The 55,052-nt window shown below is 67.7% G+C and carries 58 protein-coding genes and 1 pseudogene (1 of these 59 running past the window's edge); 28 read left to right on the top strand and 31 right to left on the bottom strand.

What is annotated here, in order from left to right:
• The 6 genes and pseudogenes from J7528_RS16125 to J7528_RS16150 all read right to left on the bottom strand — a co-directional run.
• Positions 1–163: SDR family oxidoreductase (locus J7528_RS16125; RefSeq protein ID WP_291876922.1), on the bottom strand; the 163-nt coding region annotated here is incomplete at its 3' end.
• 74 nt (positions 164–237) lie between these two features.
• The gene (locus J7528_RS16130) at positions 238–1,140 is read right to left on the bottom strand and encodes a phytanoyl-CoA dioxygenase family protein (protein ID WP_291876400.1); all 903 of its coding nucleotides are present in this window, start codon (positions 1,138–1,140) and stop codon (positions 238–240) included.
• A 62-nt stretch (positions 1,141–1,202) separates the two neighbouring features.
• Positions 1,203–2,998 (bottom strand): annotated as a pseudogene (locus J7528_RS16135) (tetratricopeptide repeat protein).
• Positions 2,999–3,013: 15 nt separating this feature from the next.
• Positions 3,014–4,225: a beta-ketoacyl-ACP synthase I gene (fabB, locus tag J7528_RS16140; protein WP_291876403.1), complete on the bottom strand. Its 1,212-nt coding sequence runs from the start codon at positions 4,223–4,225 to the stop codon at positions 3,014–3,016.
• Positions 4,226–4,296: 71 nt separating this feature from the next.
• Entirely contained in the window at positions 4,297–4,812 is a 516-nt protein-coding gene (gene fabA / locus J7528_RS16145; RefSeq protein WP_291876404.1) for a 3-hydroxyacyl-[acyl-carrier-protein] dehydratase FabA, read from the bottom strand.
• 71 nt (positions 4,813–4,883) lie between these two features.
• On the bottom strand, positions 4,884–5,408 hold the full coding sequence (locus J7528_RS16150; RefSeq protein ID WP_291876407.1) for an SH3 domain-containing protein: 525 nt from the start codon (positions 5,406–5,408) through the stop codon (positions 4,884–4,886).
• A 72-nt stretch (positions 5,409–5,480) separates the two neighbouring features.
• Between J7528_RS16150 and J7528_RS16155 the strand changes: the two genes are divergently transcribed.
• Together J7528_RS16155 and J7528_RS16160 are read left to right on the top strand one after the other, a co-directional pair.
• The gene (locus J7528_RS16155; protein WP_291876410.1) at positions 5,481–6,467 is read left to right on the top strand and encodes a D-glycerate dehydrogenase; all 987 of its coding nucleotides are present in this window, start codon (positions 5,481–5,483) and stop codon (positions 6,465–6,467) included.
• Between the two features lie 74 nt (positions 6,468–6,541).
• Positions 6,542–8,530, top strand: coding sequence for a S9 family peptidase (locus J7528_RS16160; RefSeq protein ID WP_291876413.1), 1,989 nt, complete (start codon positions 6,542–6,544; stop codon positions 8,528–8,530).
• Here the strand turns inward: J7528_RS16160 and J7528_RS16165 are convergent.
• Both J7528_RS16165 and moeB read right to left on the bottom strand, forming a co-directional pair.
• Positions 8,527–9,483, bottom strand: a complete 957-nt coding sequence (locus tag J7528_RS16165) for an alpha/beta hydrolase (protein ID WP_291876415.1) — start codon at positions 9,481–9,483, stop codon at positions 8,527–8,529. The two genes, J7528_RS16160 and J7528_RS16165, sit on opposite strands and share 4 nt — an antisense overlap.
• Before the next feature lie 59 nt (positions 9,484–9,542).
• On the bottom strand, positions 9,543–10,328 hold the full coding sequence (gene moeB, locus J7528_RS16170) for a molybdopterin-synthase adenylyltransferase MoeB (RefSeq protein WP_291876418.1): 786 nt from the start codon (positions 10,326–10,328) through the stop codon (positions 9,543–9,545).
• Here moeB and hslV point away from each other — a divergent pair.
• From hslV to hslU, 3 genes are all read left to right on the top strand, one after another.
• Complete coding sequence (hslV, locus tag J7528_RS16175) at positions 10,301–10,900, top strand: ATP-dependent protease subunit HslV (protein ID WP_291876421.1); 600 nt, start codon at positions 10,301–10,303, stop codon at positions 10,898–10,900. The genes moeB and hslV overlap by 28 nt on opposite strands.
• A gap of 101 nt (positions 10,901–11,001) precedes the next feature.
• Complete coding sequence (locus J7528_RS16180; RefSeq protein WP_291876424.1) at positions 11,002–11,844, top strand: DUF4440 domain-containing protein; 843 nt, start codon at positions 11,002–11,004, stop codon at positions 11,842–11,844.
• Complete coding sequence (gene hslU / locus J7528_RS16185; RefSeq protein WP_291876426.1) at positions 11,841–13,136, top strand: ATP-dependent protease ATPase subunit HslU; 1,296 nt, start codon at positions 11,841–11,843, stop codon at positions 13,134–13,136. The genes J7528_RS16180 and hslU overlap by 4 nt, the downstream gene beginning before the upstream one ends.
• 3 nt (positions 13,137–13,139) lie before the next feature.
• Here the strand turns inward: hslU and J7528_RS16190 are convergent, their stop codons facing one another.
• Complete coding sequence (locus tag J7528_RS16190; RefSeq protein ID WP_291876428.1) at positions 13,140–14,027, bottom strand: bifunctional helix-turn-helix domain-containing protein/methylated-DNA--[protein]-cysteine S-methyltransferase; 888 nt, start codon at positions 14,025–14,027, stop codon at positions 13,140–13,142.
• Positions 14,028–14,070: 43 nt separating this feature from the next.
• Positions 14,071–14,547: a DUF2244 domain-containing protein gene (locus J7528_RS16195; protein ID WP_291876431.1), complete on the bottom strand. Its 477-nt coding sequence runs from the start codon at positions 14,545–14,547 to the stop codon at positions 14,071–14,073.
• Positions 14,548–14,599: 52 nt separating this feature from the next.
• Here J7528_RS16195 and nth point away from each other — a divergent pair, with 52 nt between their 5' ends.
• Complete coding sequence (nth, locus tag J7528_RS16200; protein ID WP_291876923.1) at positions 14,600–15,307, top strand: endonuclease III; 708 nt, start codon at positions 14,600–14,602, stop codon at positions 15,305–15,307.
• A gap of 116 nt (positions 15,308–15,423) precedes the next feature.
• On the opposite strand, the gene J7528_RS16205 is transcribed toward nth, so the two are convergent.
• Positions 15,424–16,281 (bottom strand): transporter, encoded by an 858-nt coding sequence (locus tag J7528_RS16205; protein WP_291876434.1) that lies wholly within the window; start codon positions 16,279–16,281, stop codon positions 15,424–15,426.
• A 145-nt stretch (positions 16,282–16,426) separates the two neighbouring features.
• Here J7528_RS16205 and J7528_RS16210 point away from each other — a divergent pair, with 145 nt between their 5' ends.
• From J7528_RS16210 to J7528_RS16240, 7 genes are read left to right on the top strand one after another with little or no spacing between them, the layout of a single operon-like run.
• Positions 16,427–17,416, top strand: coding sequence for an adenosine kinase (locus J7528_RS16210; protein WP_291876437.1), 990 nt, complete (start codon positions 16,427–16,429; stop codon positions 17,414–17,416).
• Positions 17,417–17,424: 8 nt separating this feature from the next.
• Positions 17,425–18,015 carry an imidazoleglycerol-phosphate dehydratase HisB gene (gene hisB / locus J7528_RS16215; protein WP_291876439.1) on the top strand — a complete coding sequence of 197 codons (591 nt, stop codon included), beginning with the start codon at positions 17,425–17,427 and terminating at the stop codon, positions 18,013–18,015.
• 9 nt (positions 18,016–18,024) lie between these two features.
• Positions 18,025–18,666 (top strand): imidazole glycerol phosphate synthase subunit HisH, encoded by a 642-nt coding sequence (gene hisH, locus J7528_RS16220; protein ID WP_291876441.1) that lies wholly within the window; start codon positions 18,025–18,027, stop codon positions 18,664–18,666.
• Complete coding sequence (gene hisA, locus J7528_RS16225) at positions 18,654–19,388, top strand: 1-(5-phosphoribosyl)-5-[(5-phosphoribosylamino)methylideneamino]imidazole-4-carboxamide isomerase (RefSeq protein ID WP_291876444.1); 735 nt, start codon at positions 18,654–18,656, stop codon at positions 19,386–19,388. The genes hisH and hisA overlap by 13 nt, the downstream gene beginning before the upstream one ends.
• Complete coding sequence (hisF, locus tag J7528_RS16230) at positions 19,388–20,167, top strand: imidazole glycerol phosphate synthase subunit HisF (protein WP_291876447.1); 780 nt, start codon at positions 19,388–19,390, stop codon at positions 20,165–20,167. Before hisA ends, hisF begins: the two co-directional genes overlap by 1 nt.
• Complete coding sequence (locus tag J7528_RS16235; protein WP_291876449.1) at positions 20,164–20,490, top strand: phosphoribosyl-ATP diphosphatase; 327 nt, start codon at positions 20,164–20,166, stop codon at positions 20,488–20,490. The genes hisF and J7528_RS16235 overlap by 4 nt, the downstream gene beginning before the upstream one ends.
• Before the next feature lie 33 nt (positions 20,491–20,523).
• Positions 20,524–20,832 carry a DUF1294 domain-containing protein gene (locus J7528_RS16240; RefSeq protein WP_291876450.1) on the top strand — a complete coding sequence of 103 codons (309 nt, stop codon included), beginning with the start codon at positions 20,524–20,526 and terminating at the stop codon, positions 20,830–20,832.
• Here the strand turns inward: J7528_RS16240 and J7528_RS16245 are convergent.
• Genes J7528_RS16245 through timA form a run of 3 tightly spaced genes read right to left on the bottom strand, consistent with a single transcriptional unit; the run spans position 20,805 to position 23,165 of the window.
• The gene (locus J7528_RS16245) at positions 20,805–21,374 is read right to left on the bottom strand and encodes a Smr/MutS family protein (RefSeq protein WP_291876453.1); all 570 of its coding nucleotides are present in this window, start codon (positions 21,372–21,374) and stop codon (positions 20,805–20,807) included. The two genes, J7528_RS16240 and J7528_RS16245, sit on opposite strands and share 28 nt — an antisense overlap.
• A gap of 1 nt (position 21,375) precedes the next feature.
• The gene (locus tag J7528_RS16250) at positions 21,376–22,536 is read right to left on the bottom strand and encodes an MltA domain-containing protein (RefSeq protein WP_291876456.1); all 1,161 of its coding nucleotides are present in this window, start codon (positions 22,534–22,536) and stop codon (positions 21,376–21,378) included.
• A complete protein-coding gene (gene timA, locus J7528_RS16255) occupies positions 22,536–23,165 on the bottom strand; it encodes a TIM44-related membrane protein TimA (RefSeq protein ID WP_291876925.1) in 630 nt (209 codons plus the stop codon). Before timA ends, J7528_RS16250 begins: the two co-directional genes overlap by 1 nt.
• Positions 23,166–23,290: 125 nt before the next feature.
• Here timA and secB point away from each other — a divergent pair, with 125 nt between their 5' ends.
• Entirely contained in the window at positions 23,291–23,791 is a 501-nt protein-coding gene (secB, locus tag J7528_RS16260; RefSeq protein WP_291876459.1) for a protein-export chaperone SecB, read from the top strand.
• Between the two features lie 196 nt (positions 23,792–23,987).
• Here secB and J7528_RS16265 read toward each other — a convergent pair whose 3' ends face one another.
• Complete coding sequence (locus J7528_RS16265) at positions 23,988–24,674, bottom strand: response regulator transcription factor (RefSeq protein WP_291876927.1); 687 nt, start codon at positions 24,672–24,674, stop codon at positions 23,988–23,990.
• Positions 24,675–24,748: 74 nt separating this feature from the next.
• Between J7528_RS16265 and J7528_RS16270 the strand changes: the two genes are divergently transcribed.
• Positions 24,749–25,258 (top strand): L,D-transpeptidase family protein, encoded by a 510-nt coding sequence (locus J7528_RS16270; RefSeq protein WP_291876462.1) that lies wholly within the window; start codon positions 24,749–24,751, stop codon positions 25,256–25,258.
• Positions 25,259–25,397: 139 nt separating this feature from the next.
• Here the strand turns inward: J7528_RS16270 and J7528_RS16275 are convergent, their stop codons facing one another.
• Entirely contained in the window at positions 25,398–26,069 is a 672-nt protein-coding gene (locus J7528_RS16275; protein WP_291876465.1) for a YggS family pyridoxal phosphate-dependent enzyme, read from the bottom strand.
• Between the two features lie 15 nt (positions 26,070–26,084).
• Here J7528_RS16275 and J7528_RS16280 point away from each other — a divergent pair, with 15 nt between their 5' ends.
• Positions 26,085–26,708, top strand: coding sequence for a thiamine phosphate synthase (locus tag J7528_RS16280; protein WP_291876929.1), 624 nt, complete (start codon positions 26,085–26,087; stop codon positions 26,706–26,708).
• Between the two features lie 3 nt (positions 26,709–26,711).
• Here the strand turns inward: J7528_RS16280 and J7528_RS16285 are convergent, their stop codons facing one another.
• Positions 26,712–27,122 carry an NtrZ family periplasmic regulatory protein gene (locus J7528_RS16285; protein ID WP_291876468.1) on the bottom strand — a complete coding sequence of 137 codons (411 nt, stop codon included), beginning with the start codon at positions 27,120–27,122 and terminating at the stop codon, positions 26,712–26,714.
• Between the two features lie 251 nt (positions 27,123–27,373).
• On the opposite strand from J7528_RS16285, the gene J7528_RS16290 reads away from it, so the two are divergent.
• The 4 genes from J7528_RS16290 (at position 27,374) to holA (ending at position 32,191) form a co-directional block, all read left to right on the top strand.
• Complete coding sequence (locus J7528_RS16290; protein ID WP_291876471.1) at positions 27,374–27,901, top strand: DUF3576 domain-containing protein; 528 nt, start codon at positions 27,374–27,376, stop codon at positions 27,899–27,901.
• Positions 27,902–28,041: 140 nt separating this feature from the next.
• Positions 28,042–30,627, top strand: coding sequence for a leucine--tRNA ligase (leuS, locus tag J7528_RS16295; RefSeq protein ID WP_291876473.1), 2,586 nt, complete (start codon positions 28,042–28,044; stop codon positions 30,625–30,627).
• A gap of 5 nt (positions 30,628–30,632) precedes the next feature.
• Positions 30,633–31,133, top strand: coding sequence for an LPS assembly lipoprotein LptE (lptE, locus tag J7528_RS16300; protein WP_291876475.1), 501 nt, complete (start codon positions 30,633–30,635; stop codon positions 31,131–31,133).
• 5 nt (positions 31,134–31,138) lie between these two features.
• Positions 31,139–32,191, top strand: coding sequence for a DNA polymerase III subunit delta (holA, locus tag J7528_RS16305; protein WP_291876477.1), 1,053 nt, complete (start codon positions 31,139–31,141; stop codon positions 32,189–32,191).
• Between the two features lie 362 nt (positions 32,192–32,553).
• Here holA and J7528_RS16310 read toward each other — a convergent pair whose 3' ends face one another.
• From J7528_RS16310 to J7528_RS16335, 6 genes are all read right to left on the bottom strand, one after another.
• Positions 32,554–33,465: a ParB/RepB/Spo0J family partition protein gene (locus J7528_RS16310; protein WP_291876479.1), complete on the bottom strand. Its 912-nt coding sequence runs from the start codon at positions 33,463–33,465 to the stop codon at positions 32,554–32,556.
• Between the two features lie 43 nt (positions 33,466–33,508).
• Complete coding sequence (locus tag J7528_RS16315) at positions 33,509–34,312, bottom strand: ParA family protein (RefSeq protein WP_291876481.1); 804 nt, start codon at positions 34,310–34,312, stop codon at positions 33,509–33,511.
• Positions 34,302–34,868, bottom strand: coding sequence for a 16S rRNA (guanine(527)-N(7))-methyltransferase RsmG (rsmG, locus tag J7528_RS16320; protein WP_291876931.1), 567 nt, complete (start codon positions 34,866–34,868; stop codon positions 34,302–34,304). The genes J7528_RS16315 and rsmG overlap by 11 nt, the downstream gene beginning before the upstream one ends.
• A gap of 73 nt (positions 34,869–34,941) precedes the next feature.
• Positions 34,942–36,798, bottom strand: coding sequence for a tRNA uridine-5-carboxymethylaminomethyl(34) synthesis enzyme MnmG (gene mnmG / locus J7528_RS16325; protein ID WP_291876484.1), 1,857 nt, complete (start codon positions 36,796–36,798; stop codon positions 34,942–34,944).
• A gap of 169 nt (positions 36,799–36,967) precedes the next feature.
• Positions 36,968–38,308, bottom strand: coding sequence for a tRNA uridine-5-carboxymethylaminomethyl(34) synthesis GTPase MnmE (gene mnmE, locus J7528_RS16330; RefSeq protein ID WP_291876486.1), 1,341 nt, complete (start codon positions 38,306–38,308; stop codon positions 36,968–36,970).
• Positions 38,309–38,312: 4 nt separating this feature from the next.
• Positions 38,313–38,555 carry a DUF6489 family protein gene (locus J7528_RS16335; RefSeq protein WP_291876487.1) on the bottom strand — a complete coding sequence of 81 codons (243 nt, stop codon included), beginning with the start codon at positions 38,553–38,555 and terminating at the stop codon, positions 38,313–38,315.
• A gap of 114 nt (positions 38,556–38,669) precedes the next feature.
• Between J7528_RS16335 and J7528_RS16340 the strand changes: the two genes are divergently transcribed.
• Positions 38,670–39,365: a dienelactone hydrolase family protein gene (locus J7528_RS16340; protein ID WP_291876488.1), complete on the top strand. Its 696-nt coding sequence runs from the start codon at positions 38,670–38,672 to the stop codon at positions 39,363–39,365.
• Positions 39,365–40,330 carry a quinone oxidoreductase gene (locus tag J7528_RS16345; RefSeq protein ID WP_291876933.1) on the top strand — a complete coding sequence of 322 codons (966 nt, stop codon included), beginning with the start codon at positions 39,365–39,367 and terminating at the stop codon, positions 40,328–40,330. Before J7528_RS16340 ends, J7528_RS16345 begins: the two co-directional genes overlap by 1 nt.
• A 200-nt stretch (positions 40,331–40,530) precedes the next feature.
• Here the strand turns inward: J7528_RS16345 and rho are convergent, their stop codons facing one another.
• The 4 genes from rho to hemE form a co-directional block, all read right to left on the bottom strand.
• The gene (rho, locus tag J7528_RS16350) at positions 40,531–41,961 is read right to left on the bottom strand and encodes a transcription termination factor Rho (RefSeq protein ID WP_291876489.1); all 1,431 of its coding nucleotides are present in this window, start codon (positions 41,959–41,961) and stop codon (positions 40,531–40,533) included.
• Between the two features lie 258 nt (positions 41,962–42,219).
• The gene (locus J7528_RS16355) at positions 42,220–42,687 is read right to left on the bottom strand and encodes a CopD family protein (RefSeq protein ID WP_291876490.1); all 468 of its coding nucleotides are present in this window, start codon (positions 42,685–42,687) and stop codon (positions 42,220–42,222) included.
• Positions 42,684–43,712 carry a ferrochelatase gene (gene hemH / locus J7528_RS16360; protein WP_291876491.1) on the bottom strand — a complete coding sequence of 343 codons (1,029 nt, stop codon included), beginning with the start codon at positions 43,710–43,712 and terminating at the stop codon, positions 42,684–42,686. The genes J7528_RS16355 and hemH overlap by 4 nt, the downstream gene beginning before the upstream one ends.
• Positions 43,712–44,767 carry a uroporphyrinogen decarboxylase gene (gene hemE / locus J7528_RS16365; RefSeq protein ID WP_291876492.1) on the bottom strand — a complete coding sequence of 352 codons (1,056 nt, stop codon included), beginning with the start codon at positions 44,765–44,767 and terminating at the stop codon, positions 43,712–43,714. The genes hemH and hemE overlap by 1 nt, the downstream gene beginning before the upstream one ends.
• Before the next feature lie 446 nt (positions 44,768–45,213).
• On the opposite strand from hemE, the gene J7528_RS16370 reads away from it, so the two are divergent.
• From J7528_RS16370 to dnaQ, 5 genes are read left to right on the top strand one after another with little or no spacing between them, the layout of a single operon-like run.
• On the top strand, positions 45,214–46,119 hold the full coding sequence (locus J7528_RS16370) for a pyruvate, water dikinase regulatory protein (RefSeq protein ID WP_291876493.1): 906 nt from the start codon (positions 45,214–45,216) through the stop codon (positions 46,117–46,119).
• Positions 46,116–46,709 carry a Maf family protein gene (locus J7528_RS16375; protein ID WP_291876494.1) on the top strand — a complete coding sequence of 198 codons (594 nt, stop codon included), beginning with the start codon at positions 46,116–46,118 and terminating at the stop codon, positions 46,707–46,709. Before J7528_RS16370 ends, J7528_RS16375 begins: the two co-directional genes overlap by 4 nt.
• A complete protein-coding gene (gene aroE, locus J7528_RS16380; RefSeq protein ID WP_291876495.1) occupies positions 46,706–47,557 on the top strand; it encodes a shikimate dehydrogenase in 852 nt (283 codons plus the stop codon). Before J7528_RS16375 ends, aroE begins: the two co-directional genes overlap by 4 nt.
• A gap of 3 nt (positions 47,558–47,560) precedes the next feature.
• On the top strand, positions 47,561–48,160 hold the full coding sequence (gene coaE / locus J7528_RS16385; protein ID WP_291876496.1) for a dephospho-CoA kinase: 600 nt from the start codon (positions 47,561–47,563) through the stop codon (positions 48,158–48,160).
• Between the two features lie 31 nt (positions 48,161–48,191).
• Positions 48,192–48,902: a DNA polymerase III subunit epsilon gene (gene dnaQ, locus J7528_RS16390; protein WP_291876497.1), complete on the top strand. Its 711-nt coding sequence runs from the start codon at positions 48,192–48,194 to the stop codon at positions 48,900–48,902.
• Here dnaQ and J7528_RS16395 read toward each other — a convergent pair.
• A complete protein-coding gene (locus J7528_RS16395; RefSeq protein ID WP_291876498.1) occupies positions 48,899–49,729 on the bottom strand; it encodes a helix-turn-helix transcriptional regulator in 831 nt (276 codons plus the stop codon). The genes dnaQ and J7528_RS16395 overlap by 4 nt on opposite strands.
• Before the next feature lie 93 nt (positions 49,730–49,822).
• Here J7528_RS16395 and J7528_RS16400 point away from each other — a divergent pair, with 93 nt between their 5' ends.
• Positions 49,823–50,689, top strand: coding sequence for an SDR family oxidoreductase (locus J7528_RS16400; RefSeq protein ID WP_291876500.1), 867 nt, complete (start codon positions 49,823–49,825; stop codon positions 50,687–50,689).
• A 101-nt stretch (positions 50,690–50,790) separates the two neighbouring features.
• On the opposite strand, the gene J7528_RS16405 is transcribed toward J7528_RS16400, so the two are convergent.
• The 3 genes from J7528_RS16405 to J7528_RS16415 all read right to left on the bottom strand — a co-directional run.
• Positions 50,791–51,597 carry an exodeoxyribonuclease III gene (locus J7528_RS16405; RefSeq protein WP_291876502.1) on the bottom strand — a complete coding sequence of 269 codons (807 nt, stop codon included), beginning with the start codon at positions 51,595–51,597 and terminating at the stop codon, positions 50,791–50,793.
• A 306-nt stretch (positions 51,598–51,903) separates the two neighbouring features.
• Positions 51,904–52,545: an outer-membrane lipoprotein carrier protein LolA gene (locus J7528_RS16410; protein WP_291876504.1), complete on the bottom strand. Its 642-nt coding sequence runs from the start codon at positions 52,543–52,545 to the stop codon at positions 51,904–51,906.
• Positions 52,546–52,802: 257 nt separating this feature from the next.
• A protein-coding gene (locus tag J7528_RS16415) for a DNA translocase FtsK (RefSeq protein ID WP_291876506.1) crosses the window boundary here: on the bottom strand, positions 52,803–55,052 show its 3' portion. It continues 240 nt past the right edge of the window; only the last 2,250 of its 2,490 coding nucleotides appear in the window; the start codon falls outside the window, past its right edge — the gene reads right to left on this strand; its stop codon occupies positions 52,803–52,805.

Genomic DNA, 55,052 nt, shown 5'->3' on the forward strand with positions numbered 1-55,052 from the left:
GCTCCAGCTCTTCGCCCTGATAGGTGAAGGCCATCTCGGCGCCCTGGGCGGCCAGCTGGCTGGCGATGCCCCAGGCGATCGAGTTGTGGTTGGCCACGCCCATGACGAGGCCCTTCTTGCCCCGCATCAGCTCGCCCTTGGGGAACGCGTAATCGTCGGCCATGTGTCGGGCCCCTTCTAGAAGTCGTTGACCGTGGTTAGCAGGCGGCGCGACGCTTCGAAACCCGCAACCCGCGTTCAGTCGACCCGGACGATCCTTCCGACCTTGTCGCGCAGGGCCTGGGCCAGGGGCCGGGGACCTAGCGGAACGGGCTTGCCGTCGCGCTTGGGCCAGACCACGCCGCCGGTGCGCACATCGGCCGGCAGGCGCAGATAGAGCTCGTCGGTCTCGGGCCGCGAATACAGCGGCGTGTAGTAGACGCAGTCCTCAAAGAAGAAGTGCGTCACCAGCGAGCGCCGGGTCGCGCCCGCCCGCTGGATGGCCAGCCCGCCGTGGGTGGTGTTGGCGGCCCAGACCAGCACCTGGCCCTTGCGCAGCAGGGCCGGACGCGGCTCGCCGGCCACCTGGCGCGCGAAGGCGTCGACATAGTGGGCCGCATAGTCGCCGCGCTTGGGACGGCGCCCCTCCACCCCGGCGTCGCGCATCTCGAAGATCCGCTGGCGGTGGCTGCCCGGATGGTAAAATAGCGGCCCCGCGTCGGCCGTCACGTCCTCCAGCGCGATCCAGGCCCCGCACATGAAGCGCGGCGGCTGGCTGTGAAAGTGGGCGACGTCGGAATGGGCGTGCTGCTCGCTGCCTTCGCGGAAATTCAGGGTCTGAAAGGCGAAGGGCGCGCGGCCATACGCCAGGGCCAGCATATCGGTCAGCTTGGTATGGCTGGCCAGGTCGCGGACGGCCCGGGAGCGCCGCCAGACATCCTGGGCGCGGCGTTTTCCAGGGCGGAAAAACCGCTCGGCGTCGGCGGTGGCGCGGTCGATCAGGTCCGTGGCGTCCGGCCCCAGGTCGAACACGGCAACGCCGTCGCGGTGCAGGTCGGTGACGAAGCGGCGCTGCTCGGCGGTCGCGCTCGAGGCGTCGAGATAGGGGATCACGGACACGCCCTCGATCCACGGAACTTGCGGCAGATCGACGGGAGGCATGAGGGAACGCTCGCTAGACGGTAATGGCCAAGCTTACCGCCGAACGCGGAACACCATCAACCTTAGGTGAGCATTTTCTCGAACGCTATCTCCAGCGATCGTGCGGAGGCGATCGGGTCGAACACCGGTGCGGTTCGGATCTGCCGCGACACCCGAGCCTTGAGCGCTGTCAAAGCCGCACGGTCGTTGGCGAGACGAACCGCTTGGGCGACATAAGCCTTTGTATCCGCAGCGATTAGCTCCGGCAGCTCGAGGGCGGTCAGCAGGCTAGCCCCAACGCGGCTAGCGAAACTCTTGCCTGGAAGGCTCAGTATCGGAATCCCATGCGCAGCGCGTCGCTCGCTGTCGTGTGGGCGCCATAGGGCCAAGTGTCGAGGACCAGGTCGGCCAGGGCGTGGCGGGCCAGGTGCTGATCGTGCGGCGCGGGCGCGGCGAAGACCAGCCGCTCGGGATCCACCCCCGCCCCTTCCGCCTCGCGCCGCAGGTTCTCGGCCGCGCCGGGGGCGCCGTCATAGAGCCAGAGCACCGCTTGCGGCGCGGCCTTTAGGATCGCCATCCAGGCCGCGAAGGTCTGGGGCGTGATCTTGGCCGGGTTGTTGAAGCAGCACAGGACGACCGCGTCCTCGGGCAGACCCACCTCGGCCCTACCGGGCGGCGGCGCCGTCACACCGAGCGCGTCGTTAGGCTGGTATAACGGCAGCCGGACCACCGCCTCGGACCAGTCGGACTCCGCGCCCGGCGGGATGGTCACGGCGTCGGCCAGCACGACGTCAGCATGCGCGCCCAAGGTCCCTGGATAGCCCAGCCAGCTGACCTGAACCGGCGCCGCGCGATGGGCCAGGATCCCCGGCCGGCCGTCCTGGGTATAGCCCTTCAGGTCGACGGCGATGTCGATCCTGGTCTCGCGGCACAGGGCGGCGATGTTGGAATCGCTCAGGTTTCGCGCCTCGACCCAGTGCTCGCAACCCGCCTTCAGGCGTTCGCGCATAGCCCCGCCGGTCTCGGGGCCGTACGAGACGGCGAAGATCTCGAAGCGGTCACGGTCGTGCGCCTCCAGCACGCCAGCCAACAGCCTGGCGGTGGCGTGCTCGTGCAGGTCGGCGGACAGATAGGCGATGCGGATCCGCGTCCCCGCCGGTCGCTCCGGCCACACCGGGGTCGGCGCCGGTGGCGGAGCCGACAGCTCGGCGCAGCGGCGGTGCACGACGGGCTCGTCGAAGATGGCCAGGGCCGCGAACGGCGTGATCGCGGCGCGGCCTAGCTTCAGCTCGGCCTTGACCAGCATGTCCAGGGCCGCGTCCTCGCGCCAGTCGCAGGTCTGGCGGCGGGCCCACATCAGGTCGCCGGCCAGACGGGGATGCAGCGGGTCGATCTCCATCACCGCTTCCAGGTCCCGCGCCGCGTCGGCCGGACGGTTCAGCAGCGACAGCAGCGCCGCGCGGCTGGCCAGCGTCTTGGCGTCGCCCGGCGAGGCCTGGACGGCATGGTCCAGCACCGCCAGCGCCTCCTCGAAACCGCCCAGGCGTTGCAGCGAGACGGCCAGGGCGCCCAGCACCGGCGGGTTGGCGGGGTCGGCCGCCAGGGCCGCACGACCGGCGACCACCGCCTCCACATCACGTCCCAAGCTATTGAGAGCCAAGGCTTTTGCCGACAATAAGCCAGGTCGCTTACTATCCAGCGCCAGGCCCTGATCAAGGGCGTCCAACGCCCCCTCGGCCCGCCCCAGCCCCAACCGCGAGACGCCCAGGATGTGCCAGGCCTCGACGCTGGGCGCGACCAGGACCAGCCGCTCGCACAGGGCGACGGCCTCGGCCAATCGGCCGGCCTTGTAGAGATCGAAAGCCTCGCGGGCGCTCATGACGCCCGCTCCGCCCTAGACGCGGCTGAAGATCAGCGTGCCGTTGGTGCCGCCAAAGCCGAAGCTGTTGGACATCACCGTCTCCAGCGCCTTGTCCACGCGCTTTTGCAGGATCGGCAGGTCGGCGAACTCGGGGTCCAGCTCCTCGATATGGGCGCTCTCGGCCGCGAAGCCGTTGTTGAGCATCAGGATCGAGTAGATGGCCTCCTGCGCGCCGGCGGCGCCCAGGCTGTGGCCGGTCAGGGACTTGGTCGACGAGATCAGCGGGGCCTTGTCGCCGAAGACTTCGCGCACCGCGCCCATCTCCTTGCTGTCGCCGACCGGCGTCGAGGTGCCGTGCGGGTTCAGATAGTCGATGGTGCGGTTGCCAGCCTCGGCCATGGCGATCTTCATGCAGCGCGCCGCGCCCTCGCCCGACGGGGCGACCATGTCGAAGCCGTCCGAATTGGCGGCGTAGCCAACCAGTTCGCCGTAGATCTTGGCCCCACGCGCCTTGGCGTGCTCGTATTCCTCGAGGACCACGATGCCCGCGCCGCCCGCGATGACGAAGCCGTCGCGGTTCTTGTCATAGGCGCGGCTGGCCACGGCCGGATTGTCGTTGAAGTGCGTGGACATGGCGCCCATGGCGTCGAACAGGTTCGACAGGGTCCAGTCCAGCTCCTCGCAACCGCCGGCGAAGATGATGTCCTGCTTGCCCAGCTGGATCTGCTCGGCGCCCGCGCCGATGCAGTGGGCGCTGGTCGCGCAGGCCGAGCTGATCGAATAGTTGATGCCGCGGATCTTGAACCAGGTCGACAGCACGGCCGACGGGCCCGAGCTCATGGCCTTGGGCACCGCGAACGGACCGATCCGCTTGGGACCCTTCTCGATCGTCGTGGCCGCGGCCTCGACGATGATGCTGGTCGAGGGACCGCCCGAACCGACGATCAGGCCGGTGCGCTCGTTGGAGATCTCGCCCTCTTCCAGCCCGGAATCGGCGATCGCCTGCTCCATGGCGACGTGGGCATAGGCCAGGCCCGGCGACAGGAAGCGCGCGGCGCGGCGGTCGACCAGCGACTCCCATTCGATCTGGGGCGCGGCATGGACCTGGCAGCGGAACCCGCGCTCGGCATATTCCGGCGCGGAGATCACGCCGGACTTGGCTTCCCGCAGGGACGCCAACACCTCATTGGCGTTGTTGCCGATGGACGAGACGATCCCCAGTCCGGTGACGACGACGCGACGCATATCGTAAATCCTCTTCTCCCCCAGGCGATCCGCAAGGGACCGACTCTCGGGGGCCGGTCTCGTCTAACGGATCAAGAAGCCATCTGTTCGGCGGTGAACGTGCCGACCTTCAGGTCCTTGGTTTCGTAGATCACCTTGCCGTCGGCTTCCAGAACGCCTTCGCCGATTCCCATGACGAGTTTGCGCATGATCACCCGCTTCAGGTCGATCTTGTAGACGACTTTCTTGACGTCCGGGGTGACTTGGCCGGTGAATTTCACCTCGCCGACGCCCAGGGCGCGGCCACGGCCGGGCGCGCCCGACCAACCCAGGAAGAAGCCGACCAGCTGCCACATGGCGTCCAGGCCCAGGCAACCGGGCATGACGGGGTCGCCGATGAAGTGGCAACCGAAGAACCAAAGGTCGGGATTGATGTCGAATTCAGCCTCGACATAGCCCTTGCCGTACTTGCCGCCGTCGGATTCGATCCGAACGATACGGTCGAACATCAGCATCGGCGGGGCCGGAAGCTGGGCGTTGCCGGGGCCGAACAGCTCGCCGCGACCGCAGGCCAGGAGTTCTTCGTAGGTATAGGCGTTCTTCTGCATAGGGGACGCCCTAGCACGGCGGCGGGTCAGGTCTCAACGTTTCCCTGAGGCAGGCCGTTCCTGAGATTAGCCTATCCCTTGCGGCATTGGACGGCGGGATCGGCGCCCCAGATGTCGGTTTCGCGCGCCCAGCCCGACGAGCCGTCGGCCCGCAGCTTGCACCAGCCCTCCTCGCACTTGTCCAGACTGGCGGTGGAGCGGCCCTTCAGATAGGCGCTGACCTTGGCCCCCGCCTTGGGGGCGCTGAGCAGGGCCAGGTTGGTCGGCTGCACCCGCATGGCCGAGCGGCGGCCGTCGATCACCCGGCGGTGCACCCAGGCCAGCCCGCCTTCGGGATCGCAGATCCGCCGCCACTCGCGGGTTTCGGCCACGATCTGCACCGGCATGCCCTTGGCGTGATAGATCCACAGCAGCTGGTGGGCCTCGTCCGGACCGTTGCGGGCGTTCACTTCCGCGTATTTTAGCGAGACGTAGCGCGGCACCTCCAGGCCCGAGGGCGTGATCTTGGGCCCGTCCGCCATCGCCGGCCCCGCCAGCAGGACGGCCAGCGCCCCAATAGCGACACGAAGCGAACGATGTTCTGTTTTCGACGGCATGTTGCTTGGCCCCCTCGGGCCCCTTTGCTACAGCTTTTAAACGCCCGTCAGTGAGAGCTTTTCAAACCGCCCATGGCCGCTCGCAAGCTCAAAGTCATCGTCACCCGCAAACTCCCCGACCCGGTGGAGACGCGGATGTGCGAACTGTTCGACACCGAACTGAACGTCTCCGACAAACCCTTGACGGCGGATGAACTGGTCGACGCCATGAGCCGCGCCGACGTGCTGGTGCCGACGATCACCGATCGTATCGACTCGCGTCTTCTGTCGCGATCCGGCGATCGGCTCAAGCTGATCGCGAATTTCGGCGCCGGCGTGGACAATATCGACGTCGCCACGGCCAATGCGCGCGGCATCATCGTCACCAATACGCCCGGCGTGCTCACCGAGGACACCGCCGACCTGACCATGACCCTGATCATGGCCGCCTCGCGCCGCGTGGTCGAAGGCGCGGAGGTCGTGAAGGCCGGCGGCTTCCAGGGCTGGTCGCCGACCTGGATGCTGGGCCGCCGCCTGTGGGGCAAGCGCCTGGGCATCATCGGCATGGGCCGCATCGGCCAGGCCGTGGCCCGCCGCGCCAAGGCCTTCGGCATGCAGGTGCACTATCACAACCGCAAGCCCGTCAGCCCCCGCATCGCCGAGGAGCTGGGCTGCACCTACTGGGAAAGCCTGGACCAGATGCTGGCCCGGATGGACTTCGTCTCGGTCAATTGCCCGCACACCCCGGCCACCTACCACCTGCTGTCGGCCCGCCGGCTGAAGCTGCTGCGACCCCATTCGGTGATCGTCAACACCGCCCGGGGCGAGGTGATCGACGAAGGGGCGCTGGCCAACATGCTGGCCAAGGGCGAGATCGCCGGCGCCGGCCTGGACGTCTACGAGCACGAGCCGGCCATCAATCCCAAGCTGCTGAAGCTGCCCAATGTCGTGCTGCTGCCCCACATGGGCTCGGCCACGGTCGAGGGCCGCATCGACATGGGCGAGAAGGTCATCGTCAACGTGAAGACCTTCATGGACGGCCACCGGCCGCCGGACCGCGTCATTCCGGCGATGCTTTAGGCATTCCTCAGCTCAAGCTTGACCTGACGCCCCGAACCAAGCACCCGTCCCAGAGGTTGCATTGGGGGCTTTGCATGATTTCCAGGCGTGGACTCCTGGCCGGCGGCGCGGTCGCGCCTGGCCTGCTGTCGGCCGCTTGCGCCGCGACGACCGCGCCGTCGATCGACGAGCTGACGGCGCCGTCCACCGTCCTGGGCGCGGCCTTGTCGCCCAACGGCGCTCAACTGGCCGTCCTGCATGTCGAACATGTGGGCGAGACCCTCAAGGCCTATGTCCTGCTTCAGGATGTCAGCAAGCCCAAGGCGCAGCCGATCCCGATCCTGATCGGCGACTACGATGTCCAGAAAATCCAGTGGGCCAATGACGAACGGCTGCTGATCTGGGTGGACATCCACAAGGAGCTGGACGGTAAGCCCACCCGCGTCCGCTATGGCGACCTCTATTTCGACGCCCCCAAGAACCGCATCCTGTCGATGAACCTGGACGGATCCGAATCCGCCCTGCTGTTCGGCCAGGACGAGGTTCTGTTGCGGGAGTTCGACCTGGGCACGGTCGTCGACATCCTCCCCGAGGACCCGAACCTGATCCTGATGCAGGCCTGGGAGAGCCAGAAACTCCGCTACGCGCTCTACAAGGTGGACGTGCGCACCGGCGCGGCGACCCTGTTCGAGCGCGGCGAGACCTCGACCTACGGCTGGTTCACCCAGAATGGCGTACCGGTGGTGCGGTTCGACGCCAATCGTCGCGGCACGGTCGTTTCGCTGTTCACTCGCGCCCCCGGCGCCAAGGACTGGACGCTTTATCGCAAGCTCCGGCGAGATGAGATGCGTCGATTCTCTGACCTCGAGATCGTCGGGGCGACGTCGGAGGCCGGCGTGTTGCTGGTTTCATCCCAGCGCGACGGTGACGACGGCAGCGTCCTGCGCCGCTTCGACCTGGCCAAGCTGGAACTGGGCGAGACCATCGCCGCCCGACCGGGGCGCGACATCACCGACGTGTTCATGGACGACCGGAGCCGCTTGATCGCCGCCGCCTTCACCGAGGACCGGCGCGACTACATCTTCTTCGAACCCGCGCTCAAGGCCGGCTTCGAACAGCTGTCGGCGGTCTTCAAGCATGACGCCAACCTGACCTTCATCGACGTCAGTCTGGATCACCAGCGGTTCGTCCTGCACACCAGCAGCCCAACCGATCCTGGCTCCTACTGGTTCTATGACGTGGCCGGTCGTCTGAGCCAGCTGGGCCAGACGCGTCCCTGGCTGAACAGTCGGCTGGCGGCCATGCGCACCCTGAAGCTCAAGGCCCGCGATGGCCTGGACCTGACCGCCTACCTTACCCTGCCCCAGAATGCCGCCGGCCCCTGCCCTCTGGTCGTCTATCCCCACGGTGGGCCCGAGATGCGGGATGCCTACAGCTTCGACCTGTTCGCCCAGGCCTTCGCCGCGCGGGGCTGGGCGGTCCTGCAGGTCAATTTCCGGGGTTCGGGCGGTTATGGCCGCGCCTTCGCCGACGCCGGCCGCAAGCATTGGGGCGTCGAGATGCAGAACGACGTGGAGGACGCCCTGGCCGCGGCTCTGGCCACCGGCAAGATCGATCGCGCCCGCGTGGCGATCTGTGGCGCCAGCTATGGCGGCTACGCCGCCTTGATGGGCGCCGTGAAGACGCCAGACGCCTATCGCGCTGTGGTGGCCATCGCCGGGGTCACCCATCTGGACGACTTCCTGGCCAGCGTCCGCAACGACGACGGCGCGGACGCCCCCAGCTATCAGTACTGGCTCAAGACGATCGGCGATCCGGTCGCCGACAAGACGCTGCTGGCCGCCGGCTCACCGGCGCTGCGGGCGCGGGAGATCCGCGCGCCCGTGCTGCTGATCCACGGCACGGTCGACTCGATCGTGCCGGTCGAGCAGTCCAAGACCATGGCCAAGGCCCTGAAATCGGCCGGCAATACCGCCAAGTACATTCAGATGGACTGGGTCGGTCACCGGGGTTGGGATCGCTTCACGACCACCAAGATCCTGACGGAGACCACCGCTCACATCGCCAAGGCTTTCGGCGCCTAACCCTTGGCCGGATGCGCCGCCAGCCAGGCCTTGAGGTCGGCGGCGGAGCGGTCGGGGATCTGCTCCATCGGCACGTGGCCCACGCCCGGATAGAGGATCAGGGTCGCGCCCGGTATGGCCTTGTGGAACTTCTCGCCATCGGCGGGTGGGATCAGGCGGTCCTCCTGGCCGAAGATGACCAGGGTCGGGACGTGAATGGTCGACAGGTCCGGCGCCGTGGCCACCCGGCGCGGCCGCTGGCCGAGCAAGACCGTGCGATGGCCGGGCGCGCGGGCCAGGTCGACATAGCGGTCGATCAGGGCGGGCGTGACCAGCTTGGGATCGATATAGGCCGCCTTCAGCGCCTGGGTCATCAGCGGGCGGATCTCGATCTCCTTCAGCACTCGCCGGCCGACCGGATTGCCCATGAACTTGAAGATCGTCGCGCCGCCGCGCCCCTTGGTCGGCCAGCCGGCGGCGTCGACCAGGATCAGACGCGAAACGCGGTCGGGGTGGTCCACGGCATAGGTCCAGGCCACCTCGCCGCCCATCGAATTGCCGCCCAGCGTGAAGCGGGTCAGGCCCAGGCCCCGGGTCACCTGGTCGACCACGTTCTCGAAGCTGTCGGGCTGGACGACATAGGCGTCATCGGTGCGGGTCAGGCCGTGGCCGGGCAGATCCAGCACCACGACGCGATACTCGTCCGACAACGCCTTCACCCAGCCGTCCCAGGCGTGGGTCGAGGCGGCGAAGCCATGCACCAGCACGATGACCGGCGCGTCGCGCGGGCCGACGTCGCGATAATGCGCCCGCACCCCGCCGGGCAGGTCCATGTAGCGGCTGTCGGCGTAGCCATACTTGGCTTCCAGCGTGTCGTAGGGGATGTCAGGCCGCTGCAGCAACAGCCAGCCCGCCCCCGCCAAGACGATGATCAGCAGGAGAGCGGTCGCCAGACCGCGCAGCAGCATCTTCATCCCCGCTCTCCCCCGAGAGATCTCATTAAAACGAAACGAACGCCGTTATGCGAAAGCCGTCAAGCGCCGCACGACGGACAATGGGGATCGGCCCCGATCCGCACCGTACGCGTTTCCGCCGCCAGGGCGTCATAGATCAACAGCTTGCCGGACAAGGGCTGGCCGGCGCCGGCGACCAGCTTGACCGCCTCCAGGGCCATCATCGAGCCGATCACCCCGGCCAGGGCGCCGACGACGCCGACTAGCGAGCAGGTCTCGGCGTCCGGCGGAACCTCGGGCACCAGGCAGCGGTAGCAGGGCTGGCCGTGGAACACTCCGACCTGACCGGTCCAGCGCCCCAGGGCCCCGCTGACCAGCGGCTTGCCGTGGGCCAGGCAGGCGTCGCTGACGGCGAAGCGGGTGGCGAAATCGTCGGTGCCGTCGAGGACGAGGTCATACCGCGAGACGATGTCGCCGGCGTTGACGGCGTCCAGCCATACCGGATGGGTCTCGATGGTCGTATGCGGGTTCAGGGCGCCCAGGCGCTCGACGGCTGCCTCGACCTTGGGGCGGCCCACGTCAGAGGCCGCATACAGCACCTGGCGCTGGAGATTCGACAGCGAGACGGCGTCGGGATCCACGAGGCCGATCGTGCCGATCCCGGCGGCCGCCAGATACAGCGACGCCGGCGCGCCCAGGCCGCCGGCTCCGACCACCAGAATGCGGGCGGCCTTCAGCTTCTGCTGCCCTGGCCCGCCGATCTCGCGCAGAACCAGGTGGCGGGCATAGCGCTCGACTTCGGCTTCCGAGAAAGGCTTGGGCGAAAAACTCACGGCGCTTGACCCTCCGGCCCGGCCTCGCCACATGCGAAGCCATGCAAAGCTCGAACTCCTTCCCCGACTGGCACGGCACGACCATTCTGGCGGTGCGCAAGAACGGACAGACCGTGATCGCCGGCGACGGACAGGTCTCCATGGGCCCAACCGTCGTCAAGGGCAACGCCCGCAAGGTGCGCCGCCTGGCCGGCGGCAAGGTGGTGGCGGGTTTCGCCGGCGCCACGGCCGACGCCTTCACGCTCATTGAGCGTCTGGAGGCCAAGCTGGAACAGTATCCCGACCAGCTGGCCCGCGCCTGCGTGGATCTCGCCAAGGACTGGCGCACCGACCGCTACCTGCGCAAGCTGGAGGCCATGTTGCTGGTGGCCGACAAGACCGCCATCTACACCGTCACCGGCGTCGGCGACGTGCTGGAGCCGGGCGAGAGCCCTGGCGGCAACGCCGTGGCGGCGATCGGCTCGGGCGGCAACTACGCCCTGGCGGCCGGCAAGGCGCTGATCGACCTGGATCTTTCCGCCGAGGAACTGGCTCGCAAGGCCATGGGCATCGCCGCCGAGATCTGCGTCTACACGAACGGCAACCTCACCGTCGAAGTGCTGTAGACGGCGGTTCAGCGCGCCGTCGAAGCGGCGCCGGCTTTCGTCGCAATTGAGATGCGTGGAAAGTTCATCGGCGTTTGCTGAGCGCAGGGGAGGATCCTGCCATGCTCAAGACCGTTCTGACCGCCATCGTTGCGTTGACCGCCGCCAACACGGCTCTGGCCGAGACCAAGACGCCCGGCCGCCAGATCGAGGCGGCCGAGCGCGCCTTCGCCGCCGACGGCGCGGCGATGGGCATCCGCGCCTCGTTCCTCAAGCACATGGCGCCCGACGCCATCGTCTTTAGCCCGGGCCCGGTGAACGCCCGCGTCTTCTACGGCGCGCAATCGGGCGAGGGCGAGCCGAAGATCGCCTGGTGGCCCGCCTTCGTCGTGGCCTCCAAGTCGGGCGACCTTGGCCTGTCGACCGGCCCTACCCAGTTCGACGGCCGGCCGGGCGGCTGGTTCTCCAGCATCTGGCGCAAGGACGCCGACGGAACCTGGCGCTGGGTCTATGACGGCGGCGGCGTGGCCGATTCCACCTCGGCCCCGGCCCAGACGACGCCGGCGGTCATGGCCCCGGTCGCGACCCAGGGCGAGGCCTCGCCCGCCAAGGCCTTCGAGGCCGTGAGCGCGGCCGAGGCTGGCCTAGCCGCCGCCGCCCTGACCGACACGGCCGCCGCCTACCGCGCCGTGCTCAGCGACAACGCCCATATGCTGGGCCCGAACGGCATGCGGACCCTGACGCCGACGGCGACGAGCGAGCGGCTGGCCAAGCGTCCGGCGACCACCGCCCTGACCCTGCGCGGCGGCGGCGCCTCCAAGGCCGGCGACCTGGTCTGGACCCATGGCGAGGCCCGCTGGACGACAGACGCTCAAAAATCCGCCGCCGCGCACTATATGCATGTCTGGCAACGGCGCCCCGAAGGGTGGCGTCTGATCTTCGAGGCCCTGATCAACGACCGATGACTGAGTTTTCCCCCCGCGAGATCGTTTCCGAGTTGGACCGCTACATCGTCGGCCACGCCGAGGCCAAGAAGGCCGTCGCCGTGGCCCTGCGCAACCGCTGGCGCCGCCGCCGCGTGCCGGCGGACCTGCGTGACGAGGTGACGCCCAAGAACATCCTGCTGATCGGCCCCACGGGGGTGGGCAAGACCGAGATCGCCCGCCGCCTGGCCAAGCTGGCCCAGGCGCCGTTCCTTAAAGTGGAGGCCACCAAGTTCACCGAGGTCGGCTATGTCGGCCGCGACGTCGACCAGATCGTCCGCGACCTGGTCGAAAGCGCCCTCTCGATGGTCCGCGACAAGCGCCGCGCCGCCGTGAAAGCAAAAGCAGAGGCCGCCGCCGAGGAGCGGATCCTCGACGCCATGACCGGCCCCGGCTCGACCGCCGCCCGCGACAGCTTCCGCAGGAAACTCCGCGCCGGCGAGCTGGACGACAAGGAGGTCGAGCTTCAGCTGGCCGACACCGGCGGCGGCGGCAGCTTCGAGATCCCCGGCCAGCCCGGCGCCCAGGTGCTGAACCTGTCGGAGATGATGAAGTCGCTGGGCGGCAATCGCACCAAGACCCACAAGACCACCGTCACCGGCGCCTGGGCTCCGCTGATCGCCGAGGAAAGCGACAAGCTGCTGGACCAGGAGGCCCTGACGCAGGAGGCCCTGGAGCTGGCCGAGAACCACGGCATCGTCTTCCTGGACGAGATCGACAAGGTCGCCAGCAGCTCGCAGCGCTCGGGGGCCGACGTGAGCCGCGAAGGCGTGCAGCGTGACTTGCTGCCGCTGATCGAGGGTACGACCGTCTCGACCAAGTATGGCCCGGTGAAGACCGACCACATCCTGTTCATCGCCTCGGGCGCCTTCCATGTCGCCAAGCCGTCGGACCTGCTGCCCGAGCTGCAAGGCCGCCTGCCGATCCGCGTCGAACTGAAGGGCCTGTCGCGCGACGACATGCGCCGGATCCTCACGGAGCCGGAAGCCAACCTGATCCGTCAGCACCAGGCCCTGATGCTGACCGAAGGCGTGACCCTGACCTTCTCGGACGAGGCGATCGACGCCCTGGCCGACGCGGCCGTGGCCGTGAACGGCTCGGTCGAGAACATCGGCGCCCGCCGTCTGCAGACGATCATGGAAAAGGTGGTCGAGGAGATCAGCTTCACCGCCGCCGATCGTGGTGGTGAGACGGTGGCGATCGACGCGGCCTACGTCCAGGAACGCATCGGCGCCCTGGCGGCCAATGCCGATCTGAGCCGGTTTATTCTGTAGGGATCAGGAGGCGGCGCGAACCGCCTCCATCCCCAGGATCGCGGCCTTGCGGGCCAAGCCCCAGTGGTAGCCGGTCAGCTTGCCACTCTTGCCGATGGCCCGGTGGCAGGGGATCAGCAGCGAGATCGGGTTGGCCCCGATGGCGCCGCCGGTGGCCTGGAAGGCCTTGGGCTTGCCGGCCCAGCAGGCGACCTGGCCATAGGTGGCCGTCTCGCCGGCCGGGATCTGCAGCAGCGCCTTCCAGACCTGCACGTGGTAGGGCGAGCCGATCAGCACGATCGGCAGCGGCCCCTCCCCGCCCGCGAAGGCGTGCAGGGCCGTGGCCTGGGCGGCCATGTCGTCGCGGGTCCAGTCGGCGGCCGGGAACCGGCGGTGCATGTCGGCGAAGGACGCCTCGTCATCGCCGTCCGAGAAGGCCAGGCCCGCCAGGCCGCGATCGGCCATCACGAACAGGCCCTTGCCGAACGGCGTCGGGGCCCAGCCCCAGCGCAGCTTCATGCCCGCCCCGCGCCGACGCACCTCGCCCGGGGTCACCGCCTCCTGGGCGATGAACAGGTCGTGCAGGCGTGACGGCCCCGACAGCCCGGCGTCGAAGGCCGCGTCCAGCACCGTGCCGCCGGCCTCCAGCGAGCGCCGAGCCTCGGCATGGGCGATGGCCGAGACGAAGCTCTTGGGGCTGACCCCGGCCCAGCGGGTGAAGATGCGCTGGAAATGGAACGGCGACAGGCCCACGGCCTGGGCCGCCTCGTCCAGCGAGGGATGATCGGACCACCGCTCGGCCAGCCAGTTCAGCGCCTTGGCCATGCGGTGATAGTCGACCGAGCGTTCCGCCAGGCGAACCAGCTCTTCGCTTTCGGTCTCAAAAGGGGTTGCGTCGTATGCCATGGTCATAGGCTAGGCGCCTCGCAGAACGGTGTCCGCCCGGTTCTTGCGGTCATGACCAACGTTCGCTCCTAGCTTTGCGGATAGCCGCCTCCAGGTCGCCGGCGAAGCGTTCCCGCTCGTCGGGTCCCAGCGATCGGGCCAGGGTCAGGCGCTTGCGATAGATCATCAGCCGCACGCGGGTCTCGTGGACACCAGGATGGTCGACGCCGACGCGTGTGAAGGCGGTGGGCGAGGTCCAGACGGTGCGGGCGCCCTTCTCGTCCTCGCGGCTGACGGTGACGGCCTCGGCGGTGACCTGCACGCGCTCGACGCGGCGGGCGGCGCGATCGCTAGCCCTTAAGGCTAACCATAGGGCCAGCACATCCAGCCCCAGGAACGGCAGCACCACGGGCGCGCGCACCGCCAGCAGGAAGATCGCCACCATCACGTTGAACGCCATCATCACGCCCAGCAGCACCGCCGCCCCTTGCGGGCTCAGCGAGCGATGCGGCGCGATCACGCGGTCCATGTAGATGGGCAGGGCCATGACGGGAATTTAGGAGCCCTTCCCGCGCTTGGCGAGGCGCCCGCATCACGGCATGTTCCGGCCCATGGCCAAGCCCGCTCTCGCTAAGAAAAAGAAGCCGCCCGTAAAGCGGATCAGCCCCGCCGAGCGGGAGCGCGTCGAGATCCTGTTCGCGCGTTTCGAGAGCCTGGACCTGCATCCCAAGACCGAGCTGAACTATTCCAACCCCTACGAGCTGGTCACCGCCGTGGCGCTCTCGGCCCAGGCCACCGACGTCCAGGTCAACAAGGCCACCGGCCCGCTGTTCCAGGTCGCCGACAGCGCCGAGAAGATGCTGGAGCTCGGGGAAGAGGGGCTGATCAAATATATCGCCTCGATCGGCCTGTTCCGCACCAAGGCCAAGAACGTCATCGCCGCAGCCCATATCTTGATGGACAAGCACGGCGGGGAAGTGCCGCTGAACCGTACTGATCTCGAGGCTCTGCCCGGCGTGGGCCGCAAGACGGCATCGGTTGTGCTGAACGAGCTGGACATCGAACCGGCCATCGCCGTCGACACGCACGTCTTCCGGGTGTCCCACCGGCTGAAGCTGTCGGCGGGCAAGGTTCCCGATGCGGTGGAGCAGGACCTGATGCGGGTCGTACCCGGGCCCTACCAGACGCGGGCGCACCACTGGCTGATCCTGCATGGACGGTATGTCTGCGTGGCGCGCAAGCCCAAGTGCGAGATCTGCAAGATCAGCGACCTGTGTCCGTCGCGGGAGCTGTTCCTGGGGGTCTGACTTGCCCCCTCCGCGCCTTCGGCGCTCCTCCCCCGGAGGGGGAAGAAGGACGGCGCGAACCTTCTGCCCCCTCTGGGGGCGGACGACCTCGCAAAGCGAGGTCAGGTGGGGGCAAGTCAGCCGATCGCCCGCACCACCGCCGCCGCGAACGCCGCGCCATGATCATGCGCGTGCTCCAGGAACAGGTCCGGCTCGATCACCTCCAGTTCCATCAGCTGTGGCGTGTGTTCCAGACCCCGGATGAGGTCCACCCGCGCATAGGTCAGCGGCTCACCCGCCGCCTCCAGCACCATTTCCGCCGCCCGCAGCGCCTCGCGTTCCGGCGCGATCTCGCTGACCTGGCCGCCGAACTGCGGCTGCACCCGGAAATCGCCCGCCACCGCGACCTTGGTCACCGCATGGCTGAACTGGCCGTCGAAGAAGAACAGCGACAGCTCGCCCTCCTCGCCCACCGCCGGCAGGAACGGCTGGATCAGGGCCGGACCCGACGGGCCGCCCTCCAGCGAGCCGTGCCGCTTGACCCGGATGGTCTCGTGCGAGCCGGCCGAGACCTGCGGCTTGACCACCACCTCGTCGACCCCAAAGGCGTCGAAAGCCGCTTGGACATGCTCCAGGGTCAGCGCGTCATGCGCATGGGTCGGCACCACCGGCGCGCCCTTCCCGGCCAGTTCGACCAGGTAGGTCTTGGTCGAATTCCAGCGCATCACATCAGCGGGATTGGCCACCCGGATCCCGTCGCGCTCGAGGCCGTCGAGGAAACCGAACCATTCGTCCTGGCGTCCGTGATAGCCCCAGGCCAGCGACGGCATGACAAGGCGCGCCTGGTCCTTCTCGACCTTGTCCGTCCAGGGCTGGGAGGCGACGCTCAGCCCCTTGGCGCGCAGCGGCGCGGCCAGGCGTTCGAACAGCGGGTTCCAGCTGTCGGCGAAGCGGGGCTCGTCGCGGGCGGGGACCAGGATCAGGACGTCGACCATTGGTTTACTCACGTGGCTTAGGGCTTCGCAGCTAGGATGTCGCAGTCCTTCGGGCAAGCCTTGCGTTGCCTTGAAGGTCCACTTCCTTTAATCGCCAAGTGTTGTGGCCTTTCGGCCCTGTTCTTTCAAAGGTTTGTCCCGCTCCATGACCGCGCTCTACGACGTCGCCGGCATCGGCAACGCCATCGTCGATGTCATCGCCCAGTGCGACGACGCCTTCCTCGCCAAGGAAGGCCTGACCAAGGGCTCGATGGCCCTGATCGACCCGGCGCGGGCGGGAACCCTGTACGACGCCATGGCCGCGGGCATCGAGGCCTCGGGCGGCAGCGTCGCCAACACCATGGCCGGCATCGCCAGCTTCGGCGGCAAGGCCGCCTATATCGGCAAGGTCGCCGACGACCAGCTGGGCCGCGTGTTCCGCCACGACATGAAGGCCATCGGCTGCGTGTTCACCACCCCGGCCCTGGCCGAGGGCCCGGCGACCGCCCAGAGCCTGATCAACGTCACCCCCGACGCCCAGCGCACCATGTCGACCTATCTGGGCGCCTGCGTCGAGCTGACCAGCGCCGACGTCGACCCCGAGATCATCGAGGCCGCCCAGATCTCGTATCTGGAAGGCTATCTGTTCGACCCGCCGGAAGCCCGCCGCGCCTTCGCCAAGGCCGCCGCCCTGGCCCACGGCTCGGGCCGCAAGATCGCCATGACGCTGTCGGACAGCTTCATGGTCGACCGCCACCGCTCGGCCCTGCTGCCGTTCATCGAGACCCAGTGCGACATCGTCTTCGCCAATGACGCCGAGGTCTGCTCGCTGTTCGAGACCGACGATTTCGACGCCGCCGTGAAGGCCCTGGCCGAACGCTGCGAGATCGCCGCCATCACCCGAGGCGAAAAGGGTTCGATCGCGGCCTCGAGCGGGCAGCTTTACGAAATCTCGGCTTACCCCGTCGAAAAAGTCGTGGACACGACCGGCGCGGGCGACCAATACGCCGCAGGTTTCCTCTACGGCCTGAGCCAAGGTCTCCCGCTGCCGGTCTGCGGTCAGCTGGGCTCTCTGGCCGCCGCCGAGGTCATCGACCACTACGGTCCGCGCCCGCAGGTCAACCTGCGTGAGCTGGCCGCCAAGAACGGACTTTAAGGATTCAGATGGCCCGCACCGCTGAAGTGGTCCGCGAGACGAAGGAGACCCAGATCCGGGTCTGGATCGATCTCGACGGGACCGGCGTCTCGACGATCTCCACCGGCATCGGTTTCTACGACCATATGCTGGAGAGCTTCGCGCGCCACGGCGGCTTCGACCTCAAGGTCGAGACCAAGGGCGACCTGCATATCGACATGCACCACACGGTCGAGGACACCGGCATCGTGCTGGGCCAGGCGATCAACAAGGCGCTGGATGGCTTCAAGGGCATCCGGCGCTTTGGCTCGGCCTATATCCCGATGGACGAGACCCTGACGCGCTGCGCCATCGACCTGTCCAACCGGCCGTACCTGATCTGGAAGGTCGAGTTCAAACGCCCCAAGGTCGGCGAGATGGACACCGAGCTCTTCAAGGAGTTCCACCACGCGTTCGCCATGAACTGCGGGGCGTGCATCCATCTGGAAACCCTGTACGGCGACAACACCCACCATGTGGCCGAGAGCGGCTTCAAGGCCCTGGCCCGGGCGCTGCGTCAGGCGGTCGAGATCGACCCGAAGACCGGCGGCCAGGCGCCGTCCACCAAGGGCGTGCTGTAAGGACATTCCATGCAGACCGTCGCCCTGATCGACTACGGGTCGGGCAATCTGCGTTCGGCCGAGAAGGCCCTGCGTGAGGCGGCCCGCCGCCGCGCGCTGGACGCCGAGATTGTCGTCACCGCCGATCCCGACCTTGTCGCCAAGGCCGATCGCGTCTTCCTGCCCGGCGTCGGGGCCTTCGCCTCATGCCGCGCTGGCCTGGACGCCACCGGCGTCTATGAGGCGATGAACCAGGCCGTCCATGGCCGCGGCGTGCCCTTCATGGGCATCTGCGTCGGCCATCAGCTCTTGGCCACCGAAGGCCTGGAGTTCGGCGTCACCCCCGGCCTCGACTGGATCGCCGGCCAGGTGAAGAAGCTCGAGCCCCACGATGCTTCGCTGACCATCCCGCACATGGGCTGGAACGCCATCACGTTCGCCCGCGCTCATGCCCTGTTCCAGGGCATCGAGGACGGCGCCCACATGTACTATGCCAACTCGTTCGCCCTGAACGCGGCAGACCCGGCCGACATCGTCGCCACCACGGACCATGGTGGTCCGTTCACGGCGGCGGTGGCCAAGGGCAATGTCGCGGGCGTACAGTTCCACCCCGAAAAATCACAAAGTGCCGGGCTCGCCCTGCTCGCCAACTTCCTGGAATGGCGCCCATGATCCTCTATCCCGCCATCGACCTGAAGGACGGCCAGTGCGTGCGCCTGCTGCACGGCGACATGGAGAAGGCCACGGTCTTCAACAATTCGCCCGCCGACCAGGCCCAGCGCTTCGTCAAGGACGGCTTCTCGTGGCTGCACGTCGTTGATTTGAACGGCGCCATTGAGGGCAAGTCGGTCAACACCGCCGCCGTCGAGCAGATCCTGGAGTCGATCTCCATCCCCGTGCAGCTGGGCGGCGGCATCCGCACCCTGGAAGGCGTCGAGGCCTGGATCGAGGCGGGCGTGTCCCGCGTGATCCTGGGCACGGTGGCGGTGCACGACCCCGAACTGGTCAAGAAGGCCGCCCGCCTGTGGCCCGAGCAGATCGCCGTGGCCGTCGACGTCCGTGACGGCAAGGTCGCCGTCGATGGCTGGACCGGCCTGTCGGACCTGTCGGCGATCGACTTGTCGCGCCGCTTCGAGGACGCCGGCGTCGCCGCCCTGATCATCACCGACATCAGCCGCGACGGCGCCCTGACCGGCGTCAATGTCGAAGGCGTGGGCGAGCTGGCCGACGCCGTCTCGATCCCCGTCATCGCCTCGGGCGGCGTCGCCGCCGTGGCCGACATCGAGCGCCTCAAGGCCCGCAAGGGCGTCGAGATCGCCGGGGCCATCCTGGGTCGCTCGCTCTATGCCGGCACGATCAAGCCGGCCGAAGCCCTGATCGCGGCGGCCGCCTGATGCTGAAGACCCGGATCATTCCCTGCCTCGACGTGAAGGACGGGCGGGTGGTCAAGGGGGTCAATTTCGTCTCCCTGCGCGACGCCGGCGACCCGGTGGAGCAGGCGCGGGCCTATGACGCGGCCGGCGCCGACGAGCTGATGTTCCTGGACATCACCGCCTCCAGCGAAGGCCGCGGCCTGATCCTGGACGTCATCTCGCGCACGGCCGAGGTCTGCTTCATGCCCGTCTCGGTGGGCGGGGGCGTGCGGCAGGTGTCGGACATGCGCCGCCTGCTGCTGGCCGGGGCCGACAAGGTCTCGACCAACACCGCCGCCGTCGAGAACCCCGACCTGATCGCCCGCGGCGCCGACGCCTTTGGCAGCCAGTGCGTGGTGGTGGCCATCGACGCCAAGGCGCGCGAGGACGGCTCGGGCGGCTGGAACGTCTGGACCTATGGCGGCCGCAAGGACACCGGCATCGACGTGGTCGACTGGGCCGCCAAGGTCGTCGAGCGCGGCGCGGGCGAGATCCTGCTGACCTCGATGGACCGCGACGGCGCCAAGATCGGCTACGATATCCCGCTGCTGAAGGCCGTGACGGGCGCGGTGAACGTGCCGGTGATCGCCTCGGGCGGCGCGGGCAAGACCGAGCACCTGGTCGAAGCCGCCCGCGAAGGCCACGCCGCCGCCGTGCTGGCCGCCTCGATCTTCCACTTCGGCGAGATCAGCATCGGCGAGGCCAAGCAGGCCATGGCCGACGCCGGCATTCCCGTGCGCCTTGATCGGAGCGCCGCATGAGCCGCCTCAGCGAGGTCCTGGACCGCCTCTCGGCCACGATCGAAGCCCGCAAGGGCGGCGATCCGTCGGTGTCCTATACCGCCAAGCTGCTGAACGACCCGGCCCTGGCCGCCAAGAAGCTGGGCGAGGAAGCCGTCGAGACGGTGATCGCGGCTGTGGCCCAGGGTCCCGACGCCCTGGCGGCCGAGAGCGCCGATCTGCTCTACCACTGGCTGGCCCTGATGGCCGCCTCGGGCGTGTCTCTGGACGCCGTGGCCGAGAAGCTGGAAGCCCGTGAAGGCACGTCCGGCATCGCCGAAAAGGCTGCTCGGAAGCCCCAATAATCGACCGGTAAGGTTGGTGGCCCATGCTTGGGCATGGTCCAGCTCGTCGGCCTCTATCTGCTCGTCATGAACGCGCTGACCTTCGCGGTCTTCGCGGATGACAAGCAGCGGGCGAGACAGGGCGATCGACGCGTGCCGGAGCGGATCCTCCTGCAACTGGCCCTGTTTGGCGGCACACCCGGCGCCTTCGCGGCTCAGCAGCTTCTTCGCCACAAGACCCGGAAGGAGCCGTTCCGCACCCTGCTGTGGCTCACCGCCTTCCTGCAGCTCGTCCTGGTGATCGGGGCGATCGTCTGGACGCACGGCGACGGGCCTCAGCTCTTGCGCTTCAGCGCCACGTAGAGCGCCCCTTCGCCGCCGTGCCGCTGGTCGGCCGTCGACACCCCGGCGATCATCTCGCGCACCGTCGGCCCCGCCAGCCATTCGGGCGTGCGTTGCCGCAGGACCCCATGCCCGATCTTGCCCTTGCCGGTGATGACCAGCACGGCGCGGTGGCCGTCGTCATAGGCGCGGCGGATGAAGCTCTCGAGCGTCGCGCGGGCCTGGTCCTGGTCCAGGCCGTGCATGTCCAGGCGCGCGCCGATCGGGTCGTGTTCCTTGGCGATGCGACGCTTGCGGTTGGGCTCGATGCGGTCCGGCGCGTATTTCAGGGTCTTGGCCGGAGCCGGCTTCAGCTCCTCGGGCGACACGCGCAGAGGCGCGATCGAGGCCAGGCGCGTCGGCGGGTCGGCCGGTATGGCCGTGGCCGCCTTCAGCGACGGCCGGATCCGGGCCTTGGAGCGCATCTTCTCGGGCGCCACGGGCGCGCGCGGCGTCACGGTCGAGGCGACGAGCTTCCAGAGGCGCTTGTCGTCCTCAGGTCCGGGTGGCGGTTTCTTGGCCACCTTACGACCGAGGAACCAGCCGATAGAGCCGCAGCGTGTGACGCACGCGGCCGGCCTCGGCCCCGGCGGCGTTGCCGCTGCCCATATAGAGATCGGCGCGGACCTCGCCCTTGATGGCCCCGCCGGTATCCAGCGCCACGGCCAGGCGGCGATAGGCCGGGAAGGCGCCCGCCAGCTTGGGCGCGGCGGCGTCCAGCCAGTACAGGCCGCCATAGGCGTGCTTGCTGGGGTCGACGGCGATGGCGCGACCGGCCGGCAGCGGCACGCCGGCGGCGCCGACCGCTTCCTTGCCGTCGTCGGCGGCCATCTTGAAGAACACGTAGCGCGGGTTCAGCCGCATGATCGCGTCGGCTTCCGGCCCGCGATGCGCGGCCAGCCAGGTGCGGATCGCGTCACCCGAGGTGTTGTTGTCGGGCAGCAGGCCCTGGTCGCGCATGGCGTTGGCGATGCCGACGAACGGCTTGCCGTTGTGGCCGGCGAAGGCCGCGCGCACCCGGCGACCGTCCGGCAGCACCAGAATGCCCGAGCCCTGGATCTGCAGGAAAAACAGCTCCTCGGGCCGCATCCAGGCCAGGGGCTTGTCGGTCGGAACCGCCTCGATCTCGGCGCGGGCCGGATAGGGCACGAAGGTCGGGCCTTCGACGTGGCCGGTGATCTTCTTGCCGACGAAGCCGGGCTCGAAATCGGCCAGGTCCAGCACCACCAGGTCGGCCGGCAGGCCGCGCACCGGGGCGGTGAACTCGGCGTTGCGCGACATCCGCGCTTCGTACTGCGGGGCGAAATAGGCGGTCAGTAGGCCTTCGTCACCGACCGGCTCAGGCCGGAAATTGGCTTCGAGGAACGCCCGGGCGCCCTGCTCGTCCTGGATCACGGTCGCCTTGGCCAGGCCGCAGACGCGGGCCAAGGCGGGATCCTTGGCGACCCCGCAACCGGCCCGGAAAGCGTTCAGCGCCGCCAGGTGGTCGTCCTCGCTCCAGCCGGCCAGGCTGGAGAACGACAGCGCCGTCGGCGGCGGCAGAACCGGCGGCGACGGTATGCCGCTCGTCGGAGGCGGCGGCGCTGGACCGGTCGCGACCGGCGGGGTCGGCGTGATCGCGCTGGCGCAGGCGCTCAGCAGCAGGCCCGCCAGAATTAGCGGAGCGAAGGAACGAACCCGGGTCATCACGCCTCGGCGGCGGCGACGTAGGTCAGAAGCCAGTTCGGATTGCTGCTCTTGACCTCGCGCTCGAAGGTCCAGAGCTCGGCCGTGCGGCGGTCGTCGACGCCTTCGCCACGCTCGTCCTTGGTGCGGGTGCGCACCTCGGCCAGGATCCGCACGACGGCCTTGGCCAGATCGCCCACGACGTCGACCTTTTCCAGGTCCAGGCGCGGCGGGGTCAGGAACTCGACCTTCTCGCTACGGCCGGCGGCCTCGCGCGAGGCCATGGCCTGCTCGAAATTGTCCATGACCTCGGTCGCCAGCAGGGGCTTCAGCGTCTCGCGGTCGCCCTCGGCATAGGCCTTGACGATCTGCTCGTAGGCCGCGCGGGCCCCCGACAGGAACTTGGTCGGATCGAAGTCGGGCTGCTTGGCCTTGATCGCCGCCAGATCCTCGGCGCGGACATTCGGCAGGCTTTCCAGCACGCTCCCGTTAGCCGGCTTGATGGTCTTGTCGACAACCTCTTCCGGCTGGCGGCCGGTGCGGCGCCCCAGCGTGGCGTACAGCTGGTACAGGACGACGGCGGCCACCGCGGCGAGGAACAGAATCTGGAGCACTTCGAGGTCCGTTGACGGGCTTTTGGCCCAGCGAATGGTGTCTATATAGGCGAGACGCGTTCTCCCGTCAGGCGCCTGGCGTTGCGCCAGACCGGCCCTCATGGTAGCAGCGCCCACCTTTCTTACAGGCGTTCTAGCCGCCGATTACGGATTTTATCCTAATGACCGACACGACCGCCCCCAATGGCGCCCCCGCAGGGACCCCGGAAGAGGCCGCTGGGCAATCGGGCATCCGCATCCTGGCCCAGTTCGTCCGTGACTTCTCGTTCGAGAATCCGCTGGCTCCGGACAGCCTGCGCGCCGGCGCCGCCCAGCCCGCCATCGACATGGGCGTCGAGATGAACGCCCGCGGTCGCCCCGACGGCCTGTTCGAAGTGGACCTGAAGCTCTCGGCCCGCGCCCTGCGTGAAGAGCAAGCCGTGTTCCACGTCGAAGTGGTCTATGGCGGCCTGTTCCATATCGAAGGCGTGGCCGAAGCCGACCTTGAGCCGGTGCTGCTGATCGAGTGCCCGCGCTTCCTGTTCCCCTACGCTCGTCGCCTGATCTCGGACGTCACGGCCGAAGGCGGCTTCCCGCCCTTCCTGATCGACCCGATCGACTTCGCCGGCGTCTACGCCGCGCGCAAGGCCCAGGCCGAAGGCCAGCCGATCGGCAACGCCTAAGCTTTTAGGTGGAAGTGTTTTGAGAGGGGCTCGGCCGAAAGGCCGGGCCTTTTTCTTTTTGCCTCAAACAAACTTTGTCATCCCGGCCGCAGCGAAGCGGAGAGCCGGGACCCAGGGACCAATGCAGTGCGGCTGCTCCTGGGTCCCGGGTCGGCTTCGCCGCCCGGGATGACGAGATTGGATTTTCGACTGAGGCTTACGGCTGCAGGCGATACCCGCCCATCTCGGTGATCAGGATCCGCGCCACGGCCGGGTCGGGCTCGATCTTCTGGCGCAGACGGTAGACGTGGGTTTCCAGCGTGTGGGTGGTGACGCCGGCGTTGTAGCCCCACACCTCGGTCAGCAGCTCCTCGCGCGACACGGGCTTGGAGCCGGCGCGGTAGAGGTACTTGAGGATGTTGGTTTCCTTCTCGGTCAGCCGCACCTTCTTCTGCTTCTCGTCGACCAGCAGCTTGGCGGACGGGCGGAACTCGTACGGGCCGATGCGGAACAGCGCGTCTTCCGAAGCCTCATAGCTGCGCAGCTGAGCGCGGATGCGGGCCAGCAGCACGCCGAAGCGGAAGGGCTTGGTGACATAGTCGTTGGCCCCGGACTCCAGGCCCAGGATGGTGTCGCTGTCGCTGGCGGCGGCCGTCAGCATGATCACCGGGGCCGTGACCCCGTTCTTGCGCATCAGGCGGCAGGCCTCGCGGCCGTCCATGTCGGGCAGGTCGACGTCCAGCAGGATCAGGTCGGGCTTGAGCTCGCGCGACACCCGTACGCCCTCGCCGGCGGTCGAGGCCTCGGCGACCGCGAACTCCTCATGCAGGGCCAACTGCTCGGCCAAGGCGCCGCGCAGGTCATCGTCGTCGTCGATCAGAAGCAGGGTCTTACGTTGCGCCATAAGGCGAAACATGCACCGCTGCGGCCCCTCGGGACAACCCCGAGCGCGGCTTTAGTCTGAGGAGTCCCGGTTCCATGCTGTTTCGCGCCCATGCCGATGGCCGTTTCGAGCTGGACGGACGGGTCCTGCGCTGCGCGATCGGCAAGGCCGGCGTGATCGCGGGGGCCGACAAGCGCGAGGGTGACAACAGGAGCCCACTGGGGACCTGGGTCATGCGCGAGGTCTGGTACCGGCCCGACGTCTATCCCGAGGGTCCGAAGACCGCCCTGCCCGTCCGCGCCACGCGGCGGGAGGACGGCTGGTGCGATGCGCCGGGGGATCCGAACTACAACCGCCCCATCACCCTGCCCTATCCGGCCAGCGCCGAGCGGATGTGGCGCGACGACCACGTCTACGATCTGGTCGTGATCCTTGGCCACAACGATGACCCGCCGGTTCCGGGCATGGGCTCGGCGATCTTCATGCACTTAGCGCGGGAGGGTTATCCCGGGACGGAGGGCTGCGTGGCGCTGGAACGGGCGGATATCGAGGCGGTGTTGGCGGCGGCCAAGCCGGGCGACGCGGTGGAGATCGTGGCCGAATAATTCTCCGTCTCCCCGGCGAAAGCCGGGGCCGAGATCGAACCCAGAACCTATCCGTTTCAGGTCTGGGCCATTGGGCGCGAACACCCCAAACGCTCAGGATGAATCTGGGCCCCGGCTTTCGCCGGGGAGACGGGGATTGCTAGGTCGTTTGGTAGGCCCGCGACCCGAAGATCGCCGATCCCACCCGCACCGAGGTCGCACCCTCTGCGATCGCGGTCTCGAAGTCCTCGCTCATCCCCATCGACAGCTTCCCGACTCCGTTGCGCTCGGCGATGGCCCGCAGGGCCGCGAAATGCGGCGCGGGGTCCTGGTCGACGGGCGGGATGCACATCAGACCCTCGACCGTCAGGCCATAGGCCTCCCGGCAAGCGGCGATGAAGCCGTCAGCCTCCGCCGGCGCGATGCCGGCCTTTTGGGCCTCTTCGCCGATATTGACCTGGACATAGAGGCGCGGGGCCTGGCCGGCTCGCTGGATCTCGTCAGCCAGGACCCGGGCCAGCTTTTCGCGATCGAGCGTCTCGATGACATCGAAGAAACCCACGGCCTCGCGGGCCTTGTTGGTCTGCAACGGCCCGATCAGGCGCAGTTCCAGGCCTTCGCGGCGGTCGCTCCAGCGCTCCATGGCCTCCTGGACGCGGTTCTCGCCGAACACTCGCTGGCCGGCCTCGAGCACGGGCGCGACGGTCTCCCAGGGCTGGGTCTTGGACACGGCCACCAAAGTGACCGAACCCGCCGGCCGACCGGCTCGGATTTCGGCCTCTGCAATGCTAGCCTGGACCTGGGCGAGAGCGTGCGGCTTGCTTGAGGTCATGAGGGGGGTGTGGCCTTGGACGGAAACGTGAGCGAACTAGAAGTCCTGTCTAGTGCGACGGCGGCCTTCCCGCCAAGGACCGCGCGCGACCGGGCCCTGCCCGCCTTGCTATTCTTCACCGACCCGGCGCGGGTTGCGAACCCGGAGGCGGTGGCCGAGCGCCTGCCGGCCGGGGCCGGGATCGTCTTCCGCGCCTTCGGGGCCGAGGATGCGATCGACCGGGGCCGCCGTCTGCGGGCCATCGCCGACGCCCGCGGCCTGATCCTGCTGGCCGGGGCCCATGCCGGCCTGGCCGAGGGCATCGGCGCGGACGGCCTGCACCTGCCCGAGGCCAGCGTCGTCGCCATCCCGCGTTTGCGCGCCGAGCACGCCCGCTGGCTGATCACGGCCGCGGCCCATGACGTCATGGCCGTCCACGCCGCCGAACGCGCGGGCGCCGACGCGGTCGTGGTGTCGCCGGTCTTTCCCAGCAACAGCCCGTCGGCGGGCGAGCCGCTGGGGATCGAGGGCCTGAAGGGTCTGGTCGCGGCGACGGCCCTGCCCGTCTACGCCTTGGGCGGCGTGCGGGCGCGCACGGTCACGCAGCTGATCGGCAGCGGAATCGTCGGCATCGCGGCGGTCGAAGCGCTCGCGGGGTAGCCTTTAGAACTTGAAGGCGGTTTCCAGACGCACGCGGGGCGCCGGATCGGCCTGCTGGGCCTTGCGGGCGGCCAGGGCCGGGTTGGTCTCGCCCAGGCTGACAGCGCCGCCGACGCGGATCGACGGGGTCACCTTGAAATAGGCGCCGGCCTGAACGTCCTGCAGTTCCATCTCGCGGCTGGACGGCTGGTCCAGGTCGAGCTTGAGACCCCAGCGGCCCTTCTTGGCGTCCCACTTCAGCGTGCGCTTGTCGTCGGTCGGGTACTGGACGCCGACCGGTGCGCTGGTGAAGTCGTTCTTGACCGAGAAATCGGGGGCGACGGCATGCGGCTTGGCCTGGGCAAACGCCGTCGCGGCCGATCCAGTGAGGATCAGCGCGGCTGCACCCGCCAGGAAATAACGCTTCGCGACCATCGCTACTCGCCGCCTATACAATGTCCCCACTCGCTCCATATAGGATCGAGCCCCTTGATTTGCGATTAAAGGCTTGGCCGGAACGCGGTCAACCGGGGTTTGGTCGCACTTCGGGCTGAATTGAGCGATTCAATCGAGTCCTGTGTCGATGAGGTCACGCGATTCCTGTTTTGAGGCGGCGTAGCCATGCTATAGACCGGCTCCCGGCCGCGGGGGCGCGCCAGGAAGCGCGTAATCGCGTCGGCGAGACATTGGAGCGAGGTACTATGGCGTTTGAGCGTGGGTCTGTGATGCGCGGCGTCGCCGCGGGCGTCCTGGCTCTGTCGATGCTGGGCATGACCGCATGCGCCAGCAACAAGCCCCCCAAGACGTTTTCCACGCAAAGCGACGAACCGGGCTTCAACCCGTTCAAGCGCTTCGGCGGCGGCAGCAAGGCCGCGCCCGCCGAGGCCGGCATCGGCGTCAACGGCTATCTGTGGCGCGCGAGCCTGGACACCCTGGCCTTCATGCCGCTGGCCTCGGCCGACCCGTACGGCGGCGTGATCGTCACCGACTGGTACGTGAACCCGGAAACCCCGGCCGAGCGCTTCAAGGCCACGGTCTACATCCTGGACACCCGCCTGCGCGCCGACGGCCTGAACGTCACGGTGTTCAAGCAGTCCAAGGACATCAACGGCGCCTGGGTCGACGCTCCGGTCGCCGACCAGACCGCCACCGACATCGAGAACGCGATCCTGACCCGCGCGCGTCAGCTTCGACTTTCGAACATCAAGAACTAAGGTTCTTCGGAGGGTTCTCGCCGCAACCGGCGAGAACCCTTCAGACTTCCTATTTCTCTGCGCGCTCCGGCCGCGAAACCGCATAGTCTTGCGCGGATCGCCCTCGGGGCGCGTTCCTGCATCTAGACACCTGGTTTCCGATGGCCCGCTACAATCCCAAAGACACCGAGCCCAAGTGGCGTGAAGCCTGGGCGAAGGCCGACGTCTTCAAGACCGGCGAGATCAACGACGGCCGTCCGAAATACTATGTGCTCGAGATGTTCCCGTACCCGTCGGGCCGCATCCACATGGGCCACGTCCGCAACTACGCCATGGGCGACGTCGTGGCCCGCTACAAGCGCGCGCAAGGCTTCAACGTCCTGCACCCGATGGGCTGGGACGCCTTCGGCATGCCCGCCGAGAACGCGGCCATGGAGCGCGGCGTCCACCCCAAGGGCTGGACCTACGACAACATCGCCGCCATGCGCGAGCAGCTGAAGTCGCTGGGCATTTCGGTCGACTGGTCGCGCGAGTTCGCCACCTGCGACCCGGAATATTACGGCAAGCAGCAGGCCTGGTTCCTGCGCCTGCTGAAGAGCGGCCTGGTCTATCGCAAGGAAGCCTCGGTCAACTGGGATCCGGTCGACATGACCGTCCTGGCCAATGAGCAGGTCATCGACGGCAAGGGCTGGCGCTCGGGCGCGACGGTCGAGAAGCGCAAGCTGACCCAGTGGTTCCTGCGCATCACCCAATATGCCGACGACCTGATCGAGGGCCTGAAGACCCTGGACCGCTGGCCCGACAAGGTTCGCCTGATGCAGGAGAACTGGATCGGCCGCAGCAAGGGCCTGCGCTTCAAGTTCCAATTCGAGGGTGAAGCCCCCGACGGCATGGCCGACGGGCTGGAGGTCTACACCACCCGTCCCGACACCCTGTTCGGCGCCAGCTTCGTCGGCATCGCGCCCGAGCACCCGCTGGCCGAGCGCCTGGGCATCGAGAACCCCGAGGTCCAGCAGTTCATCGCCGACTGCCGCAAGGGCGGCACCTCGGAAGCCGAGATCGAGAGCGCCGAGAAGCTGGGCTACGACACCGGCCTGCGGGTGCAACACCCGCTGGACCCGTCGATCACCCTGCCCGTCTGGATCGCCAACTTCATCCTGATGGACTACGGCACCGGCGCGATCTTCGCCTGCCCGGCCCACGACCAGCGCGACCTGGACTTCGCCCGCAAGTACGACCTGCCGGTGCTGCCGGTGGTGCTGCCCAACGGTGAGGACCCGGCGACCTTCACGGTCGGCAAGGAGGCCTATGTCGGCCCCGGCAAGATCTTCAATTCCGAGTTCCTGGACGGCATGGACGTCGAGGCCGCCAAGGCCGAGGCCGTGGCCCGCATCGAGGCGGCCGGTCAGGGCCAGGGCGCGACCGTCTACCGCCTGCGCGACTGGGGCGTCTCGCGCCAGCGCTACTGGGGCTGCCCGATCCCGGTGATCCACTGCGCCGACTGCGGCGTCGTGCCCGTGCCGGAAGACCAGCTGCCGGTCGCCCTGCCCGAGGACGTCACCTTCGACAAGCCGGGCAACCCGCTGCTGCGCCACCCGACCTGGCGCCACACCAGTTGCCCCTCGTGCGGCGGCAAGGCCGAGCGCGAGACCGACACGCTGGATACGTTCATCGACTCCAGCTGGTACTTCGCCCGCTTCGCCGACCCGACCGCGCAAGAGCCGGTCGGCAAGGAAGCGGCCGACTACTGGATGGCCGTCGACCAGTATATCGGCGGCGTCGAGCACGCGATCCTGCACCTGCTGTACGCGCGCTTCATCACCCGCGCCCTGAAGGACGAGAACCTGCTGTCGGTCGAGGAGCCGTTCGCGGGCCTGTTCACCCAGGGCATGGTCACCCACGAGGCCTACAAGAACGAGGCCGGCGAGTGGGTCGAGCCCTCGGACATCCGCATCACCGTCGAGGGCAACAGCCGCACGGCCGTCCACGCCACGACCGGCGCGCCGATCATCATCGGCGACGTCGAGAAGATGTCGAAGTCCAAGAAGAACGTCGTCGCGCCCGAGGACATCTTCGAGGCCTACGGCGTCGACAGCGCCCGCCTGTTCGTGATGAGCGACAGCCCGCCCGAGCGCGACGTCCAGTGGACGAACTCGGGCGTCGAGGGTTCGTGGCGCTTCACGCACCGCCTGTGGAACGAGTTCGACGGCCAGCCGGCCGGCGACTTCGCCCACGACGACAGCGATGAAGCCGCCGTGGCCCTGCGCAAGTCGGCCCACAAGCTGATCGGCTTCGTCACCGACAGCATCGAGGGCTTCCGCTTCAACAGCGGCGTGGCGCGCCTGTACGAGTTCCTGAACGCCCTGAAGGCCGCTCCGGCCGAAGGCGCGTCGCAGGGCGTGCTGGCGGCTCGCAAAGAAGCCCTGAACATCCTGGCGCGCCTGGTCGCCCCCTTCACGCCCCACCTGGCCGAGGAAGCCTGGGCCAGCATCGGCGGCGAAGGCTTGGTCGTGAACGCGCCCTGGCCCAAGGCCGACCCGGCCCTGGCCGCGGACGACGAGCGTGTCCTGCCGATCCAGATCAACGGCAAGCGTCGCGGCGAGGTGAAGGTGAAAGCCGGCGCCCCCGAGGACGAGGTCCAGAAAATCGCTCTGGCGGATCCGAACGTCATGGCCCACCTTGAGGGCCTCACGGTCCGCAAGGTGATCGTGGTGAAGGACCGGATCATCAACATCGTGGCCAACTGAGACTGATGAAACGCACCCTGGCGGCGGCCGCTCTCGCTCTTTCGACCCTCGCGCTCTCGGCCTGCGCCGGCTTTACGCCGCTGTATGGCCGTCCGGGCGTCGAGAGCGGTCTCTCCGGCATCGAGACCATCGCGTCCGAGGGCCGCGGCGGCTACCTGCTGCGCGAGCAGCTGGACGACGCCCTGGCCCATCGCGCCGACGATCCGGTGGCCTACAAGCTGCTGCTGTCGGTCAACGAACAGCGCTTCGCTCGCGGCGTGCGCCTGGACAACACGGCCAACCGCTACGAGCTGAAGATGACCGTCACCTGGCGCCTGCTGGACGCCAAGACCACGGCCGAGGTCCATAAGGGCCTGACCGACGTCTCGGTGACCTATGACTCGGCCGACCAGCCCTATGCGGCCATCGCGGCCCAGAACGACGGCCAGGAACGCGCCGCCGCCGAGGTGGCCCGCAAGATCCAGCTGGACATCGCCACCTGGATGGCGGGCCGGAAGCCGGCCTAAAGCCCATGATCCTCTCCAAGCGTCCGGACGTCGAACGCTTCCTGCGGGAGCCGACCCCGGACATCCGGGCCGTGGTCATCTACGGCAAGGACCGGGGCGTGGTGCGCGATCGCGCCAACGCCCTGGCCAAGCGCGTGGTCGAGCGGCCGGACGACCCCTTCGACACCGCCATGCTGACCGACGGCGACCTGGACGCCGATCCGGCCAAGCTGGAGGACGAACTGTCGGCCATGTCGCTGATGGGCGGCCGGCGGCTGGTGCGCCTGCGCCTGAACGGCGACAAGGCCGGGCCCGACAAGCAGGCCTCTGAGGCCCTGACGCGCCATGTCGAGGGCCAGCTGAACCCCGACGCCTTCTTCCTGGTCGAGGCCGGCGCGCTGGACCGCAACTCCCTGCTGCGCAAGGTCGGCGAGAAGGCCAATGGCTGCGCCGTCATCCCTTGTTATGAAGACGAAGCGGGCGACCTGGCCCGCCTGGCGCGCGACACCCTGGCCAATGACAAGGTCAGCCTCAACAGCGAGGCCCTGGATCTCTTCGTTTCACGCCTGCCCAAGGAGCGCGGCGTGGCCCGCGCCGAGATCGAGCGCCTGGCGCTATACCTGGGCCCAGGCAGCGGCATCACCGCCACCGCCGCCGACCTGACCGACTTCCTGGGCGTGGAACCGGAGGCCTCGCTCAGCGACGCCGCCGCCGACGCGTTCGGCGGCAAGGCCGGTCTCGCGCAGCAGGCCCTGCGCCGCGCCGCCGCCGAAGGCGAAGGCGGCCCGGCCGCCGTCCGGGCGATCAGCTACTATCTGAACCGCCTGCGCCGGGTTCTGACTCTGCACAGGAACGGCGTCGACCTGCAGGCGGCCGCCAAGGCCTCCGGCGTGTTCTGGAAGCAAGAGCGCGAGTTCCTGCGCCAGGCTCGCGCCTGGAACCTGGAAGCCATCCTGGAGATCCAGGGCGAGGTCCTCACCGCCGACCGCGCCTGCAAGACCTCCGGCTCGCCCGACCAACTGATCTCCGAGCGCCTGGCGCTGATGATCGCTGGGCGCGCGAGGCGGCTGGGGCTGTAGCACCCAAATCCGTCTCCCCGGCGAAAGCCGGGGCCTAGATGGAAAAACGCTGGAATGGGTTCTACGAGCTCTGAGCCCTTCCAATCATCTCAAACGCCTTGAGATCTGGGTCCCGGCCTTCGCCGGGAAATCGGATAGGGAAATCACCCAAAATAGCGCCTTTGCGCCACTGTGGATGGTTTCGAGGAAAGCCTTACACCACAAGGGTTTGGAGTCTGATCAGACTCAAACCGCCCTCCTCTCACGAAAACGGCGCCTCCCGGAGTACGGAAAGGCGCCGCTTGGTGCGCGACAGAGGCAATTTTCAGAGGCCGTTTTCGCGCCCCAAAAGCGCTCAAACGCACGCGCTTACGTGCGTCTGATCAGACCCCTCGGCTCAGCCGGTTGCAGAGGTCGTCCAGCTGCTCGAGCGTCGCGTAGCTGATCGTCAGGGCGCCGCCGGCGCCGCGATGGTCGATCGAGACGTCCAGGCCCAGGACAGACGACAGGTCGGCTTCCAGCGCCTGCGTGTCGGTGTCCTTCACGCGCGGCGGACGACCGCCCTTGTTCTTGTTCGGCGTCGCGGTCGGCGCTTTGCGGGCCAGGGCCTCGGTCTCGCGGACGGACAGACCGCCCTCGATGATCTGCTTGGCCAGGGCGACCGGATCGGCGGCGGCGGCGATGGCGCGGGCGTGACCGGCCGACAGCTCACCGCTGACCAGGTATGACTGCACCTCGTCCGGTAGGGCCAAGAGGCGCATCGTGTTGGCCACGTGGCTGCGGCTCTTGCCGATGGTCTGGGCGATGTTCTCCTGGGTGCGCTCGAACTTCTCCATCAGCACTTTGTAGGAAAGCGCTTCTTCCAGGATGTTCAGGTCGGCGCGCTGGACGTTTTCGATGATGCCGATTTCCAGCACCGCCAGGTCGTCCAGCTCGCGCACCATGATCGGCACGGTGCGCAGGCCCGCGCGTTGGGCGGCGCGCCAACGGCGTTCGCCGGCGACGATCTGGAATTCGCCGGGCGCGCCCGGCGCCGGACGCACCAGGATCGGCTGCAGGACACCCTTCTCGCGGATCGAGTTGGACAGGTCCTCCAGGTCTTCCTCGCGGAAGGTGCGGCGCGGCTGGTCGGGATTGCGCTTCAGGATCTCGATCGGCGCTTCGCGCGAACCGGCCGTGTTGTCGCCCGGCGCCTGGGCCGGCGCGGCGTCGACCTCGCCCAGCAGGGCGGAAAGACCGCGCCCCAGACCACGACGCCCCTCGGAACCACCAGCCTCAGCCACCACAGACTCCATTCTTCTTCTCGTACAAACTCGGGTCGTTACTCAAAAAATCGGTTTAAGCAGCTTGGGCCTGACGGTCGCGCTCGCGGCTGATCACCTCGCGGGCCAGCTTCAGGTAGGCCTGGCTGCCGGCGCACTTCAGGTCATACAGCAGCACGGGCTTACCGAACGACGGCGCCTCCGAGACGCGGACGTTACGCGGGATGACCGCGTCATAGACCTTGTCGCCGAAGTACTCGCGCACGTCGCGGGCCACCTGCTCGGACAGGCTGTTGCGGCGGTCGTACATCGTCAGCACCACGCCCTGGATCTCCAGGCGCGGGTTCAGGCTGCCACGGATGCGCTCGATGGTGCGCATCAGCTGGGTCAGGCCTTCCAGGGCGAAGAACTCGCACTGCAGCGGCACGAACACCGCGTCGGCGGCGGTCATGGCGTTGACGGTCAGCACGTTCAGCGACGGCGGGCAGTCGATCAGCACATAGGTGTAGGGCCCGTTGACCCGGATCGACTCCAGGGCGTCGCGCAGGCGGTACGACCGGCGGGCGGTCTGGCCCAGCTCGATCTCGACGCCCGACAGGTCGGCGTCGGCCGGAATGACGTCCAGGCCGGGCAGCTCGGTCTTCACGGCGGCGTCCACCACCGGCGACTCGCCCATCAGCACGTCGTACAGCGTGGTCCGGCGCTGGGTGCGGCCGATGCCCAGCCCCGTGGAACAGTTGCCCTGCGGGTCGGCGTCGATCAGCAGCACCCGCTCGCCGCAAGCGGCCAGGGCGGTGCCCAGATTGATGGCGGTCGTGGTCTTGCCGACCCCGCCCTTCTGGTTGGCGATGGCCAGGACGCGGAGAGGATTAGCGGACACGGGAAAGCCTCTTCACTTGAACGATGCGGCCACGGGGGTCGCTTTGACTGGTGCTCAGCTCGCTGGCGAACGCCCAGGCCTTGGAGGCCTCGGTCAGTTCCGCAGCGACGTCCTGCCCCTTCAGGAACAGGCCCGTCGCGCCGCGATACAGATAGGGTTCGGCGAAGCCGAGCAGCTTGGTCATCGGCGCGCAGGCCCGCGCGGTGACGACGTCGACCTTCAGCTTCAGCTCTTCGGCTCGGACATTATGGATCTCGACCGGCAGGTCCAGATCCTTGGCGACGACTTCCAGGAAGCGGCAGCGCTTTGCCATCGACTCGACCAGGTGAACCTTGGCCCCAGCCCTACCCTTTAGCAGTATGGCCAGCACCACGCCGGGCAGACCCGCGCCGGCCCCGAGATCGGCCCAGGTCACCGCGTCGGGCGCCAGGGCCAGCAGCTGCGAGCTGTCCAGGGCGTGGCGGGTCCAGTAGGTGGCGATGGTCAGCGGACCGACCAGGTTCATCACCGCGTTCCACTCGGCCAGAAGCTCCTGGAAGCGCGCCAGGTCGGCCATCTGGACGTCGGTCGCGCCGGTAAGGGCTTGGTAACCAGCTGCGTCCAGCACCGGGGGTTCTACGGTCACGAGATCAGGCTGCACGGCCGCGCCTCACGTGAGCCAGCAGAGCCGTCAGCGCGCCCGGAGTGACACCCTCGATCCGAGCCGCCTGGCCCAAGGTCAGGGGACGCACGCGCTGCAGCTTCTCGCGCACTTCGTTCGACAGGCTGCCGATGTCGGCATAGTCCAGGTCGGCGGGCAGACGCAGGTCCTCGTCCTTGCGCAGGCTTTCGGCGTCGGCGCGCTGGCGATCCAGATAGCCGGCATAGGCGGCCTCGATCTCGATCTGCTCGCGGACGTCAGTGTTCCACGTGAAAACCTCGGGCCAGATGCGGCCGAGATCATCCAGGGTCACGTCCGGATAGGCCAGCATGGCGAAGACATCCCGGCGGACGCCGTCGCTGTTGACCTTGAAGCCGGCCTTCACCGCCTCGTTCGGGGTCAGGGTGACGGAACGGGCGAAGGCGCGGGCCGCCTCCAGGCGATCCTTCTTCTCGGTCCAGGCCTTGGCGCGGGTCTCGCCCACCACGCCGAGCTCGATCCCACAATCGGTCAGGCGCTGGTCGGCATTGTCGGCGCGCAGGGTCAGGCGGAACTCGGCCCGGCTGGTGAACATGCGGTACGGCTCGGTGACGCCCCGGGTGACCAGGTCGTCGATCATCACGCCGATATAGGCTTCGTCGCGAGCGAAGGTGGCGGGCTCCCTGCCCTGCGCCGCCAATGCCGCGTTCAGGCCAGCGACCAGGCCCTGGGCCCCCGCCTCTTCATAGCCCGTGGTGCCGTTGATCTGGCCGGCCAGGTACAGGCCCGGCAGGCGCTTGGTCTCCAGCGTGGCGTAGAGCTCGCGCGGATCGACATAGTCGTATTCGATCGCATAGCCGTAGCGGATCACCTCGACCTTCTCGAGGCCGGGGATCGTGCGCAGGAAGAGCAGCTGCGTTTCTTCTGACACCGACGTGGAGATGCCGTTCGGATAGACGGTGTCGTCGTCCAGGCCTTCCGGCTCCAGGAAGATCTGGTGGCTCGTCTTGTCGGCGAAGCGGACAACCTTGTCCTCGATCGACGGGCAATAGCGCGGGCCGATCCCCGTGGCGCGACCGCCATAGACCAGCGACTCGGTGAGCCGCTCGGCGATGATCCGGTGGGTCTCTTCGGTGGTGAAGGTGACGCCGCAGGCGATCTGCGGGACCTCGATCTTATCCGTCAGGTACGAGAACGGGACCGGCTCCTCGTCGGCCGCCTGGCTCTCCAGCTGGTCCCAGGCGATAGTCTTGCCGTTCAGGCGCGCGGGCGTGCCGGTCTTCAGGCGGCCCATCTGGAAGTCCAGGCCGTAGAGTCGATCGGCCAGGCCGATCGACGGCTGGTCGCCGACCCGGCCGGCGGGGAGACGGTCGTCGCCCCGGTGGATGACACCCTTCAGGAAGGTGCCGGTCGTCAGGATTACACGTGAAGCGCGGTACGCCCGCCCTTCCCCATCGACCGCGCCCGCGACCTTACCGTCCTCAACGATCAGATCCTCGGCAGCGGCGGCGATGATGTCGAGGTTCGGCGTGGCGGCCAGCTCGGCCTGCATCGCCTCGCGATAGAGCTTGCGGTCGATCTGCGAGCGCGGGCCACGGACGGCCGGACCCTTCGAGCGGTTCAGCATCCGGAACTGGATGCCGGCCTTGTCGGCCAGGCGGCCCATGACGCCGTCCAGGGCGTCGATCTCGCGGACCAGGTGGCCCTTGCCCAAGCCGCCGATGGCCGGGTTGCACGACATCTCGCCGATGGTCTCGAGCTTGTGGGTCAGCAGCAGGGTGCGCGCGCCCGTACGCGCCGACGCAGCGGCCGCCTCGCAGCCGGCGTGACCGCCGCCGATGACAATGACATCCCAGGTATCGGACAAAAGACTCGCCTCAATGCGAACGCCCCCGGATCGTGCGGGGGCGTTGGACTCGATCTATACGCCAAACAGGCGAGCGGGTCGATGTGACTCAAAGGCGTTTCACGTGAAACACCCCCTCAGCAGCTGTGAGCCCGCTGTGGATAATATAGGGGACGTTTCACGTGGAACATCACTTGCCGATGCAGAAGGTCGAAAAGACGCGGCCGAGCACGTCCTCTGGATCCACGCGGCCCGTGATCTTCTCGAGAGCGCGGGCGGCGAGGCGAACATCCTCGGCGGCCAGCTCCACTTCCAGGCCAACCTCGGACAGAGCGCGAGCCAGATAGTCCTGGGCCTCGCGGAGCCGCTCGGCGTGGCGGAGGCGGGTGGCTGCTGGGAACTCCGCGCCAGACAGCGCGTCGGCGACATGATCGGCCAGAGCGCTCCGAACCTCATCGACGGCGGTGCTCGAACGAGCCGACAGTCGCAGGACCTTGAGTCCCTGCCCGGTCCACTTTTGAGCGGCTTCATCCAGCGCTGAGGCGTCGGCGATGTCGGCCTTGTTGAGCATAAACCAATCGCCCGGCCGGATCGCCTCCTCAAGCTTCACTGTATGTTTCACGTGAAACCCATCGACGACCCAAAGCCTTAGGTCAGCATCTTCAGCCCAGGCCCGCGCCCGGCGGACGCCCTCGGCTTCGATAGCGTCAGCCGTTTCGCGGATGCCAGCCGTGTCGGCGACCAGAACCTTGTACCCACCGAGCACCAGTGGAACCTCGATCACGTCCCGGGTAGTACCAGGCGTATCCGTCACGATCGCCGCGTCGCGCTCGACCAGGCCGTTCAGCAAGGTGCTCTTCCCCGCGTTCGGCGCGCCGACCAGGGCGATGCGGAAACCGTCCCGCACCCGACGACCACGGGAAACATCGGCCAGCGCGGCATCGAGTTCGGCGCTCAGCGTCCGCAGACCCGGACGCGCGCGCTCGGCCACCTCCTCCGGCAGATCCTCGTCCGGAAAGTCGACCGCCGCCTCTAGCATCGCCAGGGATTGGACCAACAGATCGCGCCACCGGTCATAGCGCTGGCTCAGCGCGCCACCCACCTGCCCCAGGGCCTGCTTGCGCTGCGCCTCGGTCTCGGCGTCGATCAAGTCGGCGACGCCTTCGGCCTGGGCCAAGTCGAGCTTGCCGTTCTCGAAGGCGCGGCGGGTGAACTCGCCCGGCTCGGCCAGCCGCAGGCCCAGATCGACCAGGGCTGACAGCAGCGCCTCGACGACAGCGCGGCCGCCGTGCACGTGAAACTCGGCGCTGTCCTCGCCGGTATAGCTGGCCGGTCCCTCGAACCGCAGGACCAGCGCCTCGTCCAGCTCAACGCCCTGGTGACGCAGTTTGCGCAGAGCCGCCAGGCGCGGCTTGGGCGGTTTTCCCGTGAGAGCCTCGACGACCGACAAGGTCGCCGGACCCGAGACGCGCACCACGGCCACCGCCGCTCGCCCGGCCGCGGTGGCCAGGGCGAAGATCGTATCGGTCATGTCGTCAGGGCTTCCCGACCGCCGCGCCGGCCGCCGCCGTCATCAGCTTGCGGAACTGTTCCTGCGCGCCCGTGCCGAACGCCATCCAGTTCTTCATCAGCTCCTCGGGCGCCAGCATGGCCATGTTGGCGTCCATGCGGTTCTGCATCTCTTTCACCAGATGCTCGTTCAAGGCGCTGACATCGGGGAGGCCTAGAAAGGCCCGCGCCTCGACGGGCGTGCAGTCGATCTCGATGGTCATTTTCATCGGGGAAGTTCCCTTCGGTCAGGGCACGATATTGTTATGGGCCAAGGCCCGTCGGCGCAGGTTAGAGCGCTTTGGTCCAAAGTCACATTGGTCACGGAAGAGACGGAGTTCCCGATGAGCGAGACCCTCACGATCACCACGCCGGATGGCGACTTCTCGGCCTATGTGGCGCGTCCGCAAGCAGACAGTGCTCCGGCCATCGTCGTGATCCAGGAGATCTTCGGCGTCAACAAGGTGATGCGCGATATCTGCGACGGCCTGGCCGCCCAGGGCTATGTCGCCATCTGCCCCGACCTCTTCTGGCGGATCGAGCCGGGCATCGACATCACCGACCAGTCCGAGGCCGAGTGGAAGCGCGCCTTCGAGCTGTTCAATCTGTTCGACGTGGACGCGGGTGTCTCGGACATCGGCGCGACGGTCGCCGCGGCCCGCAAGCTGGCCGGCGTCAACGGCAAGATCGGGGCGGTCGGCTATTGCCTGGGCGGCCTGCTGGCCTTCCTGACCGCGACCCGCACCGACGTCGACGCCTCGGTCTCGTACTACGGTGTCGGCATCGAGAAGTATGTCGGCGAGGCCGAGAAGCTGGAACGGCCGCTGCTGATGCACATCGCCGAGAAGGATCAGTTCGTCCCGCCAGAAGCCCAGCAAGTCATCCTCAACGCCCTGAAGGATCACCCGCAGATCGAGATCCATACCTATGCCGACCGCGACCACGCCTTCGCGCGCGAGGGCGGCGCGCACTATGACGCCGGCGATGCGGCCAAGGCCAACGGCCGCAGCCTGACCTTCTTCCAGAAGGCGCTCGCGTGATGCTGGCGATCCAGTTCGCACGCACCGGCGGCCCCGAGGTGCTCGAGGCTGTCCAGGTCGAAGTCCCCTCCCCGGCGGCCGGCCAGATCCTGATCCGCCACCAGGCGGTTGGGCTGAACTACATCGACACCTATCATCGCTCGGGCCTCTATCCCTTGAAGCTCCCCTCCGGGATCGGGCTCGAGGCGGCCGGCGTGGTCGAGGCGATCGGCGACGGCGTCACCCGATTCCAGGTCGGCGACCGCGTCGCCTATAACGGGACCATGGGCGCCTACGCCGAGGCCGCCGTCGTTCCGGCCGAGCGCACGGTGAGGGTTCCCGACGGCGTCAGCCTGGAGACCGCCGCCGCCGTGCTGCTCAAGGGCATGACCGCCGAGTTCCTGGTCCGTCGGTGTTTCCACGTGAAACCTGGCGACCTCGTTCTGGTCCACGCGGCCGCCGGCGGCGTCGGCCAGATCCTGGTGCAGTGGTGCAAGGCCCTGGGCGCGACCGTGATCGCCACGGCCGGCGGCGAGGCAAAGCTGGCCCTCGCTCGCAGCCTCGGCGCGGACCATGTCATCGACTATGGCCAAGAGGATGTCGTCGCTCGCGTCGGCGAGATCACCGGCGGCAAGGGCGTGGCGGTCGTCTACGATGGCGTCGGCAAGGACACCTGGGACGCCAGCTTCAAGAGCCTGGCCAAGCGCGGGGTGCTGGTCACCTTCGGCAACGCCTCGGGTCCGGTCCCACCGTTCGCGCCACTGGAGCTGTCGGCCAAGTCGGCCTTCGTCACCCGCCCTCGCCTGTTCGACTACATCGCCACGACCGAGGAACTGGACGAAAGCGCCGAGGCTCTGTTCGGCGTCCTGGCCTCCGGCGCGGTGAAGATCGACATCGGCCAGACCTTTCCCCTGGCCGAGGCCCGAGCCGCGCACGAAGCCTTGGAGGGTCGGAAGACGACTGGGGCTACCCTGCTCATTCCGTAAGCCAGATGCTCCCCCGCGATGCGGGGGAGCTGTCACGAAGTGACTGAGGGGGCGAACTGGACGTATGCCGCGTTAGCCCCCTCCGGCCCTACGGGCCACCTCCCCCGCATCGCGGGGGAGGATCTACTCAGTACGACCAAACAAAAAAGGCCCCGGGTAGAACCGGGCCTTTCTCGTATCGGCAGTGAGTCTGGTCGGACTCAGGTGTTCATCGACTGGAAGAAGTCGCCGTTGGTCTTCGACTGACGCAGCTTGTCCAGCAGGAACTCGATCGCGTCCGACGCGCCCATCGGGTTGAGGATCCGACGCAGGACGTAGGTCTTCGTCAGCTGGTCGCGCGGCGTGATGAGCTCTTCCTTGCGGGTGCCGGACTTGAGCACGTCGATGGCCGGGAAGATGCGCTTGTCGGCCACCTTGCGGTCCAGGACGATTTCCGAGTTACCGGTGCCCTTGAACTCTTCGAAGATGACTTCGTCCATGCGGCTGCCGGTGTCGATCAGGGCCGTGGCGATGATCGAGAGCGAGCCACCCTCCTCGACGTTACGCGCCGCGCCGAAGAAGCGCTTGGGACGCTGCAGGGCGTTGGCGTCGACACCGCCGGTCAGCACCTTGCCCGACGACGGGACGGTGGTGTTGTAGGCCCGGCCCAGACGCGTGACCGAGTCCAGCAGGATGACGACGTCGCGCTTGTGCTCGACCAGGCGCTTGGCCTTTTCGATGACCATCTCGGCCACCTGGACGTGACGGGTCGCCGGCTCGTCGAAGGTCGAGGCGATCACCTCGCCCTTCACCGTGCGCTGCATGTCGGTGACTTCTTCCGGGCGCTCGTCGATCAGCAGGACGATCAGGTAGCACTCGGGGTGGTTGGTCTCGATCGACTTGGCGATGTTCTGCAGCATCACCGTCTTACCCACGCGCGGCGGGGCGACAATCAGGCAGCGCTGGCCCTTGCCGAGCGGGGCGACAATGTCGATGACGCGGCCCGAACGATCCTTGATGGTCGGATCGGGCAGTTCCATGTGCAGGCGCTCTTCGGGATAGAGCGGCGTCAGGTTGTCGAAGTGCACCTTGTGGCGCACGTTCTCGGGACTCTCGAAATTGATCTTCGAGACGTTGGTCAGGGCGAAATAGCGCTCACCTTCGCGCGGCGAGCGGATCGCGCCGTCGACGCTGTCGCCGGTACGCAGGCCATACTTCCGGATCTGCGACGGCGAGACATAGATGTCGTCCGGGCCCGGCAGGTAGTTGGCTTCCGGCGAGCGCAGGAAGCCGAAGCCGTCCTGCAGCACTTCCATGGTGCCCGAACCCGAGATCTCCACGCCTTCTTCGGCGAGGGTCTTCAGGATCGCGAACATCATGTCCTGCTTGCGCATGGAGTTGGCGTTCTCGACCTCGAAGGTCTCGGCGAACGCCAGCAGGTCGGCCGGGGATTTCTCCTTCAGCTCCTGCAGGGACATGGACTTCAGGCCCAGGGCCGCGACGGCTTCGGCGATGCCCGAACCGTCGTCCTCGCCCTCGCCTTCCGCTTCAGCGGCGGCTTCGGTCGAAGCTTCAGCGGTCGTATCGATGACGACCTCTTCGGTGGTCGCTTCTTCGGCGGCCGGAATTTCGTTTTCGGTTTCTTCGGTCATGACAAGACTCAAGAGAGGGCTGGGCCTCCAGGACGGAGTCCGGCCGGTAGAACTTTATGGGTCATGCCGGCCGATCGGTCGGATGGCCAGCATGCGCGTCGATTGACGATGACGCGGGTCGTTCGGGGGACGGACCTTGGAGCGGATCGCTCGCGGGGCGCGCCAGGACGGGCGCCAGTCCGTGAAGAGAAATTCGCTGTGAGCGAACTTTCTCGATGCAAACCACGCGGCGGGCGGCCGGTCAAGCCGCCGACCGGATCAGTGGTTCAGGAACTTGGTCGTCACCGACAGCACGATGACGATCGCCAGCACGAACGGGATCTCGTTCGTCGCCCGCCAGAACTTCTCCGAGCGGGTGTTCTCGCCACGCTCGAACTTCTTGCGCGAAGCCGACAGAAAGCCGTGCCAGCCATAAAGGCCAAACAGGCAGACCAGCTTGGACACCATCCAGGGCTGGGCCAGGAACCCCCAGCCGCGGATGGCGCCGTCAGCCATGATCAGGCACAGGCCGAACACGAAGGTCGCGATCGAGGCGGGGTTGATGATCCCGCGCAGCAGCCGGCGCTCCATGACCTTGAAGGTCTCGTCCATCTCCGAGCCGGGCGCGGCGCCCGTGTGATAGACGAACAGGCGCGGCAGGTAGAGCAGGCCCGCCATGAAGGCGATGACCGACAGGATGTGCAGGCCCCGAAACAGGTTGAAGTGGGCCACCAGGAAATCGGTCACGCCGAAGCCTCCGCGTTGCAGGGACAGTTTTCGGGCCCGCGCCACGCGCCGCCGGGAATGACCCCGCCAGCGTCCAGGGCCTTGCCAACCATGGCGGCCAGGCCGCCGATGAACTCAGGCGCGACGCCCAACGCCGGCACGCGGATATAGGGGGCGACCCCTTCCCCTTCGGCCAGCTCGGCGTATTCGTGGTCCAGCTCGACCAGGGTCTCGACGTGCTCGGAGACGAAGGCGATCGGGGTGACGATCACGCCCTTACCGTCGGCGCCCGCGCGGCGGATTTCGTCGTCGGTCGAGGGGCCGATCCATTTCAGCGGCCCGACCCGGCTCTGGTAGCAGACGACCCAGTCCAGATCCGCCGGCAGCTTGGCCGCCACCGCGGCGGCCGTGGCCTCGACCTGTTTCTGGTAGGGATCACCGGCCAGAATGACCTTCTCCGGAAGGCCGTGGGCCGAGAACAGCAGCCGTACGCTCGCTGGCGAACCAGCCTTCTCCCAGGTCTCGCGGATCAGTCGGGCGTGCGCCTCAACCAGGCCCGCCTCGTCCGGATAGCAGCACACCGTCGTCTGGCGGCCCGGACCCTTGTAGGCCGAGCGCCAAGCCTTCAACGACGAGGCCGTCGTGGTCAGCGAATATTGCGGATAGAGCGGCAGCAGCACGATCTCGTCCGGCGCGAACGCACTGACCTTCTTGGCGGTCTCGCCGGTCAGCGGGTTCCAGTAGCGCATGGCGATGAAGCACTTGGCTTCAACGTCCGGCAGCGTCTTGGCCAGCTCGGCTTCCAGAGCCCTCGCCTGCTTCTCGGTTTCCGGCAGCAGCGGCGAGCCGCCGCCCATGATCGCGTAGTTGGCCTTGGCGGTCTTTTCGCGGGTCGTGGCGATCAGGGCCGCGATCGGATAGCGGATGATCGCCGGCGCGCCGATGATCGAGCCATCCCTAAACAGGTTGAACAGGAACGGTCGCACCGCGCGCGGACCATCGGGCCCGCCCAGATTGAACAGGACGACGGCGAGCTTCTTGGCCACTAGCCGCCGACCTTCTGACCGGTGACCCGCTCGAGCACCAGCTCGACATTGGCGATCGGCGTGTCGGGCAGGATGCCGTGACCCAGGTTGAAGATGTAGGGACCCTGGTTCCACTGTTCCAGCATCTGGTCGACGCGGCGCAGCAGCTCATCCCCGCCGGCGCGCAGCAGCAGCGGATCCAGCGCGCCCTGGATGGTCTTCGATTTCTGGATCGATTGGCCGAGCTTCGCCGAAGCCGAGGTATCCAGCGCCACGCCCTGCACCGGGACCTTGGCCGCATAGTCCTCGACCAGCGTGCCGGCCCCACGCGGGAAACCGAGGATCGGAACCGTCACGCCCCGGGCGCGCAGGCCTTCGATGATCCGAATGTGCGGCTGGGTGACCAGGCGATCAAACAGCGGCTCGGACAGGCCCTCGGCCCAGCTCTCGAACAGCTTCACGGCCTGGGCCCCGGCGTCGACCTGCATGGCCAGGTAGTCGACCGTCGAGTCGACCAGCACCTGGATCAGGGCGTCCAGCTTCTCGGGGTTCTGGTAGGCATAGGTCCGCGCGCCGCTGCGATCGCTGGAACCGCCTTCGATCATGTAGGTCGCCACCGTCCACGGCGCGCCGGCGAAGCCGATCAGGGCCTTGGACGGATCGAGCGCCGAACGAACCCGGGTCAGCGTCTCCCCGACGAGCTTGAGGGCGTTACCCGCCTCACCGGCCTTTTCGGCCATCGACTCGATCGACGGCATCTCGCCCAGCTTCGGGCCTTCGCCGGCCTCGAACCAGACCTTCTGGCCCAGCGCGCCGGGGATCAGCAGGATGTCGGCGAAGACGATCGAGGCGTCGTACGGAAACCGCCGCATCGGCTGCAGGGTAACTTCGGCCGCCTTCTCGGGATCGAAGCAGAACGAGATGAAGTCCGGCGCGGTGGCCCGCACCGCCCGGTACTCCGGCAGATACCGTCCCGCCTGACGCATGAACCAGACCGGCGGGTTCGCGTGCGTCTCTCCGGCCAGGGCCGAAAGGAATTTAACCGTTTGTTGGGACTTTGGGGCCGATGACGTCATGACCGGGTTAAAGCCCGGCCCGAGCTTCGGCTCAAGCCCGTAGGACCCTTAAGACCCTTCCTTCATATCTTAATAAGAATTTAAGAAATGAAAGAGGATGTGACTGGGCAATTGCATAGTGGGGAAAACGCCTGACGGGCGAGTGACTCCCACACTCCATCCCCCTTTGCCCCCAGGCCTTCCCACATGTGGTTAAGGGTCTGTTAATCATGTGGATGGTCCGGCAGCGCTTTGAAGACCTTAATGAATTCTTAACTCGCGATGGCGGGACAAAGACCCCTCACGGGACTCTGTCCGCAGCTTTGGACAGCCGGGATTCACTTGATGGGGGATGCGGGGCGAGCCTGGGGATGATACGCGAGCAATGCGACCGTTGATCACAGCGGCGCCGTGTCACGACGTCGAAAGGGCCTTTTGGCGCCCAGGCGTCCCCAGGGGCGAGGCAAGTGGTTAAGCAACCGTTAACGGATGATCCACAGGAGAGTCTGGGCCAGGGGGACGGCGAACGGCTGCCGCCGCGCTTCGCCACCTACTTCCATATTCACCTGGTGTCGGACTCCACGGGCGAGACCCTGAACGCCATGGCGCGCGCGGTGTGCGCCCGTTTCACCGATATCCTGCCTATCGAACACATCTACGCGTTGGTTCGTTCCACCCGGCAACTTGACCGGGCATTGGAAGAGATCGGCGGCGCGCCGGGTGTCGTCATGCACACCATTGTCGATCCCGGCCTGCGCGCGGCGCTGGAAGAAGGCTGCCGCAAGCTGGAAATGCCCTGCATCGCGGCGCTGGATCCGGTGATCAGCGCCATGTCGCGCTATCTGGGCGCGCGGATCTCGACCCGCGTCGGCGCCCAGCACGCTTTGACCAACGACTATTTCGACCGCATCGAGGCCCTGGATTACGCCATCGCCCACGATGACGGCCAAGGCGGCCAGGACCTGACCCAGGCCGATGTCATCCTGGTCGGCGTGTCGCGCACCTCCAAGACCCCGACCTGCATCTATCTGGCCCATCGGGGCGTGCGCGCCGCCAATGTGCCGCTGGTGCCGGGCCGCCCGCCGCCGCCCGAGCTGTTCGAGCTGAAGAACACGCTGATCGTGGGCCTGATCACCTCGCCCGACCGGCTGATCCAGATCCGCCGCAACCGCCTGCTCTCCCTCAAGGAGAATAGAGAGAGCGACTATGTGGACGGCGACGCCGTGCGCCAGGAGATCATCGCCGCTCGCCGGCTGTTCGAGCGCATGAACTGGCCGACCATCGACATCACCCGGCGCTCGGTCGAGGAGACGGCGGCGGCGATCATCAATCTCTTGTCCGGTGGTCGCGGCAAGGTCGAGGTCCTGGGATGACCCCTGTAACGCTCGCGTCTAAGAGCTCGGCCCGGCAGATGATCCTGAAGAACGCCGGCGTCGCCTTCGAGGCGGTCAGCCCTGGCGTGGATGAAGAGGCGGCCAAGGCCGGCCTGCTGGCCGAAGAGATCACGCCCCGCGACATCGCCGACGCGCTGGCCGAGATGAAGGCGGTCAAGGTCTCGACCAAGCGCCCCGGCCTGGTGATCGGCGCCGACCAGACCCTCGATCTCAAGGGCAAGCTGTTCGACAAGGCTAATTCACTGGAAGAGGCCCGCGATCATCTGCTCGAATTACGCGGCCAGACCCACAAGCTGCACTCGGCCGTGGTCGTGGCCCGCGACGGCCAGCCGATCTGGCGGATCGTCGAGAGCGCCAAGCTGTCGGTGCGCCCGTTCAGCGAGGCCTGGCTCGACCAGTATATAGAGCGACGCGGCGAGGCCCTGCTGTGGTCGGTCGGCTGCTACGAGCTTGAGAGCGAAGGCGTGCAGCTGTTCGACGCGGTCGACGGCGACTATTTCACCATCCTGGGCCTGCCGCTGATCGGCCTGCTCGACTTCCTGCGCCTTCACGGAGCTCTGGCCGCATGACGATCTCTGGAGCCGCCATCGTCGGCGGCGTCTGCGGCGCGCCGATCAAGCACTCGATGAGCCCGCTCATCCACAATGCCTGGATCGCGGCGGCCGGCCTCGACGCGGTCTATGCGCCGTTCGCGCCGACGCTCGAGAGCTTCGAAGCCTTCGTGAACGGCCTGCGCGGCGGAGCGATCAAGGGCCTGAACGTCACCATCCCCTTCAAGGAGCGGGCCCTGGCCTGCGCCGACACCGTCAGCGACTTGGCTAGGATGGCCGGGGCGGCGAACCTGCTGGTCTTCAAGGAAGACGGCTCGGTCCACGCCGACAATACCGACGGCCCTGGCATGCTCGGCGCCATCGCCGCCCAGGCTCCCGGCTTCGACGTCACCGCCGCGCCGGTCGTGATCCTGGGCGCCGGCGGCGCGGCCCGCGGCGCGGTGGCGGCCCTGCTGCTGGCCGGCGCGCCCCAGGTGGCGATCGTCAATCGCACCCTGGCGCGGGCTCAGGAGCTGGTCGATGCGTTCGGCGACAAGGTGGTCGCCGCCGATGAAAGCGCCCTGCCCGATCTGTTGGCGCAGGCTGGCTTGATCATCAACGCCACCTCCCTGGGCCTGGCCGGCGGCGACGGTCCGGCGGCGGATTTCGCCCTGACCCCGGAAACCGCCGTGGTCATGGACATGGTCTACAAGCCGCTGCGCACCGAGTTCCTTCAACGCGCCGAGGCCGCCGGCCGTCGCACGGTGGACGGACTCGAGATGCTACTGCGCCAGGCGATCCCCAGCTTCGAGGCCTTCTACGGCGTGGCGCCGTCGCCCGAGGTCGACGTGCGCGGCATGGCCTTGAAGCTGCTCGGCGAGGCCTGAGCCATGCTGATCTTGGGCCTGACCGGATCGATCGGCATGGGCAAGTCGACGACGTCGACCCTGTTCCAGGCCGAGGGTGTTCCCGTCTACGACTCCGACGCGGCGGTTCACGCGCTTTACGCCACCGGCGGCGCGGCGGTCGCCCCGGTCGAGGCGGCGTTTCCGGGCGTGGTCGTGAACGGCGCCATCGACCGGGCCAGGCTCAGCGCCCAGGTCGTCGGCAATTCCGAGGCCCTGGCCAAGCTGGAGCAGATCGTCCACCCGCTGGTCGGCGCCCATCGGATCGGCTTCTTCGAAAAGGCCCAGGCCGAGGGCCACGAGATCGTCGTCCTGGACATCCCGCTGCTGTTCGAGACCGGCGGCGAGAAGAAGGTCGACAAGGTGGTCGTGGTCTCGGCCCCCGCAGACGTCCAGCGGGCTCGCGTCCTGGCTCGCCCCGAGATGACCCCGGAGAAGTTCGAAGCGATCCTGGCGCGCCAGACCCCCGACGCCGAAAAGCGCGCCCGCGCCGATTTCGTCATCGATACGAGCCGGGGCGTTGAAGCGGCTCACCAACAGGTCCGCGACCTTCTGACTCTGTTGAGAACTCCCGGCTCCGCTTGAAGCGGCGCTCGAAGCGCTCCATTGAAGGGCCATGGCCCGGGAAATCATCCTCGACACCGAAACCACCGGCTTCGATCCGAAGACGGGCGACCGCCTGGTCGAAATCGGCTGCATCGAGGTGGTCGAATTCATGCCGACCGGCCGCAACTTTCACGAATATTGCGACCCGCTGCGCGACATGCCGGCCGAGGCCGAGAAGGTCCACGGCCTGTCGTCGGCCTTCCTGACCGGCAAGCCCAAGTTCCACGAGATCGCCGACAAGTTCCTGGAGTTCGTCGGCGACAGCGTCGTGGTCGCCCACAACGCCGCCTTCGACCGCTCGTTCATCAATTTCGAGCTGGAAAAGTGCGGCCGCGCGCCGATCGCCGAGGAACGCTGGATCGACACCTTGGCCATGGCCAAGAAGCGCTTTCCGGGCATGTACAATTCGCTCGACGCGCTGTGTAAGCGTTTCAAGATCAGCCTGGACAGCCGCGACAAGCACGGGGCGCTGATCGACTCGCACCTGCTGGCCGAGGTCTATCTGGAACTGCAGGGCGGCAAGGAACGCGCCCTGGAACTGACCCATGTCGAGGCCCTGTCGGTCTCGGCCGCGGTGCAAGGCTCGTACGGCGCCCGTCCGCGTCCCCTGCCCTTCCGCTCGACCGACGCCGAACGCGAAGTCCACGCCGCCTGGATCCGCAAGAACCTCAAGGACGGTGCGCTCTGGATCAAGCAGGGCGTCGTCGCGGCCGAAGGCTAGACCAGCAAGGTCTTGACCGCCGCCAGGTCCTCCGGCGTCGCCGGGTTGTAGACGATCATCGCCAGGTCCGGTCGGCCGTCGACGCCGAAGGCCGAGTACTCGAACGCTACCGCGCCCAGCACCGGATGGCGCAGGCGCTTGATCCCTTCGCCATAGTGGCGGACGTCGTTGTCGGCCCACATCGTTGCGAAGTCGGGACTGCGGGCGGTCAGCTCGGCGATCAGGGCCTGGACCCCGGCCTCGTTTCCCGCCCCCACCCGCGCGACGTCGGCGCGGAAGGCGGCGACGACGAAGCGGCCTACGCTTTCCCACTCGGTGTTGAACGCTCGTGAGCGCGGATCGCAGAAGATCCGTCGCAGGATGTTGCGCTCCTCGACCGGCAGTTCGCCATAGTCGGCCAGCACCAGGGTCGCGGCGCGGTTCCAGGCGACGACGTCCCAGGTCGGGGTCTTGATCAGGGCCGGGCTGGGCGACAGCGCGTCCAGCACGCGTTGCAGGCGTGGGGTCACGCCCTGGGCCTCGCGGTAGCGGACATCCGGTGCGCGGCCCAGGCCCAGCAGGAACAGGTGCTCGCGCTCGACCTCGGTCAGCATCAGGGCGCGGGCGATGCGGTCCAGCACGTCGGCCGAGGCCGCCCCGCCCCGGCCCTGCTCCAGCCAGGTGTACCAGGTGGCGCTGATATGGGCGCGCTGGGCGACCTCTTCGCGGCGTAGGCCTGGCGTACGGCGGCGCGCGCCGGAAAAGCCGAGCGCCGCGGCGTCCAGCCTGGCCCGGCGGTCGCGCAGGAAAGCCCCTAGAGGGTTCTCGGTCGAGATCGGCGCGTTCATCCTGTTAGACCTTATACCCGTATAAGCTCACGACTTTAACAGGATGATCATAGCGCCCAGGATGTTCCACGTGAAATCCCCGGAGATATCCCCATGCGTATTTTTGTCACCGGCGCCACCGGCTTCGTCGGCTCGGCCGTCGTCCAGGAGCTGATCGCCCATGGCCACCAGGTGCTGGGCCTCTCGCGCTCGGAACTCGGCCTGGCCCAACTGAAGGCGGCCGGCGCCGAGGCGGTGCTCGGCACGCTCGACGATCATGATGTCCTGACCCAAGGCGCGGCCGCCTGCGACGGTGTCATCCACACCGCCTTCAACCACGATTTCTCGAAGTTCTCCGAGAACGCCCAGCAAGACGGCCGGGCCATCGGCGTTCTGGGCGCGGCGCTGGAAGGCACGACCAAGCCGATCCTGGTGACCTCGGGCACGGCCATGCTGGCCGTCGGCCGGGTGGCGACCGAAGACGATCGGCCCGGCGGTCACTCGCCGCGTATCTCCGAGCCCTCGGCCGACGCTCTGGTTGCCAAGGGTGTCCGGGCTTCGGTCGTGCGCCTGGCGCCGACCACCCATGGGGCCGGCGATCATGGCTTCGTGCCGATGCTGATCGACCTGGCGCGTGAGAAAGGCGTCGCGGCCTATATCGGCGAAGGCGACAACAGGTGGTCGGCGGTCCATCGCAGCGACGCCGCCCGGCTCTACCGTCTGGCGATCGAGCGTGGCGCGGCCGGCGAGCGTTATCACGCCGTGGCCGAGGAGGCCGTGCCGATGAAGACGATCGCCGCCGCCATCGGCAAGGGTCTGGGCCTGCCGGTCGAGAGCCGGCCGGCCGAGCACTTCGGGTGGTTCGCGATGTTCGCCGGCATGGACGCGGCGACCTCGGCGGTTTGGACGCGCGAGACCCTGGGCTGGACCCCGACCGGGCCGAGCTTGGCGGAGGATCTGGAAGGCGCCGGATACTTCTAACCCAGCTTGTCATCCCGGCCGCAGCGAAGCGGAGAGCCGGGACCGCCGGAAGCGCTGAGCCTGTTGCGGTCCCGGGTCTTCGCCCGGGATGACAAAGGTGGTTAGACCTTCAGGTCCGCCGTCACCGGCGCGTGGTCGCTGGGGCGTTCCCATTCGCGCACCGTGTCGTGGACGCGCGAGCTGACCTTGCCGTCCACGATCGCCGCGTCGCGCAGGCCGGGGCTCGCGAGAATATGGTCCAGGCGCAGGCCGCGGTTGGACTTGCGGAAGTCGGCGGCGCGGTAGCTCCACCAGGAAAACAGCTTCTCGGGCTCGGGCGTGGCCAGGCGCGGCAGATCCAGCAGGTCCATCGACTTCATCATGGCGTCGAAGGCTTCCAGCTCGGGCGGGGTGTGGCTGACCACCTTCAGCATCTGGCGGTGGCTCCAGACGTCGTTCTCGCCGGGCGCGATGTTCAGGTCGCCGGTGACGATCAGCGGCGCCTTGGGGTCGCGCTTTTTCAGGGCGGCGGTCAGGGTCTCGTAGAAGTCCAGCTTGTGGTCGAACTTCGGATTGCCGATGCGGTCGGGCGTGTCGCCGCCAGCCGGGATGTAGAAGTTCTGGATATCGACGCCGGCCACCTTGACCGCCACGCAGCGGGCATGGCCCTCGCGGCAGTTCATCAGGGTCGGCACATCCTCGAACGGCAGGCGCGAGGCGATGGCCACCCCATGCCAGCCCTTCTGGCCGGCGATCTTCAGGTGCGACAGGCCCATGGCCTCGAAGGCCTCACGCGGGAACTCGCCGTCCTGGCACTTGATCTCCTGCATGCACAGGACGTCCGGAGCCTGCTCGTCGACGAAACGGGCGGCCTGTTCGGCGCGGAGGCGGACGGAATTGACGTTCCAGGTGGCGATACGGAGGCGCATGGCTTGGCTCTAAAGCCTTTGCCGAACCCTGAAAAGGGAAACGCCAGCGCTTCAGGACTGACGCCCGGCCAGCGGCCGGTCACCCAAAAGAAAAACGCCCCGGACGCCTTAGCGTCCGGGGGCGAAAGTCTAGTCTCTCATGCCGCCGCCGGGAGGGGATAGGATCCGGCACGGTTCGCGAAGAGCGGGTCGGTCGCTCATCGCCATGCGTGTTAAATATGCCACTTCAAAACTTTTAGTCAACCCCGAAGCGGGTTGATTCTTGCCTGTTGTGGTAATGTCACATTCACGACCAACGGACAGGCTCTAGGGCTTCCCGACCTTGCGGCGCGGATCCGTCAGCACGAACAGCGCCGGATCCAGGCCCGAGGTCTCGGAAAACTCGCTGAGGCGCACGCGGGTCGTGCCGCCCTTCAGGTCGGTGATCGTCCAGCCCATCAGGCCTATCGGCGAATTGGAAAAGTCGATCGAGATCCGGCCCAGGGCCTGACGGCGGGCGTCCTGCGCGACGATCGTGAAGCCGTCGGCCAGCGGGCGAATGTCGGTGATGGTCACGCCGCGATCCAGGCGGACTTCGCGCGCCAGCAGCAGATTCAGCGGCGTCTTGCTGAGCGGATAGCTCTGGAAGGTCTTCAGCCGGCTGTCGAAGATGTTGACGTTGTTGCCGTTGCTGACCACCAGCAGGCCGGCCGGCGGATCATAGGCGAACCGCGCCTTGCCCGGACGCTGCAGATAGAGCGTGCCCGTGGTCTGGGTCCCGCGCGCGTCGGTCTGCACGAAGCGACCCTTGGCCGACGACAGGCCCTGGATATAGGCGGTGGCCTTGTCCAGCAGCGCCTGCTGCTCGGCGTTCAGCTTGGCCGGAGCGGGCGCGGCCTGCTGGGCGAAAGCGGGGGAAGCGATGGCGGCGGCCAGGCCGGCCGCGAGAAGGAAACGGCGATTGGTCATTCGGACTCCTTAAGCCCAACCTTGGCCGCCGCGAAGGCCGCCGCGAGGCCATTTTCCGGCGCCCCGATGAAGCGCCGTTCAGGTTGGGCTCTAGATTGGGACGTGAGGAACGCCTGCTCAAGGTGAAGGTTGCCCTTCCCCTACACCAGACCCTGTCATCCCGGCCGCAGCGAAGCGGAGAGCCGGGACCGCGGAAAGCTCAGCGCTTCCGGCGGTCCCGGATCGGCGCGCGGCGCGCTTGTCCGGGATGACAGTTTTTAGAGCGGCGGCGGTGGCGGAGCCAGGATCTCGCGCTTGCCCGCGTGGTTGGCGGCGCCGACGACGCCTTCCTTCTCCATCCGCTCCATCAAGGAGGCGGCGCGGTTGTAGCCGATCTGCAGGCGGCGCTGGATGTAGCTGGTCGAGGCCTTGCGGTCGCGGGTGACCACGGCCACGGCGTGGTCGTAGAGGTCGTTGGCCCCGCCCTCGCCCGAGAACGCGCCCTCGATCGCCTCTTCCTGCTCTTCGTCGCCGCCGGCGGTGACTTCTTCCAGGTATTGCGGAATGCCCTGGTCGCGCAGGAACTTGGCCACGGCCTCGACCTCGCCATCGCTGACGAACGGGCCGTGCAGGCGGGTGATGCGGCCGCCGCCGGCCATGTAGAGCATGTCGCCCTGGCCCAGCAGCTGCTCGGCGCCCTGCTCGCCCAGGATGGTGCGGGCGTCGATCTTCGACGTGACCTGGAAGCTGATCCGGGTCGGGAAGTTGGCCTTGATGGTGCCGGTGATGACGTCGACCGACGGGCGCTGGGTGGCCATGATCAGGTGGATGCCGGCGGCGCGGGCCATCTGGGCCAGACGCTGCACGGCGCCTTCGATGTCCTTGCCGGCCACCATCATCAGGTCGGCGACCTCGTCGATGACGACGACCAGATAGGGCATCGGCTCGGGACGGATCTGCTCGGTCTCGTAGATCGGCCGGCCGGCGTCGTCGAAGCCCGTCTGCACGGTGCGCTCGAAGTGCTCGCCCTTGGCCGCGGCCTCGTTGGCCTTTTCGTTGTAGCCGCCGATGTTGCGCACGCCGATCTTGGACATGCGGCGATAGCGGTCCTCCATCTCGCGCACGGTCCACTTCAGGGCCACGACGGCTTTCTTGGGATCGGTCACGACGGGGGCCAGCAGGTGCGGGATGCCGTCATAGACCGACAGTTCCAGCATCTTGGGATCGACCATGATGAAGCGGCACTTCTCGGGCGGCAGCTTGTACAGGATCGACAGGATCATGGCGTTGACGCCGACCGACTTGCCCGAGCCGGTCGTACCGGCGATCAGCAGGTGGGGCATCTTGGCCAGGTCGGCGATATAGGGCTCGCCGCCGATGGTCTCGCCCAGCGCCATGGGCAGGATCTGGCTGGCCTTTTCGTAATCGGCGCTGGACAGCAGGTCGCGCAGATAGACCGTCTCGCGCTTGGAGTTTGGCATTTCGATGCCGATGGCGTTGCGGCCCTGGGCCACGGCGACGCGGCACGAGATCACGCTCATCGAGCGGGCGATGTCGTCGGCCAACGCCACGACGCGGGCGGTCTTCACGCCCGGAGCCGGCACCAGCTCGTACATGGTGACCACCGGGCCGGGGCGGATCTGGTCGATCTGGCCCTTGACGCCGAACTCGGCCAGCACGCTTTCCAGCAGGCGGGCGTTCTGGCGCAGGGCGCCGGCGTCGACTTCCGACGAGCGCGGCTTGGACTTGGCCAGCATGGCCAGTTCCGGCAGCTGGAAGCCCTCGTTCTCTTCGAAGTCGAAGGTCTTCTGCTGTTCGCGCTGCTCGCGGCCGCTTTCCTTGACGGGGGCTTTCGGCTTGGCGATGGCCATCGGACGGGCGTCGAGCATGTCCTCGAACTCGTCCTCGTCGTCCTGAGGCGGCGGCGGGGTATAGGCGCGTTCGGGAGAGGCGACGGCGGCGGGCGCGGCGACGATCATCCCGTCGTCCTCGTCCTCGTCCTCGTCGTCGATCGGCGGCAGGCGGCGTTCGCGCTTGGGGGCGGCTTCGGCCTTTTCCTTCTTGGGGCGAGCGGCTTTCGGCGCCGGCGTGGCGACAGGTTCCGGCTCGGCGCGCATGCGCGGCTGCAGGGCGTTGCTGACGGCGGTGTGGATGGCGTCGGGATCGACCTCGCGCACGCCGATGGCGAAGCCCAGGGCGACGATGGCGGCGACGGCGAACAGGATGGCGGCGATGACGGTCGCGCCGGGGATGTGGGCAAAGCCCAGGACGCCGGCCACGCCGTGCAGCAGCGCGTCACCCCAAAAACCGCCCAGGCCCTTTTCCAGCTGCCAGATCGCCGGCGGCGGGGGGGCCGCCAGGGTGGCCGACAGCGCCAGAAGACCCAGCGCGCCGACGACCGCGCGCTGGCGCAGGTCCTTGCGCTCGGCGTCCGGGTCGGCCTGGGCCACGCGGGTGACGCCGAACACCAGCATCAGCAATGCGACCCCCCAGGCCGACAGGCCCAGAGATTGCATGAGCAGGTCGGA

The organism is Caulobacter sp. (assembly GCF_017744445.1).
Classification (GTDB): domain Bacteria; phylum Pseudomonadota; class Alphaproteobacteria; order Caulobacterales; family Caulobacteraceae; genus Caulobacter.

Bases quoted from the DNA above. Each gene is read 5' to 3' on its own strand.
- J7528_RS16130 (WP_291876400.1), bottom strand. From the start codon at position 1,140: ATGCCTCCCGTCGATCTGCCGCAAGTTCCGTGGATCGAGGGCGTGTCC.
- fabB (WP_291876403.1), bottom strand. From the start codon at position 4,225: ATGCGTCGCGTCGTCGTCACCGGACTGGGGATCGTCTCGTCCATCGGC.
- fabA (WP_291876404.1), bottom strand. From the start codon at position 4,812: ATGCAGAAGAACGCCTATACCTACGAAGAACTCCTGGCCTGCGGTCGC.
- J7528_RS16150 (WP_291876407.1), bottom strand. From the start codon at position 5,408: ATGCCGTCGAAAACAGAACATCGTTCGCTTCGTGTCGCTATTGGGGCG.
- J7528_RS16155 (WP_291876410.1), top strand. From the start codon at position 5,481: ATGGCCGCTCGCAAGCTCAAAGTCATCGTCACCCGCAAACTCCCCGAC.
- J7528_RS16160 (WP_291876413.1), top strand. From the start codon at position 6,542: ATGATTTCCAGGCGTGGACTCCTGGCCGGCGGCGCGGTCGCGCCTGGC.
- J7528_RS16165 (WP_291876415.1), bottom strand. From the start codon at position 9,483: ATGAAGATGCTGCTGCGCGGTCTGGCGACCGCTCTCCTGCTGATCATC.
- moeB (WP_291876418.1), bottom strand. From the start codon at position 10,328: ATGTGGCGAGGCCGGGCCGGAGGGTCAAGCGCCGTGAGTTTTTCGCCC.
- J7528_RS16180 (WP_291876424.1), top strand. From the start codon at position 11,002: ATGCTCAAGACCGTTCTGACCGCCATCGTTGCGTTGACCGCCGCCAAC.
- hslU (WP_291876426.1), top strand. From the start codon at position 11,841: ATGACTGAGTTTTCCCCCCGCGAGATCGTTTCCGAGTTGGACCGCTAC.
- J7528_RS16190 (WP_291876428.1), bottom strand. From the start codon at position 14,027: ATGACCATGGCATACGACGCAACCCCTTTTGAGACCGAAAGCGAAGAG.
- J7528_RS16195 (WP_291876431.1), bottom strand. From the start codon at position 14,547: ATGGCCCTGCCCATCTACATGGACCGCGTGATCGCGCCGCATCGCTCG.
- nth (WP_291876923.1), top strand. From the start codon at position 14,600: ATGTTCCGGCCCATGGCCAAGCCCGCTCTCGCTAAGAAAAAGAAGCCG.
- J7528_RS16205 (WP_291876434.1), bottom strand. From the start codon at position 16,281: ATGGTCGACGTCCTGATCCTGGTCCCCGCCCGCGACGAGCCCCGCTTC.
- J7528_RS16210 (WP_291876437.1), top strand. From the start codon at position 16,427: ATGACCGCGCTCTACGACGTCGCCGGCATCGGCAACGCCATCGTCGAT.
- hisB (WP_291876439.1), top strand. From the start codon at position 17,425: ATGGCCCGCACCGCTGAAGTGGTCCGCGAGACGAAGGAGACCCAGATC.
- hisH (WP_291876441.1), top strand. From the start codon at position 18,025: ATGCAGACCGTCGCCCTGATCGACTACGGGTCGGGCAATCTGCGTTCG.
- hisA (WP_291876444.1), top strand. From the start codon at position 18,654: ATGGCGCCCATGATCCTCTATCCCGCCATCGACCTGAAGGACGGCCAG.
- hisF (WP_291876447.1), top strand. From the start codon at position 19,388: ATGCTGAAGACCCGGATCATTCCCTGCCTCGACGTGAAGGACGGGCGG.
- J7528_RS16235 (WP_291876449.1), top strand. From the start codon at position 20,164: ATGAGCCGCCTCAGCGAGGTCCTGGACCGCCTCTCGGCCACGATCGAA.
- J7528_RS16240 (WP_291876450.1), top strand. From the start codon at position 20,524: ATGGTCCAGCTCGTCGGCCTCTATCTGCTCGTCATGAACGCGCTGACC.
- J7528_RS16250 (WP_291876456.1), bottom strand. From the start codon at position 22,536: ATGACCCGGGTTCGTTCCTTCGCTCCGCTAATTCTGGCGGGCCTGCTG.
- secB (WP_291876459.1), top strand. From the start codon at position 23,291: ATGACCGACACGACCGCCCCCAATGGCGCCCCCGCAGGGACCCCGGAA.
- J7528_RS16265 (WP_291876927.1), bottom strand. From the start codon at position 24,674: ATGGCGCAACGTAAGACCCTGCTTCTGATCGACGACGACGATGACCTG.
- J7528_RS16270 (WP_291876462.1), top strand. From the start codon at position 24,749: ATGCTGTTTCGCGCCCATGCCGATGGCCGTTTCGAGCTGGACGGACGG.
- J7528_RS16275 (WP_291876465.1), bottom strand. From the start codon at position 26,069: ATGACCTCAAGCAAGCCGCACGCTCTCGCCCAGGTCCAGGCTAGCATT.
- J7528_RS16285 (WP_291876468.1), bottom strand. From the start codon at position 27,122: ATGGTCGCGAAGCGTTATTTCCTGGCGGGTGCAGCCGCGCTGATCCTC.
- leuS (WP_291876473.1), top strand. From the start codon at position 28,042: ATGGCCCGCTACAATCCCAAAGACACCGAGCCCAAGTGGCGTGAAGCC.
- lptE (WP_291876475.1), top strand. From the start codon at position 30,633: ATGAAACGCACCCTGGCGGCGGCCGCTCTCGCTCTTTCGACCCTCGCG.
- holA (WP_291876477.1), top strand. From the start codon at position 31,139: ATGATCCTCTCCAAGCGTCCGGACGTCGAACGCTTCCTGCGGGAGCCG.
- J7528_RS16310 (WP_291876479.1), bottom strand. From the start codon at position 33,465: ATGGAGTCTGTGGTGGCTGAGGCTGGTGGTTCCGAGGGGCGTCGTGGT.
- rsmG (WP_291876931.1), bottom strand. From the start codon at position 34,868: ATGGCCGACCTGGCGCGCTTCCAGGAGCTTCTGGCCGAGTGGAACGCG.
- mnmE (WP_291876486.1), bottom strand. From the start codon at position 38,308: ATGACCGATACGATCTTCGCCCTGGCCACCGCGGCCGGGCGAGCGGCG.
- J7528_RS16335 (WP_291876487.1), bottom strand. From the start codon at position 38,555: ATGAAAATGACCATCGAGATCGACTGCACGCCCGTCGAGGCGCGGGCC.
- J7528_RS16340 (WP_291876488.1), top strand. From the start codon at position 38,670: ATGAGCGAGACCCTCACGATCACCACGCCGGATGGCGACTTCTCGGCC.
- J7528_RS16345 (WP_291876933.1), top strand. From the start codon at position 39,365: ATGCTGGCGATCCAGTTCGCACGCACCGGCGGCCCCGAGGTGCTCGAG.
- rho (WP_291876489.1), bottom strand. From the start codon at position 41,961: ATGACCGAAGAAACCGAAAACGAAATTCCGGCCGCCGAAGAAGCGACC.
- hemE (WP_291876492.1), bottom strand. From the start codon at position 44,767: ATGACGTCATCGGCCCCAAAGTCCCAACAAACGGTTAAATTCCTTTCG.
- J7528_RS16375 (WP_291876494.1), top strand. From the start codon at position 46,116: ATGACCCCTGTAACGCTCGCGTCTAAGAGCTCGGCCCGGCAGATGATC.
- aroE (WP_291876495.1), top strand. From the start codon at position 46,706: ATGACGATCTCTGGAGCCGCCATCGTCGGCGGCGTCTGCGGCGCGCCG.
- coaE (WP_291876496.1), top strand. From the start codon at position 47,561: ATGCTGATCTTGGGCCTGACCGGATCGATCGGCATGGGCAAGTCGACG.
- dnaQ (WP_291876497.1), top strand. From the start codon at position 48,192: ATGGCCCGGGAAATCATCCTCGACACCGAAACCACCGGCTTCGATCCG.
- J7528_RS16395 (WP_291876498.1), bottom strand. From the start codon at position 49,729: ATGAACGCGCCGATCTCGACCGAGAACCCTCTAGGGGCTTTCCTGCGC.
- J7528_RS16400 (WP_291876500.1), top strand. From the start codon at position 49,823: ATGCGTATTTTTGTCACCGGCGCCACCGGCTTCGTCGGCTCGGCCGTC.
- J7528_RS16405 (WP_291876502.1), bottom strand. From the start codon at position 51,597: ATGCGCCTCCGTATCGCCACCTGGAACGTCAATTCCGTCCGCCTCCGC.
- J7528_RS16410 (WP_291876504.1), bottom strand. From the start codon at position 52,545: ATGACCAATCGCCGTTTCCTTCTCGCGGCCGGCCTGGCCGCCGCCATC.